Annotated in this window: 54 protein-coding genes, 1 tRNA gene, 5 rRNA genes, 1 pseudogene and 2 riboswitches (2 of these 63 cut by a window edge); of the genes and pseudogenes, 14 read left to right on the forward strand and 47 right to left on the reverse strand. The window is 32.1% G+C overall.

Annotated elements, in window-relative coordinates; genetic code table 11:
- The 6 genes from ACX0KU_RS15340 to ACX0KU_RS15365 form a co-directional block, all read right to left on the reverse strand.
- Positions 1-723, reverse strand: partial view of a citrate/2-methylcitrate synthase gene (locus ACX0KU_RS15340; protein ID WP_472990849.1) — the 5' portion only. It extends 660 nt beyond the left edge of the window; 723 of the gene's 1,383 nt are visible here — the first part of the coding sequence; its start codon is at positions 721-723; its stop codon lies beyond the left edge, outside the window.
- A 355-nt stretch (positions 724-1,078) separates the two neighbouring features.
- Complete coding sequence (locus ACX0KU_RS15345) at positions 1,079-1,699, reverse strand: DMT family transporter (protein ID WP_472990850.1); 621 nt, start codon at positions 1,697-1,699, stop codon at positions 1,079-1,081.
- Positions 1,699-1,947 carry a hypothetical protein gene (locus tag ACX0KU_RS15350; RefSeq protein WP_472990851.1) on the reverse strand — a complete coding sequence of 83 codons (249 nt, stop codon included), beginning with the start codon at positions 1,945-1,947 and terminating at the stop codon, positions 1,699-1,701. The genes ACX0KU_RS15345 and ACX0KU_RS15350 overlap by 1 nt, the downstream gene beginning before the upstream one ends.
- 93 nt (positions 1,948-2,040) lie before the next feature.
- Entirely contained in the window at positions 2,041-3,240 is a 1,200-nt protein-coding gene (locus ACX0KU_RS15355) for a nucleotidyl transferase AbiEii/AbiGii toxin family protein (protein WP_472990852.1), read from the reverse strand.
- A gap of 153 nt (positions 3,241-3,393) precedes the next feature.
- Positions 3,394-3,549 (reverse strand): hypothetical protein, encoded by a 156-nt coding sequence (locus tag ACX0KU_RS15360; protein WP_472990853.1) that lies wholly within the window; start codon positions 3,547-3,549, stop codon positions 3,394-3,396.
- Between the two features lie 123 nt (positions 3,550-3,672).
- Positions 3,673-4,254 (reverse strand): hypothetical protein, encoded by a 582-nt coding sequence (locus ACX0KU_RS15365; RefSeq protein ID WP_472990854.1) that lies wholly within the window; start codon positions 4,252-4,254, stop codon positions 3,673-3,675.
- 161 nt (positions 4,255-4,415) lie between these two features.
- Between ACX0KU_RS15365 and ACX0KU_RS15370 the strand changes: the two genes are divergently transcribed.
- The 5 genes from ACX0KU_RS15370 to ACX0KU_RS15390 all read left to right on the forward strand — a co-directional run bounded on the left by ACX0KU_RS15370 (position 4,416) and on the right by ACX0KU_RS15390 (position 6,230).
- A complete protein-coding gene (locus ACX0KU_RS15370) occupies positions 4,416-4,895 on the forward strand; it encodes a L,D-transpeptidase (RefSeq protein WP_472990855.1) in 480 nt (159 codons plus the stop codon).
- Between the two features lie 67 nt (positions 4,896-4,962).
- Positions 4,963-5,346: a hypothetical protein gene (locus ACX0KU_RS15375; protein WP_472990856.1), complete on the forward strand. Its 384-nt coding sequence runs from the start codon at positions 4,963-4,965 to the stop codon at positions 5,344-5,346.
- A 41-nt stretch (positions 5,347-5,387) separates the two neighbouring features.
- A complete protein-coding gene (locus ACX0KU_RS15380; RefSeq protein WP_472990857.1) occupies positions 5,388-5,618 on the forward strand; it encodes a DUF2188 domain-containing protein in 231 nt (76 codons plus the stop codon).
- A gap of 100 nt (positions 5,619-5,718) precedes the next feature.
- Positions 5,719-5,988: a hypothetical protein gene (locus tag ACX0KU_RS15385; protein ID WP_472990858.1), complete on the forward strand. Its 270-nt coding sequence runs from the start codon at positions 5,719-5,721 to the stop codon at positions 5,986-5,988.
- 32 nt (positions 5,989-6,020) lie between these two features.
- Positions 6,021-6,230 carry a hypothetical protein gene (locus ACX0KU_RS15390; protein WP_472990859.1) on the forward strand — a complete coding sequence of 70 codons (210 nt, stop codon included), beginning with the start codon at positions 6,021-6,023 and terminating at the stop codon, positions 6,228-6,230.
- Between the two features lie 52 nt (positions 6,231-6,282).
- On the opposite strand, the gene ACX0KU_RS15395 is transcribed toward ACX0KU_RS15390, so the two are convergent.
- Together ACX0KU_RS15395 and ACX0KU_RS15400 are read right to left on the reverse strand one after the other, a co-directional pair.
- Complete coding sequence (locus tag ACX0KU_RS15395) at positions 6,283-6,888, reverse strand: 3'-5' exonuclease (protein ID WP_472990860.1); 606 nt, start codon at positions 6,886-6,888, stop codon at positions 6,283-6,285.
- Positions 6,889-7,000: 112 nt separating this feature from the next.
- Entirely contained in the window at positions 7,001-7,135 is a 135-nt protein-coding gene (locus ACX0KU_RS15400) for a hypothetical protein (RefSeq protein ID WP_472990861.1), read from the reverse strand.
- A 207-nt stretch (positions 7,136-7,342) separates the two neighbouring features.
- Here ACX0KU_RS15400 and ACX0KU_RS15405 point away from each other — a divergent pair, with 207 nt between their 5' ends.
- Entirely contained in the window at positions 7,343-8,113 is a 771-nt protein-coding gene (locus tag ACX0KU_RS15405) for a TSUP family transporter (protein ID WP_472990862.1), read from the forward strand.
- Between the two features lie 101 nt (positions 8,114-8,214).
- On the opposite strand, the gene ACX0KU_RS15410 is transcribed toward ACX0KU_RS15405, so the two are convergent.
- A complete protein-coding gene (locus ACX0KU_RS15410; RefSeq protein WP_472990863.1) occupies positions 8,215-8,760 on the reverse strand; it encodes a hypothetical protein in 546 nt (181 codons plus the stop codon).
- An 18-nt stretch (positions 8,761-8,778) separates the two neighbouring features.
- On the reverse strand, positions 8,779-9,054 hold the full coding sequence (locus ACX0KU_RS15415; protein ID WP_472990864.1) for a DUF1294 domain-containing protein: 276 nt from the start codon (positions 9,052-9,054) through the stop codon (positions 8,779-8,781).
- Positions 9,055-9,201: 147 nt separating this feature from the next.
- Here ACX0KU_RS15415 and ndk point away from each other — a divergent pair, with 147 nt between their 5' ends.
- Positions 9,202-9,648, forward strand: a complete 447-nt coding sequence (ndk, locus tag ACX0KU_RS15420; protein ID WP_472990865.1) for a nucleoside-diphosphate kinase — start codon at positions 9,202-9,204, stop codon at positions 9,646-9,648.
- Positions 9,649-9,688: 40 nt separating this feature from the next.
- Here ndk and ACX0KU_RS15425 read toward each other — a convergent pair whose 3' ends face one another.
- The 8 genes from ACX0KU_RS15425 to metF all read right to left on the reverse strand — a co-directional run bounded on the left by ACX0KU_RS15425 (position 9,689) and on the right by metF (position 18,118).
- A complete protein-coding gene (locus ACX0KU_RS15425) occupies positions 9,689-10,042 on the reverse strand; it encodes a hypothetical protein (RefSeq protein WP_472990866.1) in 354 nt (117 codons plus the stop codon).
- Positions 10,043-10,129: 87 nt separating this feature from the next.
- Entirely contained in the window at positions 10,130-10,648 is a 519-nt protein-coding gene (locus tag ACX0KU_RS15430; RefSeq protein ID WP_472990867.1) for an NUDIX hydrolase, read from the reverse strand.
- Between the two features lie 28 nt (positions 10,649-10,676).
- Positions 10,677-11,039, reverse strand: a complete 363-nt coding sequence (locus tag ACX0KU_RS15435) for a hypothetical protein (protein WP_472990868.1) — start codon at positions 11,037-11,039, stop codon at positions 10,677-10,679.
- A gap of 106 nt (positions 11,040-11,145) precedes the next feature.
- Positions 11,146-13,416: an ATP-dependent Clp protease ATP-binding subunit ClpA gene (gene clpA / locus ACX0KU_RS15440; RefSeq protein ID WP_472990869.1), complete on the reverse strand. Its 2,271-nt coding sequence runs from the start codon at positions 13,414-13,416 to the stop codon at positions 11,146-11,148.
- A 2-nt stretch (positions 13,417-13,418) separates the two neighbouring features.
- Positions 13,419-13,718, reverse strand: a complete 300-nt coding sequence (locus ACX0KU_RS15445; RefSeq protein WP_472990870.1) for an ATP-dependent Clp protease adaptor ClpS — start codon at positions 13,716-13,718, stop codon at positions 13,419-13,421.
- A gap of 424 nt (positions 13,719-14,142) precedes the next feature.
- Positions 14,143-16,512, reverse strand: coding sequence for a homocysteine S-methyltransferase family protein (locus ACX0KU_RS15450; protein WP_472990871.1), 2,370 nt, complete (start codon positions 16,510-16,512; stop codon positions 14,143-14,145).
- A complete protein-coding gene (locus ACX0KU_RS15455; RefSeq protein ID WP_472990872.1) occupies positions 16,502-17,170 on the reverse strand; it encodes a methionine synthase in 669 nt (222 codons plus the stop codon). The genes ACX0KU_RS15450 and ACX0KU_RS15455 overlap by 11 nt, the downstream gene beginning before the upstream one ends.
- Before the next feature lie 42 nt (positions 17,171-17,212).
- The gene (gene metF, locus ACX0KU_RS15460; RefSeq protein WP_472990873.1) at positions 17,213-18,118 is read right to left on the reverse strand and encodes a methylenetetrahydrofolate reductase [NAD(P)H]; all 906 of its coding nucleotides are present in this window, start codon (positions 18,116-18,118) and stop codon (positions 17,213-17,215) included.
- A gap of 112 nt (positions 18,119-18,230) precedes the next feature.
- Positions 18,231-18,337: riboswitch (SAM riboswitch) on the reverse strand.
- 187 nt (positions 18,338-18,524) lie between these two features.
- On the opposite strand from metF, the gene ACX0KU_RS15465 reads away from it, so the two are divergent.
- Both ACX0KU_RS15465 and ACX0KU_RS15470 read left to right on the forward strand, forming a co-directional pair.
- Positions 18,525-19,844, forward strand: a complete 1,320-nt coding sequence (locus tag ACX0KU_RS15465; protein WP_472990874.1) for a putative DNA modification/repair radical SAM protein — start codon at positions 18,525-18,527, stop codon at positions 19,842-19,844.
- A gap of 71 nt (positions 19,845-19,915) precedes the next feature.
- Positions 19,916-20,659 (forward strand): TIGR03915 family putative DNA repair protein, encoded by a 744-nt coding sequence (locus ACX0KU_RS15470; RefSeq protein ID WP_472990875.1) that lies wholly within the window; start codon positions 19,916-19,918, stop codon positions 20,657-20,659.
- A 3-nt stretch (positions 20,660-20,662) separates the two neighbouring features.
- Here ACX0KU_RS15470 and larB read toward each other — a convergent pair whose 3' ends face one another.
- The 8 genes and pseudogenes from larB to ACX0KU_RS15510 form a co-directional block, all read right to left on the reverse strand.
- The gene (gene larB, locus ACX0KU_RS15475; RefSeq protein WP_472990876.1) at positions 20,663-21,412 is read right to left on the reverse strand and encodes a nickel pincer cofactor biosynthesis protein LarB; all 750 of its coding nucleotides are present in this window, start codon (positions 21,410-21,412) and stop codon (positions 20,663-20,665) included.
- Between the two features lies 1 nt (position 21,413).
- Positions 21,414-22,226, reverse strand: coding sequence for an ATP-dependent sacrificial sulfur transferase LarE (larE, locus tag ACX0KU_RS15480; protein ID WP_472990877.1), 813 nt, complete (start codon positions 22,224-22,226; stop codon positions 21,414-21,416).
- A 6-nt stretch (positions 22,227-22,232) separates the two neighbouring features.
- A pseudogene (gene larC, locus ACX0KU_RS15485) lies at positions 22,233-23,469 on the reverse strand (nickel pincer cofactor biosynthesis protein LarC).
- A gap of 110 nt (positions 23,470-23,579) precedes the next feature.
- Positions 23,580-24,782, reverse strand: a complete 1,203-nt coding sequence (locus tag ACX0KU_RS15490; RefSeq protein ID WP_472990878.1) for an ABC transporter permease subunit — start codon at positions 24,780-24,782, stop codon at positions 23,580-23,582.
- Positions 24,779-25,696 carry an ABC transporter ATP-binding protein gene (locus ACX0KU_RS15495; protein WP_472990879.1) on the reverse strand — a complete coding sequence of 306 codons (918 nt, stop codon included), beginning with the start codon at positions 25,694-25,696 and terminating at the stop codon, positions 24,779-24,781. The genes ACX0KU_RS15490 and ACX0KU_RS15495 overlap by 4 nt, the downstream gene beginning before the upstream one ends.
- Positions 25,697-25,713: 17 nt before the next feature.
- Positions 25,714-26,799, reverse strand: a complete 1,086-nt coding sequence (locus ACX0KU_RS15500; protein ID WP_472990880.1) for an ABC-2 transporter permease — start codon at positions 26,797-26,799, stop codon at positions 25,714-25,716.
- Entirely contained in the window at positions 26,780-27,676 is an 897-nt protein-coding gene (locus ACX0KU_RS15505) for an ABC transporter ATP-binding protein (protein ID WP_472990881.1), read from the reverse strand. The genes ACX0KU_RS15500 and ACX0KU_RS15505 overlap by 20 nt, the downstream gene beginning before the upstream one ends.
- Entirely contained in the window at positions 27,673-28,053 is a 381-nt protein-coding gene (locus tag ACX0KU_RS15510; RefSeq protein WP_472990882.1) for a GntR family transcriptional regulator, read from the reverse strand. The genes ACX0KU_RS15505 and ACX0KU_RS15510 overlap by 4 nt, the downstream gene beginning before the upstream one ends.
- Before the next feature lie 187 nt (positions 28,054-28,240).
- A riboswitch (TPP riboswitch) is annotated at positions 28,241-28,342 on the forward strand.
- Positions 28,343-28,455: 113 nt separating this feature from the next.
- Here ACX0KU_RS15510 and thiD point away from each other — a divergent pair.
- Genes thiD through thiE form a run of 3 tightly spaced genes read left to right on the forward strand, consistent with a single transcriptional unit; the run spans position 28,456 to position 30,663 of the window.
- Entirely contained in the window at positions 28,456-29,259 is an 804-nt protein-coding gene (gene thiD / locus ACX0KU_RS15515) for a bifunctional hydroxymethylpyrimidine kinase/phosphomethylpyrimidine kinase (RefSeq protein WP_472990883.1), read from the forward strand.
- Positions 29,252-30,049, forward strand: coding sequence for a hydroxyethylthiazole kinase (thiM, locus tag ACX0KU_RS15520; protein ID WP_472990884.1), 798 nt, complete (start codon positions 29,252-29,254; stop codon positions 30,047-30,049). Before thiD ends, thiM begins: the two co-directional genes overlap by 8 nt.
- Positions 30,040-30,663: a thiamine phosphate synthase gene (gene thiE, locus ACX0KU_RS15525; protein WP_472990885.1), complete on the forward strand. Its 624-nt coding sequence runs from the start codon at positions 30,040-30,042 to the stop codon at positions 30,661-30,663. Before thiM ends, thiE begins: the two co-directional genes overlap by 10 nt.
- 103 nt (positions 30,664-30,766) lie before the next feature.
- On the opposite strand, the gene ACX0KU_RS15530 is transcribed toward thiE, so the two are convergent.
- From ACX0KU_RS15530 to ACX0KU_RS15540, 3 genes are all read right to left on the reverse strand, one after another.
- Positions 30,767-31,693, reverse strand: coding sequence for a patatin-like phospholipase family protein (locus tag ACX0KU_RS15530; RefSeq protein ID WP_472990886.1), 927 nt, complete (start codon positions 31,691-31,693; stop codon positions 30,767-30,769).
- 188 nt (positions 31,694-31,881) lie between these two features.
- Positions 31,882-32,334: an S-ribosylhomocysteine lyase gene (locus ACX0KU_RS15535; protein ID WP_472990887.1), complete on the reverse strand. Its 453-nt coding sequence runs from the start codon at positions 32,332-32,334 to the stop codon at positions 31,882-31,884.
- Between the two features lie 179 nt (positions 32,335-32,513).
- Entirely contained in the window at positions 32,514-32,678 is a 165-nt protein-coding gene (locus ACX0KU_RS15540; protein ID WP_472990888.1) for a hypothetical protein, read from the reverse strand.
- A gap of 284 nt (positions 32,679-32,962) precedes the next feature.
- Here ACX0KU_RS15540 and ACX0KU_RS15545 point away from each other — a divergent pair, with 284 nt between their 5' ends.
- Positions 32,963-33,733 (forward strand): hypothetical protein, encoded by a 771-nt coding sequence (locus ACX0KU_RS15545; protein WP_472990889.1) that lies wholly within the window; start codon positions 32,963-32,965, stop codon positions 33,731-33,733.
- 49 nt (positions 33,734-33,782) lie between these two features.
- On the opposite strand, the gene hemL is transcribed toward ACX0KU_RS15545, so the two are convergent.
- The 7 genes from hemL to ACX0KU_RS15580 all read right to left on the reverse strand — a co-directional run bounded on the left by hemL (position 33,783) and on the right by ACX0KU_RS15580 (position 41,221).
- Positions 33,783-35,087: a glutamate-1-semialdehyde 2,1-aminomutase gene (gene hemL / locus ACX0KU_RS15550; RefSeq protein ID WP_472990890.1), complete on the reverse strand. Its 1,305-nt coding sequence runs from the start codon at positions 35,085-35,087 to the stop codon at positions 33,783-33,785.
- 4 nt (positions 35,088-35,091) lie between these two features.
- Complete coding sequence (gene hemB / locus ACX0KU_RS15555) at positions 35,092-36,063, reverse strand: porphobilinogen synthase (RefSeq protein ID WP_472990891.1); 972 nt, start codon at positions 36,061-36,063, stop codon at positions 35,092-35,094.
- A 71-nt stretch (positions 36,064-36,134) separates the two neighbouring features.
- Positions 36,135-37,634 carry a uroporphyrinogen-III C-methyltransferase gene (gene cobA, locus ACX0KU_RS15560; protein ID WP_472990892.1) on the reverse strand — a complete coding sequence of 500 codons (1,500 nt, stop codon included), beginning with the start codon at positions 37,632-37,634 and terminating at the stop codon, positions 36,135-36,137.
- A gap of 2 nt (positions 37,635-37,636) precedes the next feature.
- Positions 37,637-38,539, reverse strand: coding sequence for a hydroxymethylbilane synthase (gene hemC, locus ACX0KU_RS15565; RefSeq protein WP_472990893.1), 903 nt, complete (start codon positions 38,537-38,539; stop codon positions 37,637-37,639).
- Positions 38,517-39,146: a precorrin-2 dehydrogenase/sirohydrochlorin ferrochelatase family protein gene (locus ACX0KU_RS15570; RefSeq protein ID WP_472990894.1), complete on the reverse strand. Its 630-nt coding sequence runs from the start codon at positions 39,144-39,146 to the stop codon at positions 38,517-38,519. The genes hemC and ACX0KU_RS15570 overlap by 23 nt, the downstream gene beginning before the upstream one ends.
- A 28-nt stretch (positions 39,147-39,174) precedes the next feature.
- Positions 39,175-40,410 (reverse strand): glutamyl-tRNA reductase, encoded by a 1,236-nt coding sequence (gene hemA, locus ACX0KU_RS15575; RefSeq protein ID WP_472990895.1) that lies wholly within the window; start codon positions 40,408-40,410, stop codon positions 39,175-39,177.
- 31 nt (positions 40,411-40,441) lie between these two features.
- Complete coding sequence (locus ACX0KU_RS15580; protein WP_472990896.1) at positions 40,442-41,221, reverse strand: sirohydrochlorin cobaltochelatase; 780 nt, start codon at positions 41,219-41,221, stop codon at positions 40,442-40,444.
- A gap of 282 nt (positions 41,222-41,503) precedes the next feature.
- Between ACX0KU_RS15580 and pflA the strand changes: the two genes are divergently transcribed.
- Positions 41,504-42,238, forward strand: a complete 735-nt coding sequence (gene pflA, locus ACX0KU_RS15585; RefSeq protein WP_472990897.1) for a pyruvate formate-lyase-activating protein — start codon at positions 41,504-41,506, stop codon at positions 42,236-42,238.
- 66 nt (positions 42,239-42,304) lie between these two features.
- On the opposite strand, the gene ACX0KU_RS15590 is transcribed toward pflA, so the two are convergent.
- The 11 genes from ACX0KU_RS15590 to ACX0KU_RS15640 form a co-directional block, all read right to left on the reverse strand.
- On the reverse strand, positions 42,305-42,499 hold the full coding sequence (locus ACX0KU_RS15590) for an alpha/beta-type small acid-soluble spore protein (protein WP_472990898.1): 195 nt from the start codon (positions 42,497-42,499) through the stop codon (positions 42,305-42,307).
- A gap of 157 nt (positions 42,500-42,656) precedes the next feature.
- Positions 42,657-42,950 carry a hypothetical protein gene (locus ACX0KU_RS15595; protein ID WP_472990899.1) on the reverse strand — a complete coding sequence of 98 codons (294 nt, stop codon included), beginning with the start codon at positions 42,948-42,950 and terminating at the stop codon, positions 42,657-42,659.
- 56 nt (positions 42,951-43,006) lie between these two features.
- The gene (locus ACX0KU_RS15600) at positions 43,007-43,738 is read right to left on the reverse strand and encodes an EcsC family protein (protein WP_472990900.1); all 732 of its coding nucleotides are present in this window, start codon (positions 43,736-43,738) and stop codon (positions 43,007-43,009) included.
- Positions 43,739-43,840: 102 nt separating this feature from the next.
- Entirely contained in the window at positions 43,841-44,737 is an 897-nt protein-coding gene (locus tag ACX0KU_RS15605; protein WP_472990901.1) for a DMT family transporter, read from the reverse strand.
- A gap of 75 nt (positions 44,738-44,812) precedes the next feature.
- Positions 44,813-44,929: ribosomal RNA gene (gene rrf, locus ACX0KU_RS15610) — 5S ribosomal RNA — on the reverse strand.
- Between the two features lie 161 nt (positions 44,930-45,090).
- Positions 45,091-47,995 (reverse strand): 23S ribosomal RNA (locus ACX0KU_RS15615).
- A gap of 225 nt (positions 47,996-48,220) precedes the next feature.
- Positions 48,221-49,729 (reverse strand): 16S ribosomal RNA (locus ACX0KU_RS15620).
- Together the 16S, 23S and 5S rRNA genes form the textbook arrangement of a ribosomal RNA operon.
- 712 nt (positions 49,730-50,441) lie before the next feature.
- A complete protein-coding gene (locus ACX0KU_RS15625; RefSeq protein ID WP_472990902.1) occupies positions 50,442-51,389 on the reverse strand; it encodes an L-lactate dehydrogenase in 948 nt (315 codons plus the stop codon).
- A gap of 459 nt (positions 51,390-51,848) precedes the next feature.
- Positions 51,849-51,965, reverse strand: a 5S ribosomal RNA gene (rrf, locus tag ACX0KU_RS15630).
- 3 nt (positions 51,966-51,968) lie between these two features.
- Positions 51,969-52,043 (reverse strand) — tRNA-Asn (locus ACX0KU_RS15635).
- Positions 52,044-52,133: 90 nt separating this feature from the next.
- A 23S ribosomal RNA gene (locus ACX0KU_RS15640) occupies positions 52,134-53,313 on the reverse strand (it continues 1,725 nt past the right edge of the window).

Here is a 53,313-nt window from a genome sequence, read left to right on the forward strand (position 1 = left end):
CACTTCAGCCTCTGTTCTAGAGTAATCATTATTAGATCTTATCATATAAAGTATATTTTCTGCAGTACTAAGCTCAGGTCTTGGTGAATGCAAAAATAAGCTTTGATTATCATAATAGTGAGTTTTTGCTTGATATCCATATGCAATCATTGTAGGAATTCTTGCTATAAGCTCAATACTTTGTCTTAAAATATTTTTAACACTTGTGTCATCTGGATTATTATCAAAAGAATATGTGGCAAGCACTGTTCTTTGAAGTTTATTCATTATATTATTACTTGGAAACTTTAGTATCATATCCTCTGTAAAACCATCTGGTAAAGTTCTACACTCTCCAAGAATACGTTCAAATTTTAATAAACTGCTCTTATTCGGTAATTCTCCAAATAAAAGCAGATAACATACCTCTTCAAATCCAAATCTGTCTTCCCTTTGAAATCCATCTACGATCTCCATTACATCTATTCCTCTGTAAGTTAACTTGCCTTCATCTGGTATTCTTTCGCCACCATCTGATATATATCCATGTACATTTCCTATTTCTGTAAGCCCAACTAATACTCCTGTTCCATTTTCATTTCTCAATCCTCTTTTAACATCATACTTAGTATAAAACTCTGGATCAATTAAATTGTTTTTTTTAGCAACTTGTGAAAGATCATCTAAAACACCCTCAGTAAATATTCTACTTTTAATAATTTCTTCGCTATATCCATTAATCATAATCCCCATAACCCCCATTTAAATAGAAAATCCTTAAGTATAATTTAACTTAATACATTTTACCACATATCATATGTATAATAAATATAAATTACTGCATAAATGAATAATTTTATATATATTATTTCATTTATATTATTATATATATATCTAACATTAAAATCAATCATCAGTATTTACGCTTTAAATGGCAACATTACTTATTTTTTCATTTTAAATAAATAATTCAGAAAAAAATTATAGTTACGGTATTGCAATTAAGTTTTATAAAATTTCATATTGCATTAATAATTACTCACTATAAAATTTCACTTATATAGTATATTACTGCATCATAGATATGTTTTGTTACTAATTAGCATGAAATTTTTCTGCTTCTATCAGTTTTAATAGTAGTATATAATGCTTTTCCTGTTACTGACATCAATACTATTACTCCTCCTACTAATGACCATTTCCCTGGTATCTCTCCTAAAAACAAAAATACCCACAATGGATTTAATATTGGCTCAATTACTGGAATTAATACCGCTTCAAGAGCAGTGACATTTTTAATTGCTTTAGCGTATAAGAAATAGGACATACCTATTTGAAAAACTCCTAATAATAATAGTCCTGTCCAGCTTCTTGCATCTGGATAAGATCTAAACATAAAAGGTATTCCAATTATAGCTGTAAATACATTTCCCCAAAATATACTCTCAATTGGACTACCATCTTTTTGTTTTCTCATAAATATAACGTTAGAAGCAAAAGAGATACCGCTCAATATAGCAAGTATATTACCCTTTAAGCTTCCTCCCCCTATATCATCTATAAAAAATAATATCATTCCACCAATAATAATGCTTATAAAAAACCAGTCCATTCTTTCCGTTTTCTCATCTAAGAAAAACTTACCCAATATAGCTATGTATACAGGTGCTGTATACTGAAGAAGAATTGCATTAGCAGCCGTAGTTAACTTATTAGCCATTACAAAAATATAACTGTTGATACGTATGCTATTATACCTCCAATCCTAACCTTGCTCCAAATCCATTTTGGTTTTTTTATAATCACTAACAGTAACAGAGCCGCAATAGCGCTTCGCATTCCTGCAATAGCAACTGGATTCCAATTTACTAGTTTGATAAGTATACCTCCAAAACTCCAAAGAACTGCTGTAGCTAATAGTAATCCTTTTGCTTTCAGATGTTCTTTATTCAAATCCCCTTCTTCCATATTTTTCCTCCTTTTTACAATTATTAAATATCCTAGAAATAATATCATATTTTAAAATCTAGCAAAACATAGAAAGTAATAACCAAACTTAAGTTAATTTTCAAGTTTAAAAAGAATAAAGTATAAAAATATTAATCTCAAAGGCTCTTTAACCATATCAAATATAAAGGTTTCTCTTTTACTTTTCAGTTTATCTTTTATATGATTAATATAGTCATCTTGTTCTTTATGAGATAATGAATTGAAGTAATTATATTCATCTATTATTTCATTAAATAATTTAAGTTCAGAGTAATTTCCACTAATCATATATTCCTTTAATACATATGTCCATATTAATAAATACATAGCCATTATAGACCATTGATCAGGATCTAAGTCATCATTTATATTCTGCCTTATATAATTTTCCTGAAAAATAACAACTCTTATAGCTGGACCCATGTAACTTCTTCTTAAATTTTCTATAGATAAAAAATATAATTGTTTCATTATATCCTCTAATATAGTTATTGTATTTATTGGTTCTATTCCTTTAACCTTAAATTCAAGAAATAAGTTAGTTTTAAGATAATCAGCTACTCCTATTAATGTATCTAAATCATTATTTTCGTTAATTAAATAAAAAACATCATATATGTTTTTATAATGCTTATCTTTCTTAAACTTTTCAATGCCTATGGTATTTGCTCCAAAAGTTAAAAGCTTGGCTCCAATTATAGAGTAAAGTGACATACATAATGGATTATATTTTAATCTTAAACCTAAAATATTCTTTCTATCTATATAATTAGCTCTTACCTTACTTATATCAACATGTAAAAAGTCGACTTTTAGTTGATTAACTCCAGACTTTCTATTTTCTCTATATATAAAAGGAAGTTTAACTATAAATGTAGTTATTGGCATAGTCTTTCCATGTAGTTGTACACTCTTAGGAATGTACTCTTGAGCTTTACTTTGAATTTTATGTATGTTAAATTCTTTAATTAAGGAACTAAATTCGAATCTTAATTTATTTGGACTTAAGCTTGTATATAAATCTAAATCTTCAGTACATCTTTGAGTCTCTAAAGGAAGATATAATTGTGCACAAGCTCCTCCTTTTAAAATAAATTTATCTTTAAGCCTTTGTTGTAGCTTTGAATGAAATTCATAAATCCAGAAGTGTCTTTCAAGAATACTTTTATTGCTAATCCCATAAAAGTTTGCCTCATTTCCAATATTGTGCTCAGTAAAGCTTGAATATTCATGAGTTAAAAAATTAGATATGCTATTTTTCTTTTTTTTCATATTCTAATATTCACTCCTTTCTATTTTAATAATTTTATTCCTATATCATTACTATACCCTTAACCAATTTATCACATTCTATAACTACCTTAAATTATATTATAAAAATAAAAATCAGGTATATAATTATAACCTGATTTTTACTATATATTATTATTTATTTTTTTCATACTCTCTATTTTGTGTTGGATATGAACCTAGTTTAACTCCATTTTCTATTCCAATATCTCCTCCACTACGATGAAATATTTTTCTTAACTCTGCATTAGTTTTTTTATCAGTCTTCATATGATTTTTATTATTATCCATGTTGGTTCCTCCTTACTATATTAAGTGTAGAAAGATTACTCAATTATTCAGCAATGGGTTGTACAACATTAATTTAACCTAAACACTATGAAACTATTCAGTTATACTAATTATGTTTTTATACTATATTTCGTTAGCTACTTCTAATAGGCTATGCTTAGATACTCCTTTAATATTTTTATAATTTAAACTAATTTCTTTACCAGAGTTTAAATCCCAATAGGCTAATTTTTTTATTTCTATTAAGTAAGAAGTATCTGTTTTAAATTCTGATATAAGTCCTTTCAATACTTCTATTTCTTTCATCATGTTTCCTGAATTTGAAAAACTAAGAAGTATTATTTTTGATTTTTTAATGTTAATCCAATATATTAAAGGTATTTTTATACCTCGTCTTTTACTACTCAGTTCACCTTTATAGATTTTAATAAATTCACTATGAAACTCTAGCTCTTTTAAAGGTTCTCTGCATTCTTTTAGCATTAACTTCTTTAAATTAAATAAATATCTTAATGACATAGGATTTGTTAATTTATTAATACCATATTCTTGAACAGGCATAAAGGAACTCATTTCTATAACCTTATTAATTATTCTTATTGTATCTCTTATAGATAGATAGATGGATTTATTATCTGCTATACTTAAATTTTTCTCATAACTAAAATACTTATCATAAAATTCATAAACATCTCTTAAAGTCAATTTCTTGCTCCTTTATATTATTTCATTACAATAATGTTATGCTGTGATTTGTATAAATAGCATTTAAATTAAAATTTAAAATAATATAAATTACTAACTATAATTCATATGGCAATTGCATAGAAATAATATATATTCTTTTGGTTATGGGGGACATTTACATGAAAATTAAAAAAAAATATATACTGCTTTTATTTTCACTAATACTAATGTTAATAACATCATACCTTCATTTTCGTGACTATGCCGTAAATAATCTTATGCATAAAAAAACAAGTCAATATAATGTCTTAATTCACCTGGTGGATAAAAAGCTATATCTAATAGATACGGATACTGGTAAATCCGTAAAAGAGTATCCTATTATATACGCAAAATCTTACAACTCTTCTATTATAGGAACCTGGAAAATTAAAAATAAATCTAAATTAAGTGATGGTTTTGGAGTTCCCTGGATCACTCTTAACCTTCCTTTTGGAAAATACAGTATACATGGCACAAATAGTTTAACATATATAGAAGATTCCTCTTCCCATGATTGTATAAGAATGTTTAGTAATGATGTTAAGGATTTATATACTTACTTACAACCTAGTACTTTTATAGTAATATCTAGCGACCCTTTAGATCCTATAGACTGAAAAATATTCTGCTTTATTTTAATCTAGAAAGGATATATAATATTGTAATAAACTGTTATCCTAAGGAGTGTATACAATTAAATTGAAAAGACAAATTCACTTTAAATATTTTTCATTTGTACTAATTTTACTCTTATGTTTTAAATTATCTACTATCAATGAAAATATAAAATATAATATCGCTAGCTATCCTCATGAAAAAGTTACTATATTAAATTCTTATAATGAAGATACTAAAATACTAGTTTTATTAAATAGAAGAAATATATATTTAGAATCTTATCTTAGTGTAAAGTCTACTTCATCAATCAACTTACTGTTTCAACTTTTATACTTTAAGATACTCTTTATATTTATACAAATAATTTTTGATATTAGAAAAAGAATATCTAAGCTTATTATCAGCTCTTTGAACGGTAGTACTTATAAAAACTCCTTATACTTTTCATAGCAATTATAAGATATTTTGATTTCTATTAAGGAGGAATAATTATGTCAATTAAAACTATCTGTACAATACCTAACCCTTCTGGCGGTTGGGATAATATGGATAATTGCACTGGTGAACTTCTTAGTCACCATAGAATTAAAAGTACTGCTCTTGTTAAAGGTCGTAGACAAGCTAAAAAAAGACAAGCAGACTATTTAATATATAACCTAGATGGAAAGCTTGGTCAAAAACTTATTTATGTAGATACTTTTTTATGTAAGTCTGATTTTTAAAAACAAATCTGTATAACATGCTTTTTTAAATTTTAAATATAATCTTCAGCATAAACCCCTTTTCTATGGAGAAAATATCTTTAGAAAGGGGTTTATATTTATGCCTAAAAATACTAATAACACTTACGGAAAAATACCTCATATAATTGAAAAAATTAATAGTGATGAGGGTTCAATAAGTGAGCCACCTATTGGTGCTCTACTTCAAAATACTTCAGATAGGTTAGGAAATGCTTATGGATTTAATGCTAGCATTACTCCAAATCCCTTCCCTTTCACTGAAGAAAAAGACGACTTTGGCAAACTAGACGAATTCGGCTCAGCTCGTGACTTTGGCACAGCAAATGACTTTGATATTGATGGACTATAAATAGAGAAGGTGATAACATGAAACCACATATTATGAAGGGACATAAGGTAACAGAAGAAGAACTAGAGAATCTTATTAAAGATAGGCATAGAGAACTAATCATTGAAGAAAAAGAAAAGACTGTAATTAAGCCAACAATGATGATAATGAAAAATAATGAAATTAAGGAAATTGAAGTTGAAGTTGAATCCGCTATACATCCTTTATCCGATGTTGAATATACTAGTGGAAATAAAGAGTAATCTAAATAAGACTCTGTGAAAAATACAGAGTCTTATTTATGAAAATCTTTTTTTATATGTCCATGTATAGATTGTCCCATTTAATTTTAACTCTATTTCTATTCCGAGACTTTAAACAGCATAGATACATAGCTACTGTATCATATCTTGCATCATGAAAGCTTACATCTTCACATTCAAATATGTATTTTGTTTTCTGTAATACCTTTTCTGGAGTTATCTTATAGAAATCTAAGACTTCTTCTACCTTAGGGTTTTTGTACCCATTTTTAAACTTTCCAGGCAGTTTTACTATATTCTTAAAATACTCCATAGTACAGAAGTAATTTTTAAATTCAGCAATCTTATTTATTCTATCTAACTCAGCTTCCACAAATCCACGATCAAACTTAACATTATGAGCTATACATGTTGAGTCATTGAAATCTTTTAATATATCATTGTGAAAATCTTCAAATGTTGCACCTTGTGACAATTCATCTAATTTTTCTATACTAAATCCATGTACCATTTCAGCTTGAGGACTCATTGTTTGTACTGTAAAAAAATAATTTTTAGCTACCGTTAATTCTTTATTTTCTTCTATTAAGTAAGTTAACTGAGCTATCTGACCTGGTTTAAGTCCTGTTGTCTCTGTGTCTAAAAATATGCTTTTCATACCTTGCTCCAATCTATATAGATATATTAGTAAATATAATTTTACATCAAATAAGAAACCTTGACAAATTATCAAGGTTTCTTATTTGATGTAATTCTATTGTTTAGTCATTTTACTTATCTTCTAGAACCGCTTTACTAACATTTTGTTTTGATCCTGGCTTATTATTCTCTTTATTTAGGTCATGCTGTGTATCCATCTTTTCAACTTTATTTTGCATAGCTAAATCCTTATTTTTAATACTCAAAATCATCACTCCTCTCTGAATTTAGGTTATCCACAGAAGAAATTTTTATTCTTATCTACATTTTATTAAAAATTTAGTGCTATTTTATATAATTAAAGTCTATGTTATTAAATGTATACTTCCATTATTTAAATAAATAAAGTACAATTTAATGTGGGGTTTGAATAAATACTCATTTTAACTTATATTGAATAGGGGCGATATATTATGATAACAACATCAATGATTACAAGACTTATATTTTTATGTGGTGCAGGTTTTTTAGCAGCATTCGTGGACTCAATTGCTGGTGGTGGCGGTCTTATAAGCTTACCTGCCTTTTTAGCTGCGGGAATTTCTCCTCATTTAGCACTTGGAACAAATAAATTTTGCTCTTCTTCAGCATCTCTTACAAGTTCTTTAAAATTTATAAAGTCTAAAAAGGTAAATTCTAGCTTACTAAAATATTTAATTCCTTTTACTCTTTTAGGAGCTGCTGTAGGCGTTAACACTGTTTTAAAAATTAACGAGGCCTTCCTCTATTCTTTAGTTTTAGTGCTAATTTTATTTGTAGGTCTATATACTATATTTTCAAAATCAATAGGAGTAAATAATAACTTTAAAGGTCTTACTAAAATAAATATAGCTTTAGGAATTATTTTAGCCTTTTCACTTGGATTCTATGATGGATTTTTCGGTCCTGGTACAGGTGCTTTTCTAATCTTTGGGCTTATAAAAATTTTCGGATTTGATTTTGTACAAGCAGCTGGTAATGGTAAAATACTAAACTTTACAAGCAATATTACTTCTCTAGTTCTTTTTGCAATACATGGAGAAATTAATTATCTAATAGGAATTCCAGTTGCCCTATCTATGATTATAGGAGCAAGATTTGGAACTTCTCTAGCTATAACTAAAGGTGCTAAATTGATAAAACCTATATTTGTTACCATGTCTCTTGCTGTTGCAATTAAAATTCTAGTTCAAAACTTTATATAGGATTAAATCAGGATAATTCCATTTATTATTTCATAAATAAAAATTCTAAGTTTAACTAGGAGGAAACCCTCTCTCAAACTTAGAATTCTTATTTATATTTCTTATTCTATTTTTAATTCTGATAAATCATTAAGACTACTACTAATTTTTTTTATCATATTATTAATTTGTACTATATTTTTATCATCTTCTAAGTCAGCTAAATCAGCTACCCCATCTGAAGTTCCAACTATAACATTTAAATAGTCACAGTATCTATTATGAAAAAAGCTAATTTTATTTGAATGTTCCAGTGCTTGTACTTCTTCGTGATACTCCTTAAGATTTTCACTTTCCTGTTTTATAGTATTAATATCAGCTTTATCTATACTTCCTTCTGTGGCAATCTTTAAATTACTTACTGAAGATTTAATCTTTCCTGAATAATCTTTAATAGCTATTCCGTACTTTATGTCTGTACTATAGCTTTTAACTTCATCAGTAGGCGATACTCCTTTTACAAAAACATTATACACTGATACTCCAATTACTATAACTATTACTAGACACAATAACTTAAATGCCTTTTTAATTACAGAAGTAATAATTAATACAGCTATTATAGCCACTATTATATAAAATACATAATTTGGTGCTACAGCATTCATTTACTCATCCCCTTTAAATTAAAACTTAAGAATAAACGGTATACATTCATAAATTATATATAATTGCATAATAAATATTATAGGTATCCCATAAACAAACTTTAAGTGCTTAGTCTTATGTCTAAACTTCTTCATACCTATAATAATACCAGTACTTCCAAATAAAAATGCTATTATAAATAATTTTAATTCAGATACTCTCCATTTGTGTTCCTTAGCTAACTTTTTATCTATATACATGATATATATACCATATAAATTAATAATTATAAAGTAGCCCAAAATAAATTTCATAGATATCCTCTCCTAAAGTAATATATATTCTAGAATATCTCTTTTACTTTATTAATGCAAATATTTAATGATAAATAAACTATCTTGGTATATTTTTCACGTAAAGTCAAATGCTATAATAATAATAATATGAAGGAAGTGACTTAAATGAACAAAACTCTTGTTTTAATTAAACCTGATGCTGCTGAACGAAATCTAATTGGTGAGATTATTTCATTTTACGAAAGACAAGATTTAAAGATTAGTGCATTAAAAATGCTAAAAGCTTCCACTGAAACAGCTAAACTTCATTATTCAGAGCATGAAGGTAGACCATACTTTGATGACTTAATTTCTTATATAACAAGAAGTCCTTTATGCGCTCTTATTGTTGAAGGTGAAAATGCAATCTCTAGAGTTAGAGAGATAAATGGCAATACAGATCCTACTAAAGCTAATAAAAACACCATAAGGGGTACCTTAGCTCTTTCAAAAACCGAGAATTCTGTTCACGCATCAGATAGTGCTGAAAATGCTGAAAGAGAAATAAATATATGGTTCCAAGAAGAGAATGATTTTTCTTTAGTTGGATCCCTGCTGTTAGCCCCTATATAAATATAATATACTTATTGTATTTTAAAATACAATAAGTATATTATATTTCTTTTGCATCTTCTTCATTATTAGCTAGCATTTCCTTTAGTAATTCTGCAACTTTTATATCATCATATTTTGTAGCTATTGAATTTAAAATTCCTTTCTTTAATTCATCTATCTGAATCTGATTTTTTGCTACACTTGATCCTATAACTGCTTTTCCTATGGCTAGTGCTACCCCTATTTGTATTACTTTTACAATTTCTACTATAGCCACACTTATTATTCTTTGAGTTATGTCCTCTATTACTCCCTTTTCTAAGAGTTCTTCAACTCCCTTACCCATGGCCTTTTTTCCTCCTTTTTCTAAGGCCTTTTCTACTAAATGCTCTATATCACCTTCTAAACTCATATTTAGCTTACACCCCTTTAAGTAATCTATTATATTTATATTACTAAGTCTCGTGTTTATGCTAAATAAAAAATGGGTTACCTTTTTCTAGTAGCCCAAATAGTTATTACTTTTTAAATAATAATAAGATATTAAAGTTTTGCTATCGTTTATAATTCCCTTATTGATATTCTCTTCAAACTCCTTAAGTTTCATCCAAATCACTTCTGTTACATCAGCATCCTTTATATATTTGTCTTTTAATTTTTCTTTATTTATTTCTATTTTAAATATGTTCATAGTACTATCGCTAAACCCCATAATTGGTTTATATTCTATAACCTTCTCTAGTTCTTCTTTCTCTACACTTAAATTTGTTTCCTCTTCTAACTCTCTAATTAAACACTCCTCTAAACTCTCTCCTTCTATATCTAAAGATCCTGCTGGTATCTCCAATGTTTCTCTCATCAATGCAGGTCTAAACTGCTTTACAAGAAGAATTTCATTAAATTCATTTAATATTATAGCTGAAACTGCATCGTAATTTATTAATATATCATACTTTTTTCCATCTATTTCTCTGTTATAAATCTTTAGCCATCCATCGTAAACTAATTTATCTTCCATATTAAACCCTTCTTCCCTTTTGTTAACCTTACCTTACTAATATTTCAAGGTCTACTGAAGCACTTTTTATAATTTCCTTTTCTAGATTATTGTAATTTTCAACGTTTTTTATAGCCTCTACCGCATATAATACTACACTTATCTCTTCTACGTCATATATTAAATTAATTAAAGAAATACCATTACTTCTGAAAGTTTCATATTCTTCTTTAGTTATGTTCTGCAGACTTTTTTCTAGTAGGTTGTTTATTTTACCCACAGTTAAATCTGATATAATTCCTTGCTCCTTTTCTTCAATTTTAAACAACATATTTTCAAAAGTAGCCTTTTCCTTATCTATAATAATCGATAATATAGGTTGTTCTCCTTTTTCATCCGAAACTCTATCCATTTTTTACCTACTCTCCCTATTAAATATTTCATCTTATTTTTAACTAAATCTACTATTCTTATTTATAAATTTTAATAACTATCTAGCAATTAAAATAAGCCATCCTTTAGGATGACTTATCTATTACAATCTTATCATTTACAATATCTATTAAAGCTTTTCCACCATTAGATAGCTTACCAAATAATACTTCATCAACAAAGTATGGCTTAATATCTTGCTGTACTACTCTTAATATTTCTCTTGCTCCATATACTGATGACAATCCTTTTTCTGAAATCCATTTATAGCATCTGTCAGTAACTTCAATACTTATATTTTTAGTTAATAGCTTTTCTTTAAATTCTTTTAATGACTTTTTAGCTATACGACATGCCATATCTTCGTCCATTCTATTAAATACTACAATTTCATCTAATCTATTTCTAAACTCAGGAGAGAATATTCTCTCAACCTCTTTACTAATAGCATCATCTTTTACAACTCTACCTCCAAAGCCTAACATAGATTTACCAATATTTCTTGCTCCAGCATTTGAGGTCATTATTAAAATTACATTTCTAAAATCTGCTTTCTTTCCATTGTTGTCTGTTAAAGTTGCATAGTCCATTATCTGAAGAAGCACATTTAAAATATCAGGATGAGCTTTTTCAATTTCGTCTAAAAGTAATATAGAATATGGAGTTTTTCTTACAGCATCTGTTAAAAGTCCACCTTCCTCATAGCCTACATATCCAGGAGGAGCTCCAACTAGTCTTGCTACGGTATGCTTTTCTTGGTATTCACTCATATCAAACCTAATTAATGGGATATTAAGAGATATTGATAACTGTTTTGCGATTTCAGTTTTTCCAACTCCTGTTTGCCCTACAAATAACAAATTAACTACAGGCTTTTGCTCATCATTAAAGCCAGCCCTTGACCTTTTAATAGCCCTAACTATAGTATCTATAGCTTCACTTTGACCAAATATAATATTTTTTAATTCCTTATCCAAGGTCTTTAATCTTTCTACTTCAGTCAAAGATACACTTTCTTCAGGAATTTTAGCCATAGTAGAAATTATTTTCTCTATTTCTTTCTCAGTAATTATTAGATTCTCTTCATCTATATTTTCTAGTCTTAATAAAGCTCCAGCCTCATCTATAACATCTATAGCTTTATCTGGTAGGTATTTTTCATGTATATACTTAGATGATAACTCAACAGCACTTCTTAAAGCTTCATCAGTATAGGTTATTTTATGGTAAGTCTCATAAGAATCCTTTAAGCCTAGTAAAATATTATAGGTATCTTCTTTTGAAGGTTCTGTAACTTCAACTTTCTGAAATCTTCTTGATAATGCTCTATCTTTTTCAAAATATTTCTTATATTCATCATATGTTGTAGAACCAATAAATCTAATCTTACCATCTGTTAAAAAGGGCTTTAGTATATTAGCTGCATCCATAGCACCACCTGAAACTGAACCTGATCCTATTACAGTGTGAATTTCATCTATATACACAATAGCCTTTCCTTGATTCTTTATTCTAATTAAAACTTTCTTTATTCTTTCCTCGAAGTCACCTCTATACTTTGCCCCAGCAAGTAAGCTTGCCATATCTAGAGAATATATTCTAAAATTTTGAAGAACTTTTGGAACCTTATTTTCTACAATTAACTGAGCTAAGCCTTCAGTAATAGCTGTTTTTCCAACTCCTGGTTCCCCAACATGTATAGGATTATTTTTTAACCTTCTTGATAAAATCTGTAATGTTCTTTTTAGTATGTCATCTCTTCCTATAAGTGGGTCTAACTCTCCTCTTTTAGCTTTTTCTGTAATGTCTACAGTAAATAGACTTAGAATATCATATCTATGACTTCGTTCTCTTAGATCTTCACTATACATCTCTTCATCATCATCTTCTGAATCTATAGATAATTCCTCTAGTTCTTCTACTTTCTCTGGTAAAGAAACTCCATGAGATATATAGCTTAAAATATCTAGTTTCTTAATTCCTTGTTTCTTCAGGAAATAACTAGCAAAAGAATCTTCCTCATCATATATTGCGATCAGTAAGTCTGAAAACTTTATAATATTCTTCTCTGCAGACAAAACATGTGCTCCAGCTGAAGAAATTATATTTTGAACTCCTATGCTTTGTATAGGATCCTTCTCTTTTTCTAGTATAGGAATTTGTTCACTAAAATACTCTACTAAATCTTCCTTAAGTTCATCTATATTTCCACCACAATTTATTATTATCTTTTTACTCTCTTTAAAATGTAGTGCAGCATATAATATATGCTCTGGTGTGAAGTATTCATGCTTTGATATTTTTGCTTCACTATATGCGGTTATAAATATTTCACTTAACAAATTATCTAAATTCATAACTACTCCTTTTCTACAGTCATTTTTAGTGGAAACTCATTTAACTCTGACATATAAGTTGCCTGTTTTATTTTAGTTAGAGCTATATCACGTGTATAAAGACCTGCAACTCCAATTCCCTTTTTATGAACATCATACATTATTTTATTAGCTTCTGCTGAGTTTTTTCTAAAGACTTCTATAAGTACTTCAATTACAAACTCCATTGTTGTGTAATCATCATTATGCAAAAGTACCTTATACATATTCGGTTTTTTATAATTTAATTTGCTTTTTTCTTTTAAAATGATTTTTTCCTTCACATTAAACAACTCCATATTTTAATCTTATTATATACATAGTGAGCTTAATTGTGCTTCTAATAATATTTTATTACGCATCTAAGCTTAGTAGTCCAATTATAGAGATATTATAACAAAAAATCTCAACATATAAAACTTTAAATTGGTTATCCTAAGTAGTGTCAGAAAGTTTCAAAGTTTCACTAAGATTTTTAGCAATTATGTTAAATTTTCCGATGTACTTTTCGTAGTATTATCAAAGCGCAATTATTCTTTACTAATACTTGAGATTCATTCATCGTAAATTCTTAGTAGCTGTTTACACACTTATTTATTAATAAATGTTACAGAAGTGTTTATTAATAAATGTTGCAGCTAAACCATTGAGCTTCTGATCACATAGATAAAAGGTAGATGTTTATACATCTACCTTTGTCTATTTAGACTAATTATTAAAAAACTTCTTTGCTATTTGTACAGCCTCTCTTGCATCTTTGGCATAAAAATCCGCTTTTATCATATCTGCATAATCCTGATTTAGTACGGCTCCTCCAACAAAGATTTTACAATCTACATTATTATCTCTCAAAGCCTTAATAGTTTTTTCCATACTCTTTACCGTAGTTGTCATAAGTGCACTAAGCCCAACTAATTTTATATCTTCCTTTTTACTCTTTTCAACTACCGTATCTACAGGGACATCTTTTCCTAAATCTATAACATCATATCCATAATTTTCAAGAATAACTTTAACAATATTCTTACCTATATCATGTATATCTCCCTCTACAGTAGCTAGAACTATCCTTCCTTTTGATACTCCTTTTTCTCCAGCTAATATCATTTTTTCTTTAATAACCGTAAATGCATTTTTTACAGTTTCAGCTGATTGTATAAGCTGTGGTAAAAATATTTCTCCCTTTTCATATTTTTCTCCTACCACATCTAATGCAGGAATCAAATACTCATCTACTATAGTTAAGCTATCTTTTTCTTCTAAAAGCTCTTTTGTCTTTGAAGCTGATTCTTCTTTTAATCCTCTAATTATTATCTCTTTTAAATCCCTGTTATTATTAACAGTATTTACAGCTTTTCCTTTTTCTGTAACAGAATATTTATCTATATAGGATTTAGATTCCTTATCTATATTAGCTAAAACTTTAAAACTTCTTATTACAGCCATTATAGATTCATTATTTGGATTTAATATAGGTGCATCTAATCCTTCTGCTAAAGCCATAGCAAGGAAGGTTTGATTTAAAATTTCCCTTTGTGGGAGTCCAAAGGATACATTACTTACTCCAAGTAGAGTTTTAACTCCAAATTTTTCTTTAACAATCCTTACTGCTTTTATTGTCTCCATTACTTCTTCTTGTTGAGCTGACGCTGTAAGCACTAAGCAATCAATTAAGATATCTTCCTTTTTTATACCGTATTTTTCAGCTGTTTGGATAATCTTTTCAGCAATAGCAACTCTCTCTTCTGCTTTTGATGGTATTCCATTCTCATCTAAAGTAAGACCTACTACACATGCTCCATACTTCTTAGCAATAGGAAATACCTCTCTCATTACTTCATCTTTTCCATTAACTGAATTTATAATCGGTTTTCCATTATAAATTCTTGCTGCCGCTTCAATTACTTCTGCACTAGAACTGTCTATTTGAAGAGGTAAATTTATAATTGACTGAAGTTCTTTTATAACTTTTACCATCATTTCTTTTTCATTTATCTCAGGAAGTCCTACATTAACATCAAGAATATCCGATCCAGCTTCCATTTGATTTATGGCTTCAGTTAATATGTAATCTATATTATTAGTTTTTAAGGCTTCCTTGAATAGCTTCTTCCCTGTTGGATTTATTCTCTCCCCTATAACTTTTACCCCATTACCTAATACAACTGTTTTTGATGCTGAACATATAGACGTAACTTTTTTAGTTTTTATTTCTACTGGCTCTACGTCCTTCAGTGTATCTATTAAGCTCTTAATATAGCTTTCATCAGTACCACAGCATCCGCCTAAAATCCTAACTCCATTAATTGCCATATGCTTTACATGCTGAGCATATTCTGTCGGTGTTACATCATATATAGTTTTATCCTCTTCCATTCTAGGAAGTCCTGCATTGGCTTGAACCATAACAGGAGTTGATGAATATTCTAGAATTTTTTCTACAATTGGGATTAATTCCTTTGGCCCCAATGAACAGTTTACTCCAAGTGCATCCACACCTAAACCTTCTAAAAGAGTCACCATAGTTAGTGGATCAGTTCCAGTAAAAGTTCTTCCATCCTCTCCAAAGGTCATAGTACAAAACACTGGTAAATCACTATTTTCTTTTACTGCTAAAACAGCTGCCTTTGCTTCGTATAAATCCGATATAGTTTCAATTAGTATTAAATCACAACCTGCCCTAGCTCCTGCTATAACTTGCCTCTTAAAAATTTCATATGCTCTTTCAAATTTTAGTGTTCCACTTGGCTCAAGTAACTGTCCAATAGGACCTATATCTAAAGCTACGTATTTATCACCCTTAGCTGCTCTTGCAATTTCTACAGCTTTAGTAATAACCTCTTCTACAGAATATCCTGTCTCCTTAAGCTTTAACTCGTTAGCTCCAAAGGTATTTGTAGTTATAATATTTGCTCCTGCCTCAATATACTTTTCATGTATACTTTTTATTATTTCCGAATGTAAAATATTGTATGTTTCTGGAATTTCTCCAGTAATGAGCCCCATTTTCTGAAGCATAGTTCCCATAGCCCCATCAAAATACACAAAACTTTCTGCTATTAGATCTTTAATTCCCACAGTGATTGCCCCCTTTTCTATACATACATTGACTATAACTACTACATTGTTTACAACCTGGATGCTGTCTTACAATACTTCTGTCCTGAAACCCTATTATTGCCGTTACTGACTTTCTCGGTATTAGGATATTACTTTCTGTAACAGTAAGTCCTATCTTTTTTTCAGCATCTATTGCTTTTAATATTTTAGGTTGAATATCTATTTCTAAATCACCATATCCTGGGCTATATCTGTAGGTAATACCTAATACTTTTTCTTCTGCCTCATTCTTTATTAAGTTTTGAACTTCATCACAAACCCATTCTACAGCAGTTGTAGCACAAGCATCCAAAATAAGTGCTTTAGTTAAGTTTACTTTTTCATAATATCTAATCTTAGTATCTACTAAATTACCAAGAGTTACGCCTAGAATAGCACACATTGAAGAATCTTTTAGATGTTCTTTTATATCCTTACCACGAAAAATTATATTGCTATCAATAACATTAATCTTATCTTCTTCTTTTTGTATGTGAAATATCTTATAAGAATATCTATAATTTATATAGCTTTTTATTTCTTCAATGCACTCATCAACTAATAAATCTAAATTTTCTTCTATTATTTCTGATCTATGCCCCAAATATCTTAAAACTTCAGTTTTATTAATGTACACCTATTCTCACCCACTCTCTGGTAATTAGTTTGAATTTCCATTCTAGATAACACTGTTATTGATATCTAATGCATTTACAATAGAAGATATATTATACACTATCTTTTTCGCTACCTCTGGATTATTCATAGTATAGATATGAATACCTGATACTCCTGAAGATAGTAGATCTACAATCTGCTCTGTTGCATAAGCTATCCCAGCATCTTTTAATGCCTCTGGTTTATCTATATACTTCTCAATTATTTTAGAGAATTTTTCTGGTATATTAGCTCCACAAAGACTAGCTATTCTTTTAACCTGTCTGCTATTTATAACTGGCATTACCCCTACCTCAATCGGAGTAGCAATTCCCATTAAATCTGTTTTTTCTTTGAAGTTATAAAAATAATTGTTATCGAAAAATAACTGTGTTATAAGAAAATCTGTTCCATTATCTACTTTATTTTTAAGATTGAATAAGTCACTTTTAATATCACTTGCTTCTATATGTCCTTCTGGGTAACAAGTACCACCTACACAAAAATAATTATCCTGTTTTATGTGCTTAACTAAATCTACCGCGTGATTAAACTGAAGTGGTTCAGGAAACTTAAAATCTGGGTCTTGTGGAAAATCTCCTCTTAATGCAAGAACATTTTCTATATTACTTTCTTTTAGCTGCTTTAGTATATAATCTACTTCATCTTTAGTTGATGAAATACAAGTTAAGTGTGCTAGTGCCTCAATATCATATTTATTCTTTATTATTGATGCTATTTCTACTGTTTTGTTTCTGCTTGCACTGCTTCCCCCCGCACCATAAGTTACACTTATATAATCTGGTCTAAGCGGTGCTAATGCATCAATAGTTTTATAAATACTTTCAATTGAAGAATCCTTTTGTGGCGGAAATATCTCAAAGGAAATTACCGGTTTCTTACTTGTAAACAAATCTTTTATTAACATTAAATAGCCCCCTATAAATTAATTTGCCCCTTTTTAAAAACAAAAAAGCTACTTTTCTATAAGAAAAGCAGCTTAAATTTCTATAAATATATATATCAAATCTACGCTCACTCTCTTATCTCTCAAAATCAATGATTTTGCAGGATTTGACACCGTTGTATTAAAAATACCGGTTGTCGGGTTTCAAAGGGCCAGTCCCTCCACCTCTCGTGATAAGAAAATTATTCTATTAAATTTAACTATGATTCATTTTAATACTTTTGTTTTATCATGTCAATATATAAATAAATAATATTCCTTTATTTTAATACTAAAAGTTATAAAATCCTAGATATTTGTAATAATATATTTACACACGAACATTTGTTTGCTATAATTTTGTTATTATTAGTAGAGGAGCGCTATTATGGATATACAGGAAAAATTAAAAATACTATCTGATGCAGCTAAATATGATGTTTCTTGCTCTTCTAGTGGAAGCAAAAGAAAAAATTCAAAGGGCGGCCTAGGCAATGCCAGTGAAAGTGGAATATGCCATAGCTTTACTTCCGATGGAAGATGTATTTCTCTTCTTAAAATCTTACTTACAAATTACTGCTGCTTTGATTGTGCGTATTGCATAAATAGATTTTCAAATGATGTACCTAGAGCAGCTTTTACTCCCGAAGAAATAGTAGATTTAACCGTAAATTTTTACAAAAGAAATTACATAGAGGGTTTATTTTTAAGTTCTGGAGTATTCAAAAGTCCAAATTATACTATGGAGCTTATGATTGAAGTGGTATCTAACCTTCGTAACATTCATAACTTTAATGGATACATACATATGAAAGCTATACCTGGCTGTGATCCACTACTTATAAAAAGAGCAGGAGAGCTAGTAGACAGAATGAGTGTTAATATTGAATTACCCTCTTCATCTAGCTTAAAGCTTCTAGCTCCTCAAAAGACTAAAGAAACTATATTGAAACCTATGTCATTTATAAGTTCCCAAATATCAGAGACAAAGTACTCCTCAAAGTATTTAAAAAGTACTCCCTCTTTTGTACCAGGAGGTCAAAGTAGTCAACTAATAATTGGAGCAACCCCTGAAAATGACTTCCATATATTAAAGCTATCAGAAAATCTCTACAAAAGTTATGGATTAAAAAGAGTTTATTATTCTGCTTACGTTCCAATATCAAATAATCCAAAACTGCCAGCTTTAAATAGTCCCCCTCTTCTAAGAGAACATAGACTGTATCAAGCTGATTGGCTTCTTAGATTTTATGGGTTTTCTGCTAAAGAGCTCTTAAATGAAAATAATCCTAACTTTGACATACATCTAGACCCCAAAACTGACTGGGCACTAAAAAATATTGAAAAGTTCCCTATAGAAATAAATAAAGCCTATACAAGTGATCTAATGAGAATACCTGGTATAGGGGTTAGGTCTGTACGTAAAATTGCCTCTGCAAGGAGAGTTCATTCTTTAGACTTTCCAGACTTAAAAAAATTAGGAGTGGTTTTAAAAAGGGCTCAGTATTTTATAACCTGCAAAGGAAAGTACTATGGTGATGTAAGATTTAGAGAAGACTTTATTAGGGAGCGTCTTGTTAATAACCCAAGCAACAGCTTGTACAGTAGCAATTCTTTAAATAATTACGAACAGCTATCCTTTCTAACTTCTACTCCAGCTATTTATAGACCTGATGATTCCTTAAGCCGAATACATGGAGAATTTTGATATGCTATTTTTAATAATATATATGTTTTTTAAGTTTAAAACACAATAAATTAGAAACTAGAGGTGATATTTTGCTTTGTTATATATATGACGGTAGCTTTGAGGGTCTTCTTACTTCTGTCTATGAAGCCTATTATAGTAGTAAAAAACCTGAGAAAATCTTAAAAGAGGCTGAATTTATTCCCGACTTATTAACTAATCCTATATATATTGAAACTAATAAAATCAAAGCGTCTAAAGTGTATGAGGCTATAAAAATAAAGATTTCACCTATTTCATTAAAGTACATATTTTATGTATATCTTTCTGAAATTAATGGTTGTAGTAATTTGATTTATACTTATATAAGACTTGGTTTTAAACTTGGTAATAAGTTAGATTTATATGTACAGGATACTAGAGTTTTGGAGATTCATAAAGCAGTTAAGAAAGTTACCTTTGAAATTCATAGGTTACTGGGACTTGTACGATTTAAAAGTATAGAGAATAAATTTTTGTACTCTCCTATAGAACCTGATCATAATATAATAGCTTTAATTACTCCACACTTTGCAGAGAGATTAGCCAATGAAAACTTTATAATTCATGATGTTAAGAGAGGAATAGCTGCCATATATAATAAAAATGAGTGGTCAATTACGTCTCTCTCTAAAGAACAAAGTCTTAAATTACTATTGGAAAATGAAGATGGTATCTATGAAATGCTATGGAAAGAGTACTTTAAAAGTACCACTATAGAAAATAGACTTAATCCTAAACTTCAAAAGATGCATATGCCGAAAAGATATTGGAAGTTCCTTACGGAACTTTCCTAATCCCTATTTTAATTTATTTATCATGCTTGCTAAATATCCTGCTCCAAAGCCGTTGTCTATATTAACAACGCTAGTCCCACTCGAACAACTGTTTAGCATGGATAAAAGTGCTGAAAGTCCACCAAAATTAGCTCCGTACCCTACACTGGTTGGCACTGCAATAACTGGTTTATCAACAAGTCCTCCTATAACACTAGCAAGTGCTCCCTCCATACCTGCTACTGCAACTACAACTTTAGCCCCTCTAATTATATCTAACTTACTAAATAATCTATGTATTCCTGCTACCCCTACGTCATTAATTCTCTCAACTTTATTTCCAAATATCTCAGCTGTAATTGCAGCTTCTTCTGATACCGACAGATCCGATGTACCTGCTGTAACTACAGCAATATATGTATCAGTTTCTATAATATCCTTCTTTTTTACTGTAATAGTTTTTGCAAGTTCATTATACTCTGCTTCCTTACATATTTCCTTTACTGCCTTGAACATTTCTTTTGTAGCCTTAGTCCCTAAAATATTGTTGTCCTTTGTATTCATAAACTCTATGATACCTTTAACCTGTTCAACTGTTTTTCCTGCACAGTATATGACCTCAGGATATCCTACTCTTAGTTCTCTATGATTATCAATCTTTGCATACCCTAATTCCTTATACGGTAAGTCTTCAAGTTTTTCTGTGGCAACATCAATTGATATACTTCCATTTTTTACTCCTTCTAAAAGTGTTCTCATATCCTCTGAGTTCATCCTAATTCCCCTTTTCTTCTATTCCAACATTAAGGCTTCCTGTTTTATACCCTTGCATATCTAAAGATACATAGTTAAATCCAAACTCCTTAAGCTTTGTAGAAATTTCGTTTAATAAATTTTCATCAAATAATCTGTTTATAGCTTCTCTTGGAACCTCAATTCTAGCTAAATCTCCGTGAGATCTTACACGAACTGCAATAAACCCTTTATCCATTAAGTATCTTTCTGATTTCTCTATTTTCTCAAACTCTTCTACTTTAAGTTCAGTTCCATATGGAATTCTCGAAAGAATACAAGCATAAGGTGGCTTATTCCAAGTTGGTAAATTAAGTTCTTTTGAAAGTTCTCTTATTTCTTTTTTACTTAGTCCATTTTCAAGAAGTGGACTTTTAATATCAAGCTCCTTTAAAGCTCTTAGTCCTGGTCTGTAATCATTTATATCATCAGCATTTGTTCCATCTAATACATATTTATAACCATTTTTTACTGCAAATTCTTTTACCATTGTAAACACTGCTGTTTTACACAGATAACACCTATCTTTTGGATTAAACTTAATTTCATCTATTATAGTAGGCACTTCTAAAAATTCATGTCTTATTTTTATTTCCTTTACTAGCTCTTTTGCTTCTTCTATTTCCCACTTAGGAATATAGGGAGAATTTATTGTAAGTGCTACTGCCTTATCCCCTAAAGCCTCTTTTGCCACTTTAAGAAGGAATGTACTATCTACTCCTCCTGAAAAAGCAACTACAACACTTCCTAAATTTTTTAGATAATTAATTAGATTAAGATATTTTTCATTATTCATTTATTGTTACTCCCCTATTCTTTTTAATACTTCATCATATACTTTCTTAATAGGCTCATTTTTATCTTCTGCAAGTTTTTTGCAATCTTCGTATTCTGGTTTTACTCTAATCATTTCCCCTTTATAATAAGCTTTTTTAATGCTTATTTCTCCATAAACCGTATCAATAGTTTCTATCTTTCTTTTTAGCTTTGTCCTATTAATCTTATATTCTCTAATGCCCAAAGTCGTTGTTTCTCTAAACATTATTTCCTTTAAAATTTCTTTATCTTCTTCTTTAACTAATACACTTAATATAACTCCTAATCTTTCCTTCTTCATAAGAATCGGAACTCTGTATACATCTATGGCTCCCTTACTAAAAAGCTTTCCGATTATGTATTCATACAGTTCCGGATTCATATCATCAATATTACATTCTAGAAGGTAGGCTTCATCTTTATCTACATCATCTACCTGTGATTCTTCAGTTTTTTTTACCTAAATACACCCTTAGAACATTTGGAATTTCTGTATCCCTATTACCTACTCCATATCCTATCTTTTCAATAATAAATTCTTTAATATCTGAAAACTCCTCAACGGTTGAAGCTAGTATCGCAGCCCCTGTTGGTGTTGTAGTTTCAAAAGGTACTATACCTGCCTTTACTGGAACCCCTTTAAGTATTTCTACTGTAGCAGGTGCTGGAACTGGAATAAGTCCATGCGCACACTTAACAAAGCCCCCACCTAATTCCACTGATGATGCCATAATCTTATCTACTTTTAAATACTCTAAACATATAGCTGCTCCTACTATATCTATAATAGAGTCTATAGCACCTACTTCATGAAAATGAACTTCATATAATGATTTCCCATGAACTTTTGCCTCTGCCTCTGCTACCTTTTTAAAGATATTCAAACTTGCTTTTTTCACATTATCATTTAACTCACTTGAATTGATTATATGTTCAATATGTTCTAGATTCCTATGCACATGATGCCCTTCATGAGAGTGATTATGAGAATGATTATGGTGACCGTTACCATGACTGTGTTCATGCTTTAAGATTACATCTACTTTTGTTCCATCAATATCTTTTCTACTTTCTCTTCTAACTTTTATCTCGAATTCATTATCTAATTTCAATTTTGAAAGTTCTTTTATCAAAAAATCCTTGTCCACCCCAACATCTATCATAGCTCCTAAGTTCATATCTCCACTTATTCCTGCAAAGCAATCATAATAAAGTATCCTCACGTTTACCTCTCCATTCTTTCATAATTAATGCATTTTAGGGGCATAACACATTTTTTCACAAAAACTGTGTTATGCCCCTATTTATTATTATATAATATCCTAAATTTTAATTAAATAAGTATATCTCTTTTAATAAACACTACATGTGAAATAAGATAACTTACAACTGACCATACAACCATTACCCCTACTGCAAAAACTGTTGTCACACTGGGATTATTGAAGCTTAGAGCCATATTGCCACTTAAAATTGTTGATGCATCTCCAAAGGTAGTGAATATAAAATGTGCATAGTCTCTAACATAAGGTATGTTTTGAAATATTGTAAATACTATAATCGTTACTACACTTATAGCAATTGACACCATACTGCTTTTTACAACAGTAGATAATAAAAAAGCAAAGGATGCTGAAGCTACTATAAATAGTACTTGAAGTAAAAACATCTGTATTAAATATTTCCACATAGGTATTATGATTGTACTTCCCTCTACCACACTCATAGCTTTACGTCCCATTTCTACTGCAACTGAATTATCATATACAAATCTTGTGCCGACTGCTATAGGATAATCCATATTTCCAAAACTAAATATCATACCCATTATTAAAAATGCTGTAAGCTCTATAAGAACAATAATTATTGTTGCAGATAACAGTAATGCAATAAACTTTGATAGTAATACCTTTCCTCTTGATACCGGTTGAGTTAGTAAAAACTTCATAGTAGCTGGAGTGTATTCTCCTGAAACCATATCTGAACTAAATATAATCACTCCTACTACTAGGAAAATTGCCCCAAGAATACTAAATAGATCTCTAATGTACTTTGTTGCTGTTACATCGTAAGAATTATATTCCGGTTCGATATCTTTAGCTAATAGTTCTTTTTTAATCATAAGCTCTGTCTTTATTCTCTCTTTTTCTTGACCACCTATTTGAGTATTATTAACCTGTTCCTCAAGGTTTTTTACTTCCCTCTTTAATGTAACTCTCCAATCCGGCTTCACTCCTACCTGTTCCTTTTTAATTTCTTCTATTCTAAGGTTAGCTTCCTTTATCATCTCATCAAACTGTTTTTTCTCTGCCTCTGGAATACTATTATCCTTTTTCATAGCATTAAAGTGTTCAATGCTTGCCTGTTCATTTTGGATCCTTGTCTCTGGTCTATTCCACTCTTTCATGTTCTCAGCATTTTTATAAGATGCAAATCCCATAAATCCTACAAGTAAAATGAACATAACTGTTACTACCAAAGTTTTTCTTCTTTGCATAAGTTTTATGATTTCATTTTTAATTAGTGTAATCATCATATTGCTCTTTTTCCTCCCTCTACAAGTTCCATATATCTTTCTTCTAATTCTGCGTGCTTTTTATATATTTCTTCTAAGTGAATCCTATTTTCTGAAAGCTTAAATATAAGCTCTGGAACTAGCCCCTTATCAACACTACATTTAATTAGTTCATTATCTAAAGAAATCTGTCGTACAAATTCTAGATCTTCTAGTATTTCAATACACTTCTCTTTTTCTCTTACAGATAAAACTATATTTTCTATCTCATCTTTTAGAATATCTCCATTTACACTTTCAACTGATTGAATAACTCCATTATTTATAAATGCAACTCTATCACAGACCATTTGTATTTCACTTAATATATGTGAGGAAATAAACACTGCTGTTTTTGTTTCTTTAGCTGCCTTTTTAACTATATCTCTAAAATCTAAAATACCTGTTGGATCAAGTCCATTTGTTGGTTCATCAAGTATTAGTAGCTTTGGTTTTGCAATTAGTGCCGATGCAAGACCTAATCTCTGCTTCATACCTAGAGAATACTTTTTAACCTTATCATCTATTCTATCCTTTAAATTTACCAGCTCAATAATCTCATTTACATAGGCTTTATCTATCTTTCTGATTCTAGCAATCTGCATTAAATTTTCTCTTCCTGAAAGATATGTGTATAATTCAGGATTTTCTACAACTGCTCCTACTGCAGCTAATGCCTCTTCTCTTTCTCTTCCTATATCATGTCCATCAATTGAAATACTTCCTGAATTTGGTGCAATAAGTCCAACTAGCATTCTAATAGTTGTAGTTTTACCTGCTCCATTTGGTCCTAAGAAACCAAATATATCCCCTTCTTTTACATTAAAACTTATACCTTTTATAATCTCTCTTTTACCAAGACGCTTTTTCACATCTTTAACTTCTAGTATATTCACACTAAACCCTCTCTTTCTTATCTTTTATTTACTTCAATGATATTTCTTGTTATAAGATATACAATATATCCACATAATAAAGCTAATAATATTGTTAAATTTATTACTTTATTTGCAATAGGTAAATATGCTTCCATATTACTAAGGTCATATTCATACAAATTATAATGTCCTTTTAACATTCCTGAGGCAATTACTCCACCTAAAAGTCCAAAACATATTGAGACCCCTATCTTAAAAATTACTTCTAGTGGTTTAAAAACTACAATATATCCATTTCTCTCTAGTGGAATTTTCTTAAATGCATATACTAATAAAAATACAAGTATTAATATTGCTATTACTAAAATAATAGACCTTTTATAATTACTAAACGTATAGTTATCAGATAAATCTAGATTATAACCACCTAAAAAAGTATTTAATACAATAATTTCTATTTTGTTTGAAATATTTGAATATTGTTCCTGAGATAGTACATTCCAGTTTAAGGCAAATACTCTTAATAACTCACTAATTAATGCTGATAATCCCATAGGTAGTACTAAAAATATACTCCCAACAACTCCTCCAAAGATATTTTTGCCTGTGAGGCTTTGAATAAGCATTATAAATGTAACTATAAATAAATACGTCAAAGAATTCAAAAGAGTCCACTGCAATATCATATTCCAATTCATATAAATTTCTAAAAGATCCTTATTCCCTATATATACTACACTCATAACAACAAAACTTAAGAGTATTGGTATTACTACTGTTAATGCCGCCATAATCCATTTTGTAAAGATTATTTCTTCTCTTTTAAAAGGCATAGAACTTAAGGATTCGTATTTTTTCCCTATAATGTCAATTCCGATAGCAAAGGTTCCAATAATAATCACAGTACCTACTAGCAATACTTCATCAAATCTAGGTTTTACTAAGACGTTAGTAAAAAAGTGTAGATAATATTCATCATATCTTTTTTCTTGTAATCTCTGGACTACATTTATAAAAGGCATTATTATGAGTAAATATATTTCCATTAGAAACAAGAAACTAAGTGGCATCATGTTTTTCCATTCTTTATATAAGAGAGCTTTATTTAAATAACTCTTCATAATTCACATCACCTCCCACTGAATATATAAACATATCTTCAAGGCTTAAATCTATTTCTTCTTGGAAGATAACTTCACAGTTATTAAGTTTATCCATAAATTTCTTATTGTAATCCTTTGTCACTATATTATAAACTCTTCCTACTTTTTCAGTTTTAATTATTTCTTCCCATTTCTCCAAATTTTCTGGTGCCTCATCCTTAAACACTACTTGGATTTTTCTTATGCTCTTTTTCATATTTTCTATAGAATTTGAATACTTAATTTCTCCCTTATTAAGTATAGCAATACTATCACAAATTCTTTCAAGCTCTGATAGATTGTGAGAAGATATAAATATAGTAGTTCCTCTTTCTGCCGCATCTTCTAAAAGAATATTTAAAAATTGTCTTTTAACTATAGGATCAAGTCCATTGGTAGGCTCATCTAATACTAAAATCTCTGGCATAATGCTTAGATTTAACATTATGGAAAGTCTCATTTTCATACCCTTTGAAAACTTTCTTATGGATTTTTTCTCTGGAAGCTGAAAAACTTCATTTAGTTTATTAAATCTATCCATACTAAAACTTTTATAGCTATAAGAGTAAAACTTAACTATATCCTTTAAGTTAAAATAATTAAATAAGTTATTTTCGTCTGTTACATATCCTATAATATTTTTTATAATATTATTGTCAAATACAGATTCTCCTTTAACTTTTACATCACCCTTATCTAACTTATATATTCCAGTTATATTTTTAATAAGAGTTGTCTTACCTGCTCCATTTGGGCCTATAAGTCCAAAAATACTTCCCTTCTCTATCTTCAGATTTATATCCCTTAGAACTTCTTTATCCGAAAGACTCTTGCACCCATTAACAATCTCTATCACTGCTTCCTCACCTCCTCATAAGACTCGTTTATTAGCTTTACAATATCCTCTTTCTTAATTCCCATATAATGAGCTTCTAGTATTATTTTCTTTATATCTTCTTTTAATTTTTCCATTCTACTTTCCTCCACTCTAGGCTTATAATTTGAGGAAACATAAGTCCCTTTCCCTCTTATAGTCTCTATAACCCCTTGTCTTTCAAGTTCCGTATAGGCTTTACTAACTGTGTTGGGATTAGTTGTTATAAGAGAAGACATTTCTCTAACTGAAGGTAATTTATCTCCTGGCATCAATAGTCCTTTTAAAATATTTTCTTTTATTCCATGAATTATCTGCTCGTAAATTGGTCTACTGCTTCTTACATCAATATTTATCAAATTTTAATTCACCTCCAGATACTTGCTATGCATTAAGTGTACTAACTGTATTATGTGTACTATGTCAATTAGTACAGTTATAGTATAATAGTAATTAATAAACTTGTAAAGATAAAATATAAGAATTTTACGTCGTAAATTTCTTTTACTTGTGTTATAATAGCAACTAAGTTAAAATTTAATACATAAAATATTGCAGGGGTGCCTACTATGGCTGAGAGGAACTATTTCTAACCCTTCGGACCTGATACTAGGTAATACTAGCGCAGGAAGCAATAAGTAGTTTATATGATATATAGCTTCTTGTGCTTTGTGGTAGAGAAGCTTTTTTTATTACTCTAAAGCACTTATGCAATATTCCTTTGTATAGGTGCTATTTTATTTTATAGAAAGGGTGTTTTTATGAAAAAGGTACTAACAATTGCCGGATCTGATAGCTGCGGTGGAGCAGGTATACAAGCGGATTTAAAAGCTATGAGTGCACTTGGTGTTTACGGAATGAGTGTAATTTGCGCAGTAACTGCTCAAAATACTCAAGGTGTTACTGCTGTTCAAGATATTAGTAAAGAGCTAGTTGAAGCGCAAATGAGGGCAATCTTTGATGATATAGAGGTAGATGCTGTAAAGATAGGAATGGTATCTAACTCTGAGACAATTAATATCATTAAAAATATTTTATTAGAATATAAGGTGAAAAATATAGTACTTGACCCTGTTATGATATCTAAAAGTGGCTACTATCTTCTAAAGCCTGAAGCTATTGATGAGCTAAAAGCTTTAATAAGTATTGCAGATATTGTAACTCCTAACATTCCTGAGGCAGAAGAACTCACTAAAATGAAGATAACTACGGAAGAAGACATGAAAAATGCAGCATTAAAAATTAAAGATTATGGGATAAAAAGTGTATTAGTTAAAGGTGGACACAGATGTAATGATTCAACTGATGTGCTATATTATGATAATAAATTTTTATCTATAGAAGGAACAAGAATAGATACTAAAAATACTCATGGTACTGGTTGTACTTTGTCTTCAGCAATAGCTAGTTTCTTAGCTAAGGGCTATACAATTAATGAATCAGTAACTCTTGCAAAGGATTATATAACCCTGTCTATTAAAAACTCTTTTTCCATTGGACATGGCGTTGGCCCAGTAGGACACTTTATAGACTTATATAATAAAGGAGGAATAAAATATGATTAAAGATGTGTGTAATGTTCTTTCTAAAGTTAGAGAAAAAACACCTCTAGTTCAAGCTCTTACAAACTACGTTACAATAAATGATTGTGCAAATATATTATTAGCTTATGGTGCATCTCCTGCTATGGTGGAAGCCTATGATGAGGCCTATGACTTTGCTAAAATTTCATCATCAATTTATATAAATACAGGTACACTAACAAGAGAACAAGAGCAGGCTATGCTTATGGCTGTAATCTCTGCTAAAAACAATAATATACCTGTAGTTCTAGATCCTGTGGCTTGTGGAGCTATTAAAAGAAAAGTTGACTTCATACAAAAGGTTTTTGAAATTGGCAGAATTGATATTATAAAAGGAAATTTAGGAGAAATAAAATTTTTAGCAGGATTTGATGCACAAACTCGTGGAGTAGATTCTATAGATGATGGTAGTAATTCTGTAGAAGCTTGTATTACCCTTGCTAAAAAATATAATTGTGTTGTAGCCGCCACTGGAGCTCAAGACATAATAACAGATGGAGTAAGAACAGCAATAATCAAAAACGGTACCCCTCTTTTAACTTTAGTTACAGGGGCTGGCTGTATGGTAGGTGCTCTTACCGCTGCAACTGCTGCTGTATGTGAGGATAAGTTTATAGCTGCAGTTACATCAGTGTTATCTATGAATTTAGCTGGAGAGCATGCAGCAACGGAAGCCAAAGCTCCTGGTACTTTTAAAGTTAAACTCATAGATGAGATATACTTATTAAAAGAACATGCGCTTGAGGAAGAAGGTAAAATTCAATGGATATAGACTATAAATTATATTTAATTACAGATAGAAGTTTTTTAAATGGCCGTGACTTAAAAAATTGTATTGAAGATGCCCTAAAAGGTGGAGCAACTTTAGTTCAGATAAGAGAAAAAGACACCTCTACAAGAGATTTTTTTCAAGTGGCCAAGGAAATTAAAGAGGTTACATCTAAATATAATGTCCCACTTATAATTAACGATAGAATTGATATAGCACTTGCTATAGACGCTGAAGGTGTTCACCTTGGGCAAAGTGACATGCCTATAGCTATTGCTAGAGGCATACTAGGTAAAGATAAAATTATAGGTATTTCTGCTAATAATCTAGATGAAGCTATAGACGCACAAAAAAATGGTGCAGATTATTTAGGTCTTGGACCTGTATTCTACACCGGAACTAAGAAAGATATTAAGGAACCTATAGGCCTTACTGGATTAAAAGAACTTACTAAAAACATTAATATACCTTCAGTAGCTATAGGTGGAATAAATAAAGAAAATGCTAAATCCATCTTAGATTCTGGAGTAAATGGCATTTCCCTTATATCTGCGATTTTAGGAAGCGAAAATATAGAAAAAGCAACTGTGGAACTCTTAGCAGTTTTAGAAGGTTAACTATCTCTAAATTCTATATACTGCTCTTTAAATTAAACATGGACAATTGGCAATGCTAAATATTTTGCTTATGCAAAACTCTGCACATTGTCAATTGCCCATTCTAAATCATAAATGTTCTTTTATATCCTTCAAAACTCCATTTACTTAAAAACTTCTCCGCACTCTTATATCCTGACTGAAAGAGCTCATTGCTTTTTTCTTTACTTATATTAAATTGAGTGGTACTAACCCCTAATGTAGGTATAGGTATTGTTCTTACCCAGTCCTTATCTCTAACATATACTTCTTCATTTTTATTAATCATAGCACTAACTATATCTAATAAATAAGAGATTATATCTGTTTTTGATCTTGATGTGTAGCTCTTATGATTTTCTATTAATTTCATTCCAAAGGTAGGCCATTTATCTATTCCTTCCACGTCAAAAAGCCATATAGGAAAATTGCTTAATATACCACCATCAACAATAAAACTCATACCATCATTATATTTAAGTTTTACTGGTTTAAAAAAGATAGGAATACTTATACTCATACTCACTGCCTTAGATATCTTAAAATCCATTGGTTCTATGCCATAGTTCCTAATTCCCTCTGGTAAAACTAACATATCACCTTTTGTTATATCCGATGCAATTATCTGAAGTGGAGATTTACCTTTATGACTTATATCCCTAAATGTAGTCTTTCCTTTCTTCTCTAAGAGTTCCTCTATGTATGTCTCTATAGTATCTACAGAATACACTCCTTTGTCCTTAATTAAACTTATTATATTCTGAGGTACTGATAAAATTTTGGGCTTTCTTATATCATTTTTATAAACTAACTGTAAATAGTTAATATTCGTAACTATATCCTTTAACTCCTTTCCTGTGTAACCTGCTGCTAAAAGAGATGCTACAATTGCTCCAGCTGAAGTTCCTGCATAATTCTTTATTTTATACCCTCTATCTTCAAGACAACATACAGCTCCAACTAATCCTATCCCTTTAACCCCTCCACCTTCGAAGACAGCGTTAATATACATATTTATCACCACATTATATAATATCTTTAAATAAGAAAAGAGTTACAATAACTTATATATTCTATAAGTCACTGCAACTCTGAATCAGTTAAGCAGATATCCAAAATCTATGATTTTGTGATAGTCGCTTACTCATTCGAGGAACGAGAAGGAGTTTCATTCTTAAGATGGTCGTATTACGGAAAGTATTATCTAAATACCTCATCACTAAATCCTTCATTTAGTACATTTTTTACATACTCTTTAGCTGAGAAAAGAGATAAATCTCTATAATTACCGCATTGTATTTCATTTGATGCTGGTATTACTTCTTCATTTAATATCTTGTTTAAAGAGTAATCTAATGCTTCTATTACTTCTTTAGGTTCTCTTTCTCCCCATGCTATTAAATAAAATCCTGTTCTACATCCCATTGGAGATATATCTATTATTCCATCCATTTTCTCTCTCATAAATCCTGCTAAAAAGTGTTCTATTGTGTGCACTGCTGCTGTTGGCATATCTTTGACATTAGGTTGAGTAAATCTTAAATCAAATTTTGTAACTATATCTCCCTTTTGTCCTTCTAATCTGCCACACTTTCTTACATAAGGTGCTTTTACCTTTGTGTGATCTAATTCAAAACTTTCCACTTTAATCATGTAGTTTTCTCCCCTCCGTTTATTAACCATAGTAATAATTATTACATTTTAGATTAGTATACTAAACTTAATTTACATTTACAATTATCAAGAAATATTTATTATAAGAAAAACTTTCTTTAAAATGAAACACTCATACAGTATTTTACCTGCATGAGTGTTATTAATATAGTAATCTATTAATCTTCTAATTCTAAAACGCTCTCTCCATATGACTCGTCATTCTCTAATTTATGAGCGTATGTTTTTATATATTTTATTTTATCTTCTAACTTATCTTTACATTCTGTTTCTCTACCTATAACTCTTCCATCTTTACATTTATAAAAAAACTCTATTTTCACTTATGTCACCTCCTAATAATTATATATTATAATAGGATGTAGTTTATGCTTATCTATGAAGATGATTTAAGTTAAATTTATATATTTACTATATTCTTCCATCTTTCACTTTAAAGTTAATAATTAGTTTTCATTTTATTAGGCCTCCTTTTGTTTACTAGAGACAATTTTTCTGTTAAAATTATATTATGATATATATTTACTAAATAACATATCATTTTCATACAATATTTTCTAAATTTTGACACTTAATAACAATAATATATATGGGAGTAGGATGACTAATGACTAAAAAAAATAAGTTTAATAATTACTATAATTCATTAGAAAGTGGTGAAGATACAAAAAAATACATAAAAGAAATGTACGATATGTCAGATAAAAATTCTAAAAATATTAATATTATATTTGCTTCATTTGGAATACCTTTGTTTATTATTTTTACACTTACTATACTACAGATGTTTTCTTTTTCTGCAAATTTAGTCCAAGCTCATACTAAGTCATCAGAAGTACAAATCGTTTCTACTATCGATACTGACTCATCTAATGGAAAAGAAGTAACTTCTTCAACTGATAATGCTTCTACTAATGAAGGTGTAAATATTCAGCTAAATCTAAAATTAACAACTTACTTAAAAGGAAATAAAAATAGAGAAGCTTCTTTAGATAAAGCAACAGCATTAAATGGTGGAAGTGATAAAGGTCTTGCTACTATGTTCATAGCTCAAATTTTAAGAGATAACGACTATGCAATTCCTGAAAAAGTAATAAACACTCAATCTCTAGTAGATTATCTTGAAAAAGATGGCTGGGAAAAAGTTACTGACTTTAATAAACTTCAAGAAGGCGATATTTGCTTTACTTTAAAATCTAAATCTGGAGCTCCATCACACACTTATATATTTATGGGATGGGTAACTAAGGGTAAAACAGACTATGGATATATAGTAGATAATCAGCTTGCTGAATATAACGATACTTATCACAAAAGAAATATTTCAGTTGCAACACCAAAGAAAGACAAATTTGATTTCTTTATGAGAAAAAAATAAATAATCTTAAACATAAATAGAAATAAGGTGCTAGAGTAGCACCTTATTTCTATTTATCCATTATTTTCAAAAGAGCATCATAATTAGCTTTTATAGTATACTCAATATCTTCATCACTGTGAGCAGTTGATAAAAATATGGCCTCAAATTGGGCTGGTGCTACAAGAACCCCTCTATCTAGCATCTCTTTAAAATATAGAGCATACTTTTCAGTATTGCATTTTGTTACATCTTCATAATTCTCAAAAGGTCCTTCTCCGAAAAATAAACAAAGCATAGCTTTAAATCTTACTACAGTTGCATTTATTTTTAAAGTTTCTATGTTCTTTTTAAAACCCTCTTCTAAGACTTTAGCCTTACTTTCTAAAACTTCATATATATCTTTATTATCCTTTAATATATTTAAATTTTTATATCCCATATACATAGCAAGTGGGTTTCCTGATAGGGTTCCAGCCTGATAAACAGGTCCTACTGGAGATATACATTCCATTATATCTCTTCTCCCACCATAAGCTCCTACAGGAAGTCCTGCTCCTATTATCTTTCCAAAGCAAGTAATGTCTGCATCTACTCCATAAACCTCTTGTGCTCCGCCATAAGACAGTCTAAATCCTGTTATAACTTCGTCGAATATTAGAATAGAACCATATTCCTTAGTTATATCTCTAAGTCCTTGCAAAAATTCTTTTTTTCCTGGAACTACTCCCATATTTCCTGATACGGGTTCTACTATAATTGCAGCTATATCGCTTCCCTGTTCTTCAAATATTTTTTTAACTTCATCTAAATTATTGTACTGACAAACTAAAGTGTCTTTTACAGTATCCTCTGGAACTCCTGGACTTGTAGGAACACCAAAGGTTATAGTTCCTGAACCTGACTTTACAAGTAGTGCATCAGAATGTCCATGATAACATCCTTCAAACTTTAATATTTTATTTCTCTTTGTAAATCCTCTAGCAAGTCTAAGAGCACTCATGGTAGCTTCTGTTCCTGAGTTTACCATTCTCACCATATCTACAGATGGATAAGCTTCAACTATAAGCTTTGCCATTTTAACTTCTATTTCTGTTGGAACTCCATAGCTTGTTCCTCTAGCTACTATCTCTTCTATTCCCTGAATAAGCTCTTTGTTACTATGACCTAGTATTAGCGGGCCCCAAGAGCATATATAGTCTATATACTCATTTCCATCAACATCATAAATCTTAGAACCTTCTGCTCTTTCAACAAAAATAGGACTCATTCCCACAGATTTAAAAGCTCTAACTGGGCTATTAACTCCTCCCGGAATATATTCTACCGCTTCTTTAAATAGTTCTTCTGATTTTTTATATACTCTATTATTCATTACTCTACCTCCTAAGCATTCTCGCAGCATCCTTTGCAAAATAAGTTATAATTATATCAGCTCCTGCTCTTTTTATAGAAAGAAGAGTTTCCATAATAGCCTCTTCACTTAAAAGACCATTATCTATACAAGTTCTTATCATAGCGTACTCTCCGCTTACGTTATATGCTGCAATAGGGAGATTAAAATTATCTTTAATCTTTCTTATAACATCTAGATATGCAAGAGCTGGCTTTACCATTACAATATCTGCTCCCTCTTCTATATCTAATTCAACTTCTCGTATAGCCTCATTTATATTTGCAGGATCCATTTGATATGACTTTCTATCCCCAAAGGCTGGTGTTGATTCCGCCGCTTCTCTAAATGGTCCATAAAAGGCAGAAGCATATTTTGCACTATATGCCATTATAGGAATATTTACATATCCTTTTTCATCTAACATATCTCTTATAAATCCAATTCTTCCATCCATCATATCAGAAGGAGCTACCATATCTGCTCCAGCTTCTACATGGCTTATAGCAGTTTTCCCAAGATACTCTAGTGTTTTATCATTATCTACATATCCACTATCCGTAAGTATTCCACAATGACCATGTGAGGTATATTCACACATACATATATCTGTTATAACGTACATATCATTAAACTTACTCTTTATTTCTCTTATAGCCTTTTGAATTATTCCATGGTCATGATAAGCTCCGCATCCTTCCTCATCTTTATGATGTGGAATTCCAAAAAGTATAACAGACTTTATTCCTAAATCAATAAGTTCTCTAATTTCTTCCTCTAATCTATCAAGTGAAAGATGATAATTCCCCTTTAATGAAGTGATCTCTTTTTTTATATTTTCTCCTTCAACAATAAACAGTGGATATACTAAAGTATCTAAGCTTAATCTAGTCTCTCTAACTAATCCTCTAATTGTCTCATTTCCTCTAAGTCGTCTTGGCCTTCTTCTCATGTTCATCAAATTTTCCTCCCCATAAATCTAGTCCCTAGTTTATGTTCTTTTTACTTTATTCATTTACTAAACTGGTTCTATTTTTCACTAATTACTGCCTCTACTACTCCATCAATAGTGTATTCTTCTGCTTCTCTATGTATTTCTAGTCCAAAGCTCTCTATTGTTTTAGAGGTTATAGGTCCTATAGATATTAATTTTGTACTACTTAATCTATTTAAATTTTCTTCTCCTATAATTTCAACGAAGTTTTTTACTGTAGAAGAACTAGTAAAGGTTATGTAGTCTACCTTATCTTCCTTTAAAAGTTCTAATATTTCTTCTTTATCTCCTTCGCCTTTCACAGTTCTATAAATTTTACATTCTTTAACTTCACATATTTTAGTTAGCTCTTCAATTAAATAATCTCTAGCAATACTTGCTCTAGGCATAAGAATTTTATCTTCCTTAGTTAAAATGTCTTTTAACTCTTCTACTATTGCTTCTCCAACAAATCTTTTTGGAATTATGTCTGAGATTATTCCATATTTCTTCACGGCATTAAAGGTTGCAGGTCCAATTGATAGCACTTTTAACCTACTTAGTTTTCTACTATCAAAACCTAATTCAAATAATCTTTGAAAAAATATTTCTGCTCCATTTTCACTAGTAAAAATTAAATAAGTGTATTTCTCTAGTTGTACTATCTCCTCATCTAATTCTCTACTTGGAGTAATCTTTTCAATTTTTATAGTTGGAAACTCTATATAATTTCCTCCAAGCTCATTTATCTTCTCTACAAGACTACTACTCTGTGCTCTAGCTCTTGTAACTACAATACTTTTCCCAAAAAGAGGCTTCTCTTCAAAGAAATTTAAATCTTTTCTTAAACCTACTACTTCACCAATTACAATTAAGCTAGGTGGTTTTATATTTTCTAAAATTGCTTTTGAATATATATTTTCTAGATTTCCCACTACAACCTTTTGTTTTGGTGTAGTTGCCCAATTTATAATAGCTACTGGTGTACTTTTATCTTTTCCTTCTTTAATTAGATTTTCACATATATTTTTAAGATTAGAAACTCCCATTAAAAATACTAATGTTCCCTTTAAAGAAGAAAGATTCTTCCAATCTAATTCCTTATCTTCTTCCTTTAAATGTCCTGTTATAACATGAAAAGAAGAAGCAAAGTCTCTATGAGTTATTGGTATACCAGCATAGCATAGTCCTCCAATAGCTGAAGTTATTCCTGGCACCACCTCAAAGAATACTCCTCTTTCTCTTAGATATTCTCCTTCTTCTCCCCCTCTACCAAATACATAGGGATCTCCTCCCTTTAGTCTAACAACTTTATTGCCTTCTTTAGCTTTTTTAACTATTATCTCATTTATTTCATCTTGAGTTTTAGTATGATTCTTAGATTTTTTACCAACATATATAAACTCACAGCTATTTTTTGCTTCTTTAATTAGATTCTTATTTACAAGATTGTCATATACAATAACATCTGCCTCTTTTATACATTCCATTCCTTTAAGGGTTATAAGCTTATAATCTCCCGGACCAGCCCCTATTAAATAAACTTTTCCACTCATAATTAATTACTCTCCTTAAGTACACTTTCCGCTAATTTAAAACCAAGCTCCTCTGGATTATTAATCTCTCCTTCTATGGACCTTTTAATAATCACTGTTCCCTCTTCATTGCCTAGAAGTCCTTTTAGCACAATTTTTTCTCCGTTTATAGTACATAATGCTCCTACCGGAAGATGACATCCCCCATTTACTCCTTTTAAAAAAGCTCTTTCTGCCTTTGCTTGTATCAAAGCTTCTTTATCTTCTATACATTTTAAAAGCTTATCAATTTTAGAATCTTCTTTTTTAATCTCTATAGCTAATATTCCTTGTGACGGTGCTGGTAATAATATATCCTCATTCAAATAAACTATAGTATATTCTAAAGTATTTTCCAGTCCTAATCTTTTTACTCCTGCCGCCGCTAGCACAACTCCATCTAACTTTTCACTATAAATCTTTTTCATTCTAGTATCTATATTTCCTCTTATAGGAACTATCTCTAAATCAGCTTTAAATTCTAATAATTGATATTTTCGTCTTTTACTTCCTGTACCTATTTTTGCCCCTATAGGTAAGTCCTCTAGAGTTTTATATCTTTTATCTAATACTAAAATATCTCTATAATCTTCTCTTTTGGGAACATAAGAGAATTTAAGCTTCTCAGGAGTGGATGTAGCCATATCCTTCATGCTATGAATAGCCATATGTATTTCACCTTTTAAAAGCTGATCTTCTATCTCCTCTACAAATACTCCCTTTCCGCCTATTTTATCTAGTGCTATATTTATCAATTCATCTCCCTTTGTCTTTATAACTTTAATCTCAAAGTCTACCTCTGGATGATGCTCTTTTATTTTATCTATAACCCATTGTGTTTGAGTTAGGGCAAGCTTGCTCCCTCTAGACCCAACAATTACCTTCATTCTCTTTCCCTCTTTCTCCGCTCTTTAGTAAAACCTCATATGAATCTTGAAGTTTTTTTATATCCATATCTATTATAGCCTTTAAAAGTCTTACTTTTTCATTTTCATCACATATATTTTTCAATATTATCTCTCTAAGTTTACCTAAAAGTTCTACATATTCTTCATACTCACTGCTATATTTTTCTTCTAATTCTCTCTTTATTTTAGCCGACAAAGCTGGGCTTTTGCCCATAGTAGATATAGAAATTAGTAAATCTCCTCTCTTTAGTGTAGATGGTACTATAAAGTCTGATAAGTCCATATCATCAACTACATTACAAAGAATACCATTCTCCCTACAGTAATTGCTTATATTTTTATTTATTTCATTATGTTCAGTTGCCGCTATTACTAGTAAACATCCTCTTATATACTCTTCCTTATATGTATCCTCTACTATTTCTAATTTACTATTAAAGCTTGTTTTTAAATCTATAAACTCCTCAACTAGTTTAGGACTTACAATTCTTACTAATGCTCCAAACTCCAATAACTTTTTAGCCTTTCTGTATCCAACTTTTCCGCCGCCAATTATGGCAACAGGTTTATCTTTAATATTAATCATTAAAGGATAATAAATATTTACCACCACCTTAAAAGTTAAATAGCTTATTAATTGTTTTTGAATATTCTTCTGCTAAACTTTTATTATCAAACTTTTTTAGATTTAATACAGGTTCTTTTATTAATTTTCTTAATGCTGCTTCTAACATTTTTTCAATAACTTCTTTTTCTTTGGAATCCAACTCCAACTTATCATCTATATATTGAAAATACTCTTTTTTAATTTCATTGCATCTTCCATTCAAGTTTCCCACAGTTTCTTCTATCTTCAAACTATTAATCCAACTCATAAACTTCTCAACACTTAAGGATATAATTTTCTCTGCCACTTTTGATAATTCTTCACGTTTTTGAATATTGTCTTCTGATATATTTTTAAAATCATCTATATCATAAAGATGAATATTACTTAACTCTCTTACTCTTTTCTCTACATCTCTTGGAACAGCTAAATCAATTATATCTAATTCTTTTTTTATTTTTTTAATGTGTTCATAATCTATAATTATATGTGGTGATGAAGTTGCTGTAATTAGTATGTCTATATCATCTAAAACTGTATATCTTTTTTCATACTCTATAGGTTTTATATTAGGAAATTCCTGAATCAAATCTAACACGTTGCTATAGGTTCTATTTGCTACAAATATTTCTTCTAATTCTTCACTAGCCAAGTGCGTGAGAGCTAATTTTCCCATGTCTCCCATGCCTATTACACATGCCCTTTTACCCTCTATACTTTTCATATTCCTTTTCAATAACTTAATAGCGATATACACTATAGAAATGGGGTTTTCAGATATTTTCAGTTCGCTTTTTATACTCTTTCCAGCAGTTATAGCTTCTCTAAAGAGCTTATTTAAAACCTTCTTACTATACTTATTTTCTATTGAAAACTTTAAGGCTTCCTTTACTTGACCTAGTATTTCATCCTCACACAAAATCATAGATTGAAGCCCAGATGCTACGTTAAAAATATGTGATACAACCTCTCTATCTTTTTTTATAAATAAATGTTCTTCAATATTTGGAACATCAAAAAAAACCTTAAAAAACTCTACCACTTTACTAATAGTACTTTCTATATCCTTATCTGCAACATAAATCTCACTTCTATTACAGGTAGATAATATACATACTTCTCCAATTCCCTTATGTAATAAATCTTCTGATGCCTTCATCTTTTTAGATTTAGTAAAGGATACCTTCTCTCGTATATCTATAGGTGTTTTATTGTAATTAACACCTATAACAGCTAATCTCATATTTATTGGTTCCCTCCAATTCAGCATTATGTTATTCTTCTATGACGTCTTTTATATGATCTATATATATTTCTTGATATCTCTCATTCTCTCCAATACCGTGCAAATACAAACTCACTGTAAAACCTTCTTTTTCTAGCAAACTTCTACATGAATCCTCTTTCTCTCCACAAATATCTTTCTTTCCATGTTCTCCACAAACAAGCATATATGGCACTAAAACTACATTCTTAATATTATTACTTTTTAATTTTTCCATTATATCATAAATACATGGGTATTCCCCTAAAGTAACTAAGTATACTTTTATTCCTTGTCTAAAAATCTCTTCTTGAAGTTTTTTGTAATATATATTTGCATTATGCTTAGTACCATGTGCTACTAATACTACTACTTCATCTTCCTTAATACTATAAATTTGATTATTTAAAGCTTCTACTGCTTCCTTAATATCCCTGTCATAATAAAGTACTGGTCTTCCTAGTTTAATATCTTTAAATTTACTTTTATATTTCCTAACTAGCTCTGCCGTTTTTTCATATTCAATTCCAGGTATAATATGAAGAGGTTGAACTATAACATAAGTAAAACCTTCTTTTAGCATTTTTAAAATAGCTTCTTCACCTGTATCAATTTTTATATTTGACTTATCTATTAATTTATTTATTATGGCTTCTGAAGTAAAAGCTCTTCTTATTTCCCAATCATAAAAATAATTCTGTATTCTATTCTCTACTACATCAATTGACATTTTTATAGCTTTTTCGTCAGTAGTACCAGAACTTATAACTATTATTCCTCTTCTTTCCATTATATATCTAACTCCTTAATATTTTAAGCATTTTCATACTATATTTTATTAATTAATCTAATTCTACTCTTAGTAATGTTCCTTAAAATAGCCTAGATTACTAAATAAATCTTACATCATAATTCTCCACGAAACAAATACTTAAACAAAAAACCTTCACAAAAGTGTATAATATATGTAAATTTTATAAATAATTTACCAAAGTCTAAAAATTAATAGTATAATTTAAAATAAATACATGAAAAAAGTTGTTATAATATGCACCTAAGGAGGATTAGTATTATGATAAAAGGAAGAATTCATTCTATTGAAAGTATGGGACTTGTTGATGGTCCTGGAATAAGAACAGTAATATTTTTTCAAGGATGTCCCTTAAGATGTCTATATTGCCATAATCCTGATACTTGGAGCATACAAGGAGGAACTGAATTCACATCTGAGGAAATCGTAGAAAAATTATTGAGATTTAAGCCTTACTTCGATAAATCTGGCGGTGGAGTTACATTCTCCGGTGGAGAAGTGTTACTTCAACCAGAATTTCTCCTAGAAACCTTAAAACTTTGTAAAAAAAATAATATACATACTATTCTAGACACTTCCGGCTATGGTCTTGGAGAATATGACAAAATATTAGAATATACAGATTTAGTCTTATTAGATATTAAACATGTAGACGATTCTGGCTATAAAAATCTAACAGGAAAAGGTAAAGTAGAACTTGATACTTTTTTAAAAGCTTTAGAAAAAACTAATACTAAAGTTTGGATAAGACATGTGGTTGTTCCTGGTTTGACTGATTCTGATGAACACATAATAAAAATGGCTAAAATAATAGAAAATATTAGAAATGTTGAAAAAGTTGAATTACTCCCATACCACACTTTGGGAACTAGTAAATATGATATTTTAAATATAGAATACAAGTTAAAAGATATACTTCCTATGAATAAAGATCGTACTCATGAATTAGAAATTCTACTAAGAAAAACTTTAGATAAAAGTTATGATAAATATTAATTCTAATCTATAACTCATAAAAAAGAAGTTCACTGCATAGTGCAGTGAACTTCTTTTAAACAATTATTATTTTAAGTTTTGTTCGTAAGATTGAACCATTTTCTTAACCATGTTTCCACCAATTGATCCTGCTTGGCGTGATGTTAAATCTCCATTATAACCTTCTTTTAATGTTACTCCAACTTCACTTGCAGACTCCATTTTGAATCTGTTTAATCCTTCTCTTGCTTCTGGTACTAATACTCTATTGTTTCTTGTCATTTTAATTACCTCCTTTATTTTATATAATTCCTTTTAATGTTTAATTTTGTTTTGTTGTTACGATATAAGTTTGCGCAGTATGAAGATAAATAAACTATTATATTACTAGAAAATAAGCTAAGATTTGTCTAAATTGGACAAATCTTAGCTTATTTTATTATGGCATATTTTTAAAGTGATCCTTCATTTGTACAAGATTAAATATCAAATCTACAGTTGGATATCCTATTGCATTTAAACTTTCTACAACTTGAGCTGACATATTAGTACCTGATAATATGTCCTGAGCATTCGCATTAGTATTCTTGACCATTAGTAGTGTCAATGTTCCAAGGATTATCTTACTGCACTTAACTATGTTCGAATTTTTCATTTTAGCTTCACAAATGTTAATATCAATTTTATCTTTTATTTTTCTTACTGGAGTACTTAAATTAATTGCAATTATCATAAATTACTCCTTAAAATTAATGCTTTATTTATTATATGATAAATGCCTTCATTTGTTTAATCAACTTTTTTATAATTAAAAACTCTTAATCTAAATGCATTCATAGCTGTATCTCCCAGTTGATCCATCAACTGATAGTTTGCAACAGCTCCTATAACCGCACCTATTCCAGGTAGTAATTGAAGCATCTTTGCAATATCTACATAATCTCTATACTCTTGTTGAAATGTTCTCCAGTTAAAATCATCAATTTCTTTTGGTAGTTTATCTGAATGTTTCTTCCAATTCTTAACAACACTGTATACCTTATTTCTATTTTTCTGACTTGAAAAAGCAAGTTGAAAAACATATAAAATATAAAGCCTTTCTTTATAGTCTGTAACACTAAAACCGTATGCTGCTGCTGTATCAAATAAAAACTTCATTTTCAAACTTAAAAGGACAGGAAAATCTGCAAGTCCTAATAAAATCCCTCCTGCTCCTGTACCTGCTCCACTAACAGCAGCAGCTTTTTTATAAAATTCTAGTCTCTCTCTGACTTGATTTTCTCGCTCTTCTAATGCTCCATTAGTTATAGGTTCCTTTGTGATATATTCTGAACTTGTAAGAACTGCCTTTATCATTCCCTTTATAGCTTCCGTAAACATATCATGAATTTTTTCTGGAATTAAGTCGTTTGTTTTATTCTGTATTTCTTTAGTAAATTTATTTGTAACTGAAGGTCTTCTTTTCATTTTTTGTTCCCAAGCTATTAATTCCTTAAGAGCCTTGTCATTATACTTTGACATACCTATTCCTCCAAATATCTTATTGATTATAATTCCTTTAGTTTTCCACATTATATAAATTATTATAATATAAAGATAATTATGTAGAATAGATTTTCATATTTATAAAAATAAAATTCCTACTCCTAAAATAGTTATAATAGACCCTATTACCTCTTTAGGGGTAATTTTTTCTTTCAGTAATATAATTGCTGGAGGTATTATTAATACTGGTACAATGGCTGTAATAGTAGCTGCAACGCCTGCTGTAGTATGCTGTATTGCTAATAGAGAAAAAGATACTCCTAAAAAAGGCCCAAATAAAGCACCTAAGGATATTCTTTTTAATGCTGATGTATTTTTTACTGCAACAATTAAATTACTATGTTTTTTCATAATAAGTATAAGTATTGAAAAACCTATAATTCCAGCTATTATACGTATTTGAGTAGCAGCAAAAGGATTATAATCCTTCATTCCAAACTTACTTAAAATCGTACCAAAAGCTTGTCCTAACGCTCCTAAAAAAGCAAAAATCAATCCTTTTATAGGGTGCGAGAACTGCATCCTCCCTTCACCCTCCTTCTTCTTTAAAACAACAATAGCAATCCCTAAAACTGTTATTCCCATTCCAATTAGATTAGTTCTTGTCAATCGTTCTCCAAAAACTATAAAGCTTATTAAAGCAGTAATAGGTGGAACAAAGGACATCACAAGCATAGAAATCCTTGATCCTACTTCAATGTATGCCTGAAATAAAAATAAATCTCCTATTACAAAACCTATTAATCCTGAAATGATTAACCAGATCCAAGTACTTCGTGATGCATCTAATGGTAAGAACATCCCTCTACTTATAAGGGTATATGTACTTAGTAATATAAGTCCTACTATAAGTCGTATAAAATTAACTGATAAAGAACCTACCTTCTTTCCTGCGGATTCAAAGGATAATGCGCTAACTGTCCAAAACATTGCCGTCAATAATGCTGCAAATTCCCCCAGATGTGTTTGAAACATGCTTTCTCCCCCCAATTAATGATTAATTTTGAAATAAATAAAAAACACTAAGCAAATGCTTAGTGTTTTAACCTTACCTGGCGATGTCCTACTCTTCCACACCGTCTCCAGTGCAGTACCATTGGCGCTGTGAAGCTTAACCATCGTGTTCGGGATGGGTACGGGTGTATCCTTCACGCCATAATCACCAGATGACCAGACATCCAAAATCTTTGATTTTGTGATGATCGGTTACTCATGAGCATCAGCTCAGGAGTTTCCTTACCCTTTAGGGCTCTGATCTACTCTTCAATATAATTGAATGAGTGTCCTTTGAGATTGTTCTCTCAAAATTGCACAGTGAATTTAATATTTAGATCAAGTCCTCGATCTATTAGTATTAGTCAGCTGAGTACATTACTGCACTTACACCCCTAACCTATCAACCTGGTAGTCTTCCAGGGATCTTACTAGCTTACGCTATGGGAAATCTAATCTTGAGGTGGGCTTCACGCTTAGATGCTTTCAGCGTTTATCCCTTCCCGACATAGCTACCCAGCTGTGCTTCTGGCGAAACAACTGGTGCACCAGAGGTCAGTCCATCCCGGTCCTCTCGTACTAAGGACAGCTCCTCTCAAATTTCCTACGCCCACGGCGGATAGGGACCGAACTGTCTCACGACGTTCTGAACCCAGCTCGCGTGCCGCTTTAATGGGCGAACAGCCCAACCCTTGGGACCGACTACAGCCCCAGGATGCGACGAGCCGACATCGAGGTGCCAAACCTCCCCGTCGATGTGGACTCTTGGGGGAGATCAGCCTGTTATCCCCGAGGTAGCTTTTATCCGTTGAGCGATGGCCCTTCCATACAGAACCACCGGATCACTAAGTCCGACTTTCGTCCCTGCTCCACCTGTATGTGTCGCAGTCAGGCTCCCTTCTGCCTTTACACTCTACGCGCGATTTCCGACCGCGCTGAGGGAACCTTTGAGCGCCTCCGTTACCTTTTAGGAGGCGACCGCCCCAGTCAAACTGCCCACCTAGCAATGTCCTGTGACCAGATTCATGGCCGCCAGTTAGAATTCCAGTACTGTCAGGGTGGTATCCCAAGGACGACTCCACGAAAGCTGACGCTCTCGCTTCTTAGTCTCCCACCTATCCTGTACAGACAATACCGAAATGCAATGCTAAGCTACAGTAAAGCTCTACGGGGTCTTTCCGTCCAACCGCGGGTAGCAAGCATCTTCACTTGCACTTCAATTTCACCGGATTTGCTGCCGAGACAGTGCCCAAATCATTACGCCATTCGTGCGGGTCGGAACTTACCCGACAAGGAATTTCGCTACCTTAGGACCGTTATAGTTACGGCCGCCGTTTACTGGGGCTTAAGTTCATACCTTCGCTTGCGCTAAGCATTCCCCTTAACCTTCCAGCACCGGGCAGGCGTCAGCCCCTATACATCAGCTTACGCTTTAGCAGAGACCTGTGTTTTTGATAAACAGTTGCTTGGGCCTGTTCACTGCGGCCTCCTCTCGGAGGCACCCCTTCTCCCGAAGTTACGGGGTTAATTTGCCGAGTTCCTTAGCAGCAATTCTTCCGACGGCCTTAGGATTCTCTCCTCATCTACCTGTGTCGGTTTGCGGTACGGGCACCAATTTGCTCCATAGAGACTTTTCTTGGCAGCGTGGAATCAGATACTTCGCCCATAGGGCTCCCCATCACACCTCAGACTTAAATTGAGCGGATTTGCCTACTCAACATCCTAAGTGCTTAGACGCACATCCAATAGTGCGCACATCCTATCCTCCTGCGTCATCCCATTTGTCAAACGCATTTTGGTGGTACTGGAATATCAACCAGTTGTCCATCACCTACGCCTTTCGGCCTCGGCTTAGGTCCCGACTAACCCTGGGAGGACGAGCCTTCCCCAGGAAACCTTAGATATTCGGCCAACAGGATTCTCACCTGTTTCTCGCTACTTATGCCAGCATTCTCACTTCTGCACTGTCCACCACTCCTTACGATATGGCTTCTACCTGTGCAGAAAGCTCCTCTACCACGTGTACGTAGTACACATCCATAGCTTCGGTGGTAAGTTTTAGCCCCGTTACATCTTCGGCGCGGGATCTCTCGACTAGTGAGCTATTACGCACTCTTTAAATGAGTGGCTGCTTCTAAGCCAACATCCTAGTTGTCTTAGAAATCCCACATCCTTTCCCACTTAACTTACACTTTGGGACCTTAGCTGATGGTCTGGGCTGTTTCCCTTTTGACCACGGATCTTATCATTCGTAGTCTGACTGCCGGGGTACCAGTATGTGGCATTCGGAGTTTGATAGGGTTCAGTAACTGTTGTCAGCCCCTAGCCCATTCAGTGCTCTACCTCCACTACTTAATTACCCGACGCTAGCCCTAAAGCTATTTCGAGGAGAACCAGCTATCTCCGAGTTCGATTGGAATTTCTCCGCTATCCACAGCTCATCCCATGGTTTTTCAACACCAACGTGGTTCGGACCTCCACGGAATTTTACTTCCGCTTCATCCTGGCCATGGATAGATCACCCGGTTTCGGGTCTACGATATGCAACTAGTTGCCCTGTTCAGACTCGGTTTCCCTTCGGCTCCGCACCGTAGGTGCTTAACCTTGCTACATATCGTAACTCGCTGGCCCGTTCTACAAAAAGTACGCCGTCACACATTAACGTGCTCCGACCGATTGTAGGCACACGGTTTCAGGTTCTATTTCACTCCCCTTCCGGGGTTCTTTTCACCTTTCCCTCACGGTACTGCTTCACTATCGGTCACTAGGTAGTATTTAGCCTTGGGAGATGGTCCTCCCAGCTTCCCACAAGGTTTCACGTGTCTCGTGGTACTCTGGAGTAGATCTACTTCTCTCTTCTTTTTGCCTACAGGGTTATTACCTTCTACGACAGAACTTTCCAGTTCTCTTCGACTAAAAAGATTGAAGCGTTATGATCTATCCGCAACCCCAGAAACAAAGTTTCTGGTTTGGGCTCTTCCCCTTTCGCTCGCCGCTACTGAGGGAATCGATTTTTCTTTCTCTTCCTTCTGGTACTTAGATGTTTCAGTTCCCAGAGTGTACCTCTATATACCTATGAATTCAGTATATAGTACATGATGTTTATCATGTGGGTTTCCCCATTCGGAAATCTACGAATCACAGGCTGTGTGCGCCTACTCGTAGCTTATCGCAGCTTATCGCGTCCTTCTTCGGCTCCTAGTGCCAGGGCATTCACCGTGCGCCCTTTCTAACTTGATCGTTAGACGCTTGTAAACATAAATGTTATACAAGACTTCACTCCTCAGATATACTGAGTGAGATTTATTACTAAAACTAATTACTTAGTTTTAGTAGATTTCTTAATATTCACTGTGCAATTTTCAAAGAACAATTAATGAAAGACATTAGTCTTTCAAAATTAAACAGAATTAAGGATAAATTATTTCCAGTCTATGAAAGCTGTGAGCTTTCATTTCTCCCTAGAAAGGAGGTGATCCAGCCGCAGGTTCTCCTACGGCTACCTTGTTACGACTTCACCCCAATCACCAATCCCACCTTCGACTGCTGGCTCCTTGCGGTTACCTCACAGGCTTCGGGTGTTACCGGCTCTCATGGTGTGACGGGCGGTGTGTACAAGACCCGGGAACGTATTCACCGCGACATTCTGATTCGCGATTACTAGCAACTCCAACTTCATGTAGGCGAGTTTCAGCCTACAATCCGAACTGGGACCGGTTTTTTAGTTTGGCTCCCCCTCGCGGGTTTGCTTCTCGTTGTACCGGCCATTGTAGCACGTGTGTAGCCCTAGACATAAGGGGCATGATGATTTGACGTCATCCCCACCTTCCTCCTGGTTAACCCAGGCAGTCTCGCTAGAGTGCTCAACTTAATGGTAGCAACTAACGATAAGGGTTGCGCTCGTTGCGGGACTTAACCCAACATCTCACGACACGAGCTGACGACAACCATGCACCACCTGTCTTCCTGCCCCGAAGGGCTTCCTCTGTTACGAGTAATTCAGGAGATGTCAAGTCTAGGTAAGGTTCTTCGCGTTGCTTCGAATTAAACCACATGCTCCGCTGCTTGTGCGGGTCCCCGTCAATTCCTTTGAGTTTTAATCTTGCGACCGTACTCCCCAGGCGGAATACTTATTGCGTTTGCTGCGGCACCGAGGGTGGTACCCCCCGACACCTAGTATTCATCGTTTACGGCGTGGACTACCAGGGTATCTAATCCTGTTTGCTCCCCACGCTTTCGTATCTCAGCGTCAGTTACGGTCCAGAAAGTCGCCTTCGCCACTGGTGTTCTTCCTAATCTCTACGCATTTCACCGCTACACTAGGAATTCCACTTTCCTCTCCCGCACTCTAGATACCCAGTTTCAAATGCAGCGCCCAGGTTAAGCCCGGGAATTTCACATCTGACTTAAATATCCGCCTACATACTCTTTACGCCCAGTAAATCCGGACAACGCTTGCCACCTACGTATTACCGCGGCTGCTGGCACGTAGTTAGCCGTGGCTTCCTCCTTGGGTACCGTCATTATCGTCCCCAAAGACAGAGCTTTACAATCCGAAGACCTTCATCACTCACGCGGCGTTGCTGCGTCAGGGTTTCCCCCATTGCGCAATATTCCCCACTGCTGCCTCCCGTAGGAGTCTGGACCGTGTCTCAGTTCCAATGTGGCCGATCACCCTCTCAGGTCGGCTACGCATCGTCGCCTTGGTGAGCCGTTACCTCACCAACTAGCTAATGCGCCGCGGGTCCATCTCAAAGCGGATTGCTCCTTTGATTATCTTCTCATGCGAGAAAATAATGTTATGCGGTATTAATCTCCCTTTCGGGAGGCTATCCCCCTCTTTGAGGCAGGTTACCCACGTGTTACTCACCCGTCCGCCGCTAATCCGTTCCCGAAGGAACTTCATCGCTCGACTTGCATGTGTTAGGCACGCCGCCAGCGTTCGTCCTGAGCCAGGATCAAACTCTCAATTTAAAAGTTTAATCTATTACTCATTACTTAAAGTTATTGACTGGCATTTTATTTACCTTAATTTCTGTTTAATTTTCAAAGACCAAGTTTTCTTCGCCATCTCTCGACAACTTATTCATTATATCAACCTCAAATTGTTTTGTCAACAGCTTTTTTAGCTGATATTGTTTTTTCTTCGCTCTCTCGAAGCGACAAGGAATATCTTATCATAAAACCTTTTAAACATAATAATAATAAGGCTTGTTTAATTAAATAAACTCTATATTGATTCTAATTTCTCTTAATATCATTAAAATAAGTATATGGACACGCAAGGATATGTATTCTTAATTATATAAAATATATACTATTAAAACTTCATTTCCCTACCATAATTCTTCTATATATATATCTTATATATATATCTTATATATATTGCTAATAAAATATCCTCATTAACTTATAACAGTTAAAACTAAATACTCCTTCAGTAGTTTAAATTAAGGATTTCTACAAAAAAATAAAAACACTAATACTTTTAGTGTTTTATCTTATATGTAATGATTAATATATAATGGCTCCGCGAAAAGGATTCCAACTTTCAGCCTTTTTATTTTAAAAATAAAAAAGAGGCTATCTCAAGGCAACTAAACAATTTTTCAAGACATAACCTCTTTTATTTTTCATCTGAAAACTATATAAACAAATATATTTATTTCAAGTTAATCATTTAATATTAAAATTCTAATTTATCAATATATTCTTTTAAGGTAGTTGTTGAAATTTTTAATTTATTTAACTCTTCTTTATTTAAAGGGACCTCTAATATTTTTTTTATTCCACTAGAGCCTACTATTGTTGGAACACCTACATAAACATCACTTATTCCATATTGCCCTTCAAGCAAACTTGAAACTGTTAAAATAGAATTTTCATCTCTTAATATCGCCTCAACTATTCTTCTTATAGCTAAACCCACAGCAAAATAAGTTGCCCCTTTTCTATTAATAACTTCATAAGCTGCATTTTTTACATCATGATGAATTTTATTTTTTGATAATTCATCATACTTTTTACAAACATTTTTACAGTAATCATCTAGATTCATACCAGCAATATTAGTTAAACTCCAAGTTGGAACCTCAGAATCTCCATGTTCACCTATTATATACGTATGAATATTTCTATCATCTATATTAAAATATTCACTTAATAAATGTTTAAATCTTGAAGTATCAAGAACTGTACCAGATCCTATAACTCTCTGTTTCGGAAATCCTGAAAGTTTATATGTTATATAAGTTAATATATCTACAGGATTTGAAACAACTAATAATATAGAATTGGGACTATGCTCTACAATATTTGGAATAATTTTTTTAAATATATCAAGATTTTTATTTATTAAGTCTAATCTTGTTTCGCCAGATTTTTGAGCTGCCCCAGCAGTTATAATTACTATATCAGAATCAGCTGTATCTTTATAATCTCCAGCATATACATCTACTGGCTTTACAAAAGATACTCCATGAGCTAAATCCATAGCTTCTCCAAGTGCTTTTTCTTTATTTATATCTACAATAACAATCTCAGATGCAAGTCCAGCTATCATAAGTGCATAAGCAGCAGTTGCTCCTACAAATCCTGCACCTATTATTGATATTTTAATACGCTTAGTATTCATACTATCACCTCTATTGAAATAATTTTTTCGTTACTTAAATTATATACAAATCTAGCACTTATATTTACACAATTATCTCTTATTATCTTCATTTATACAAAATTCATACAAAGCTTAATTAATAAGAATTCTAGTATTTTTTCTCACTATGTTAATTATATAACAATAAGTAATGAATTGTAAATATATTTTTATTATATTTTGATAAACTTTTAACAATCACTAAGAAATTTTTTTTATCTAAATTAAGATGCATTGTCTTTTATTGCATTTTTTATTATATTTTATTCTTAAAAACCTTTCATATATTAATATTATTATTTTTCATTTTACAAAACTTTGTTATTTTTATACCAATAAATAATTTTTAATTTTGATATAAAAATAACAAAGTTTAAAAATTTTTCTTAAGAATCAAAAAATAAAAAACACTAAGCATTTGCTTAGTGTTTTCATCTTACCTGGCGATGTCCTACTCTTCCACACCGTCTCCAGTGCAGTACCATTGGCGCTATGAAGCTTAACCATCGTGTTCGGGATGGGTACGGGTGTATCCTTCATGCCATAATCACCAGATTATGGCTCCGCGAAAAGGATTCGAACCTTCAACCTATCGGTTAACAGCCGAGTGCTCCACCGTTGAGCTATCGCGGAATACATTATTTATATTATATGAAAGATAGAAAAAGATATACTATCTTTTTTCCATTATTCCTTCAAAATTGCACAGTGAATTTAATATTTTAGATCAAGTCCTCGATCTATTAGTATTAGTCAGCTGAGTACATTACTGCACTTACACCCCTAACCTATCAACCTGGTAGTCTTCCAGGGATCTTACTAGCTTACGCTATGGGAAATCTAATCTTGAGGTGGGCTTCACGCTTAGATGCTTTCAGCGTTTATCCCTTCCCGACATAGCTACCCAGCTGTGCTTCTGGCGAAACAACTGGTGCACCAGAGGTCAGTCCATCCCGGTCCTCTCGTACTAAGGACAGCTCCTCTCAAATTTCCTACGCCCACGGCGGATAGGGACCGAACTGTCTCACGACGTTCTGAACCCAGCTCGCGTGCCGCTTTAATGGGCGAACAGCCCAACCCTTGGGACCGACTACAGCCCCAGGATGCGACGAGCCGACATCGAGGTGCCAAACCTCCCCGTCGATGTGGACTCTTGGGGGAGATCAGCCTGTTATCCCCGAGGTAGCTTTTATCCGTTGAGCGATGGCCCTTCCATACAGAACCACCGGATCACTAAGTCCGACTTTCGTCCCTGCTCCACCTGTATGTGTCGCAGTCAGGCTCCCTTCTGCCTTTACACTCTACGCGCGATTTCCGACCGCGCTGAGGGAACCTTTGAGCGCCTCCGTTACCTTTTAGGAGGCGACCGCCCCAGTCAAACTGCCCACCTAGCAATGTCCTGTGACCAGATTCATGGCCGCCAGTTAGAATTCCAGTACTGTCAGGGTGGTATCCCAAGGACGACTCCACGAAAGCTGACGCTCTCGCTTCTTAGTCTCCCACCTATCCTGTACAGACAATACCGAAATGCAATGCTAAGCTACAGTAAAGCTCTACGGGGTCTTTCCGTCCAACCGCGGGTAGCAAGCATCTTCACTTGCACTTCAATTTCACCGGATTTGCTGCCGAGACAGTGCCCAAATCATTACGCCATTCGTGCGGGTCGGAACTTACCCGACAAGGAATTTCGCTACCTTAGGACCGTTATAGTTACGGCCGCCGTTTACTGGGGCTTAAGTTCATACCTTCGCTTGCGCTAAGCATTCCCCTTAACCTTCCAGCACCGGGCAGGCGTCAGCCCCTATACATCAGCTTACGCTTTAGCAGAGACCTGTGTTTTTGATAAACAGTTGCTTGGGCCTGTTCACTGCGGCCTCCTCTCGGAGGCACCCCTTCTCCCGAA

The organism is Clostridium sp. X (genome assembly GCF_055755365.1).

Excerpts from the sequence above, each read along its gene's own strand:
- ACX0KU_RS15345 (WP_472990850.1), bottom strand. The coding sequence starts at position 1,699 with ATGGCTAATAAGTTAACTACGGCTGCTAATGCAATTCTTCTTCAGTAT.
- ACX0KU_RS15350 (WP_472990851.1), bottom strand. The coding sequence starts at position 1,947 with ATGGAAGAAGGGGATTTGAATAAAGAACATCTGAAAGCAAAAGGATTA.
- ACX0KU_RS15355 (WP_472990852.1), bottom strand. The coding sequence starts at position 3,240 with ATGAAAAAAAAGAAAAATAGCATATCTAATTTTTTAACTCATGAATAT.
- ACX0KU_RS15360 (WP_472990853.1), bottom strand. The coding sequence starts at position 3,549 with ATGGATAATAATAAAAATCATATGAAGACTGATAAAAAAACTAATGCA.
- ACX0KU_RS15370 (WP_472990855.1), top strand. The coding sequence starts at position 4,416 with ATGAAAATTAAAAAAAAATATATACTGCTTTTATTTTCACTAATACTA.
- ACX0KU_RS15380 (WP_472990857.1), top strand. The coding sequence starts at position 5,388 with ATGTCAATTAAAACTATCTGTACAATACCTAACCCTTCTGGCGGTTGG.
- ACX0KU_RS15385 (WP_472990858.1), top strand. The coding sequence starts at position 5,719 with ATGCCTAAAAATACTAATAACACTTACGGAAAAATACCTCATATAATT.
- ACX0KU_RS15390 (WP_472990859.1), top strand. The coding sequence starts at position 6,021 with ATGAAGGGACATAAGGTAACAGAAGAAGAACTAGAGAATCTTATTAAA.
- ACX0KU_RS15395 (WP_472990860.1), bottom strand. The coding sequence starts at position 6,888 with ATGAAAAGCATATTTTTAGACACAGAGACAACAGGACTTAAACCAGGT.
- ACX0KU_RS15405 (WP_472990862.1), top strand. The coding sequence starts at position 7,343 with ATGATAACAACATCAATGATTACAAGACTTATATTTTTATGTGGTGCA.
- ACX0KU_RS15410 (WP_472990863.1), bottom strand. The coding sequence starts at position 8,760 with ATGAATGCTGTAGCACCAAATTATGTATTTTATATAATAGTGGCTATA.
- ACX0KU_RS15415 (WP_472990864.1), bottom strand. The coding sequence starts at position 9,054 with ATGAAATTTATTTTGGGCTACTTTATAATTATTAATTTATATGGTATA.
- ndk (WP_472990865.1), top strand. The coding sequence starts at position 9,202 with ATGAACAAAACTCTTGTTTTAATTAAACCTGATGCTGCTGAACGAAAT.
- ACX0KU_RS15425 (WP_472990866.1), bottom strand. The coding sequence starts at position 10,042 with ATGAGTTTAGAAGGTGATATAGAGCATTTAGTAGAAAAGGCCTTAGAA.
- ACX0KU_RS15430 (WP_472990867.1), bottom strand. The coding sequence starts at position 10,648 with ATGGAAGATAAATTAGTTTACGATGGATGGCTAAAGATTTATAACAGA.
- ACX0KU_RS15435 (WP_472990868.1), bottom strand. The coding sequence starts at position 11,039 with ATGGATAGAGTTTCGGATGAAAAAGGAGAACAACCTATATTATCGATT.
- clpA (WP_472990869.1), bottom strand. The coding sequence starts at position 13,416 with ATGAATTTAGATAATTTGTTAAGTGAAATATTTATAACCGCATATAGT.
- metF (WP_472990873.1), bottom strand. The coding sequence starts at position 18,118 with ATGTTAATAAAAGATTTGTTTACAAGTAAGAAACCGGTAATTTCCTTT.
- ACX0KU_RS15465 (WP_472990874.1), top strand. The coding sequence starts at position 18,525 with ATGGATATACAGGAAAAATTAAAAATACTATCTGATGCAGCTAAATAT.
- larB (WP_472990876.1), bottom strand. The coding sequence starts at position 21,412 with ATGAACTCAGAGGATATGAGAACACTTTTAGAAGGAGTAAAAAATGGA.
- larE (WP_472990877.1), bottom strand. The coding sequence starts at position 22,226 with ATGAATAATGAAAAATATCTTAATCTAATTAATTATCTAAAAAATTTA.
- ACX0KU_RS15490 (WP_472990878.1), bottom strand. The coding sequence starts at position 24,782 with ATGATGATTACACTAATTAAAAATGAAATCATAAAACTTATGCAAAGA.
- ACX0KU_RS15500 (WP_472990880.1), bottom strand. The coding sequence starts at position 26,799 with ATGAAGAGTTATTTAAATAAAGCTCTCTTATATAAAGAATGGAAAAAC.
- thiD (WP_472990883.1), top strand. The coding sequence starts at position 28,456 with ATGAAAAAGGTACTAACAATTGCCGGATCTGATAGCTGCGGTGGAGCA.
- thiM (WP_472990884.1), top strand. The coding sequence starts at position 29,252 with ATGATTAAAGATGTGTGTAATGTTCTTTCTAAAGTTAGAGAAAAAACA.
- thiE (WP_472990885.1), top strand. The coding sequence starts at position 30,040 with ATGGATATAGACTATAAATTATATTTAATTACAGATAGAAGTTTTTTA.
- ACX0KU_RS15530 (WP_472990886.1), bottom strand. The coding sequence starts at position 31,693 with ATGTATATTAACGCTGTCTTCGAAGGTGGAGGGGTTAAAGGGATAGGA.
- ACX0KU_RS15535 (WP_472990887.1), bottom strand. The coding sequence starts at position 32,334 with ATGATTAAAGTGGAAAGTTTTGAATTAGATCACACAAAGGTAAAAGCA.
- ACX0KU_RS15545 (WP_472990889.1), top strand. The coding sequence starts at position 32,963 with ATGACTAAAAAAAATAAGTTTAATAATTACTATAATTCATTAGAAAGT.
- hemL (WP_472990890.1), bottom strand. The coding sequence starts at position 35,087 with ATGAATAATAGAGTATATAAAAAATCAGAAGAACTATTTAAAGAAGCG.
- hemB (WP_472990891.1), bottom strand. The coding sequence starts at position 36,063 with ATGAACATGAGAAGAAGGCCAAGACGACTTAGAGGAAATGAGACAATT.
- cobA (WP_472990892.1), bottom strand. The coding sequence starts at position 37,634 with ATGAGTGGAAAAGTTTATTTAATAGGGGCTGGTCCGGGAGATTATAAG.
- hemC (WP_472990893.1), bottom strand. The coding sequence starts at position 38,539 with ATGAAGGTAATTGTTGGGTCTAGAGGGAGCAAGCTTGCCCTAACTCAA.
- ACX0KU_RS15570 (WP_472990894.1), bottom strand. The coding sequence starts at position 39,146 with ATGATTAATATTAAAGATAAACCTGTTGCCATAATTGGCGGCGGAAAA.
- hemA (WP_472990895.1), bottom strand. The coding sequence starts at position 40,410 with ATGAGATTAGCTGTTATAGGTGTTAATTACAATAAAACACCTATAGAT.
- ACX0KU_RS15580 (WP_472990896.1), bottom strand. The coding sequence starts at position 41,221 with ATGGAAAGAAGAGGAATAATAGTTATAAGTTCTGGTACTACTGACGAA.
- pflA (WP_472990897.1), top strand. The coding sequence starts at position 41,504 with ATGATAAAAGGAAGAATTCATTCTATTGAAAGTATGGGACTTGTTGAT.
- ACX0KU_RS15590 (WP_472990898.1), bottom strand. The coding sequence starts at position 42,499 with ATGACAAGAAACAATAGAGTATTAGTACCAGAAGCAAGAGAAGGATTA.
- ACX0KU_RS15595 (WP_472990899.1), bottom strand. The coding sequence starts at position 42,950 with ATGATAATTGCAATTAATTTAAGTACTCCAGTAAGAAAAATAAAAGAT.
- ACX0KU_RS15600 (WP_472990900.1), bottom strand. The coding sequence starts at position 43,738 with ATGTCAAAGTATAATGACAAGGCTCTTAAGGAATTAATAGCTTGGGAA.
- ACX0KU_RS15605 (WP_472990901.1), bottom strand. The coding sequence starts at position 44,737 with ATGTTTCAAACACATCTGGGGGAATTTGCAGCATTATTGACGGCAATG.
- ACX0KU_RS15625 (WP_472990902.1), bottom strand. The coding sequence starts at position 51,389 with ATGAATACTAAGCGTATTAAAATATCAATAATAGGTGCAGGATTTGTA.